Genomic DNA, 55930 nt, shown 5'->3' with positions numbered 1-55930 from the left:
GGCCTCATTGCCTGCGCCCTGCTGATGGCCAACAACGTCCGCGATATCCCCACCGACCGGGTGGCCGGGAAGAAGACGCTGGCGGTGCGGCTCGGGGACAAGCATGCGCGGGAAAGCTACGTGCTGATGCTCGCCGTCGCGATCCTGCTGGTGATTGTGCTCGCACCCGGCCGGCCCTGGATACTCCTTGTCCTGCTGCTGATTCCTGCGAGCCTGATGCCGTCCTGGCTGATGATTGCCGGCCGGCGGCGCAAGAGCCTGATCCCGGTGCTGAAGCAGACCGGGCTGATCAACCTGGGCTACGCCGTGCTGTTCTCCCTGGGCCTGGTGCTGAGCCACGGGTTCTGAGGGGGCTGGGCGGGCTCGAGCGGGCGGACCGGCCCCCGGGCTCGGCGGGGGGCTGAGCCGGCAGATGTGAGGCGGGCTGCTAGGAGTCCTTGGGCCGGCTGTCCTTGCGGACCACGACGTCCGGGTGCTCATCCACCAGGCGGTCCTCGGCGTCGGCGTCGTCCTTCTCACCCGCGCTGCGCAGCGGCTTGGCGTTGCCCGAGAAGCGCTGGTGGAGGTTCGCTGTAGCCGCGTCACGCTGCTTCTGGAAGAAGAGGAAGCTGATGGCGAAGGCCATCATGCCGGCGCAGAGGACGGCCAGCAGCCAGCCCAGTTGCAGGTAGACGAACAGCGCGAACAATGGCACAAAGAGGGCCAGACGGATCAGGGTGTATTTCAGGAATGCCACGCTTCAAGTTTAGCCGTCCGGCGTCGGCCTGGGCTCTGCCGTGGTTTCCGGGGGATTTCGGGGGTTCCGGATTCCGGCTTCGGTTGCCCGCCGGCACCGGGCGGGAGCCCGGGCCCGCGCCGGGGACGCCCCCGGAGGCTAGACTGAAGGTATGCTTCGTGTCGTGGTCCCAATCGTCGTTCTCGTCGTGTTTGTCTACGGACTGGTCGATGTGATCCGCACGGACGCGCGTCTCACCAGGGGCATTTCAAAGCCGGCATGGATCGTGGTCCAGATCGTGCTTCCGGTGGTCGGCGCCGTCCTCTGGTTCATCATCGGCCGCCCCCGTGCCACCGCTGCCGCCCCGGCAAGCTACGGCCACCCCATCGCACCGGACGATGATCCGGAATTCCTACGCAACCTGGAAGTACGCCGCCGCCAGCAGGCAGAAGCCGAGCGGCTCAAGAAGCTGAAGGACGAACTGGAGGCCAGGGAGCGCAAGCTCGGCGGCGCCCCCGGTGACATCGGCGGCACCGGTTCCGGCAATGCCCACGGCTCCGACGAGGCCGGGGCGCAGGGCACCGACGAAGTCAAATAGGCCAAGCCCGGGCCTCGGCTGACGACCCTGCGGGGCGGGGTGCGGCACGGCTCTAGGGCCCAGCGAAGACCCCTTTGCCACATCCGGCCGGAATCCCACGCTCATACCGGCCATCTTCGGCAAATCGGCACCCGCGAACGTCCATATCCGGGACCAGGACCGCCGCCCACTACTCCCCCACATCCCGTTCGTCCTGTGGATAACGATCCCGCCCCCTCCCAGTGGCCGCACAATGCTTTTATGCGCCGACCCAGCGAGCTACCCCGGCATCTCCGGAACCAACCCTTTACCGTGGCCGAAGCCCGGGCTGCAGGGCTGAGCCGACGTCGAACCCGGGCCGTGGATCTGGTCAGTCCATGTCACGGCGTCCGGGCCGCAGCCTCGTCCGAGGACAGCCTGCTCGAACGGCTGCGCGCCCTGACGGCGGTCACCGGCACCATCGTGAGCCACACTTCGGCTGCAGTGCTGTGGGGATTCCCGCTGCCCGCTGCCCTTGAACGCCTGGTCATCATCCACCTGACGAGTCTGCCGGGCAGGCGTTCCGTGCGTCGCAAAGGGGTCGTCGGCCACCAGCACGCCCTCGAACCCGAGGAGATCACCGCCGGGCGTCGGCTGGTCTGCACCTCGCCGCTGCGGACCTGGTTCGACCTTGCCCGGATTCTTGGCCTGGACGACCTTGTGATTGCGGGGGATTTCCTGCTCCGGCGGAGGAATCCGCTGGCCAGCCTGCCCCTGCTGGATGCCTACCTTGCTGGCAAGAAGGGCCACCCCGGCTACCGCCGCGCGCTGCAGGCCCGGTCTTTGATGCGGGCGGGCACCGACTCCCCCAAGGAGACCGAACTCCGGCTGCTCCTGCTCCGCCACGGCCTTCCCGAACCCGGAATCAACATCCCCATGTTTGACGAGACCGGCCGCTGGATCCAGGACCCCGACCTGTCCTATGAGGAGCAGAAGATTGCGATCCAGTACGACGGCGGCCACCACGCCACCCCAGCCCAGCCCAGCGGCGCAGCGACATCTTCCGGGACGAGGACGCCAGGGACGCCGGCTGGCGGGTCGTGGTCCTGACCCAACGGGACCTCACCCCGTTTGCACCGGGGATGGAACCCAGGGCCGTCACCCGGGTCCGGGCGGCGTTGACGGAGCGCGGATGGAATCCTGCCCCGGCCACGGTCCCTAAAGGGGCGCAGGGTCCGTAGTGCGGACACGGTTTCATGAGGCGGTCCCGCTTCCTAAGGCAGCGCCCCGCTCTCCCGCCCGCCCGCCCATATGACGCAAATGGCCGCCAAGCGGGTGGCTTAGCGGCCATCTCCGGCAAATCGCGGAGGGAACGGGAGCGCCGCCACCAGGGTCCGGGCGGAAATGACGGAACGCGGCTGGAATCCTGCCAGGGTCCCTGGTTCCTGAAGCCGACCGGTTCATAAGGCCCACGATGCCGGGCGCGGCCGGACCTCCCCGCCCGCCCGCCCATATGACGCAGATGGCCGCTAAGCGGGTGGCTTAGCGGCCATCTTCGGCAAATGGCCCCCAAGCGGGGTCGCTTAGCGGCCATCTCCGGCAAATCGCGGAGGGGCACCCCCGCGAGGGCTACATCCCCGCGGAGGAGCCCCCGCGAGGACTACAGCCCCGAGTAGGAGTGCAGGCCGTTGAAGAACTGGTTCACGATCGTGAAGTTGAAGACCACGCACAGGTAGCCGACAATGGACAGCCATGCCGCCCGGGTTCCGGTCCAGCCGCGGGTGGCGCGGGCGTGCAGGTAGCCTGCATAGACCACCCAGATCACGAAGGTCCACACTTCCTTCGTGTCCCAGCCCCAGAACCGGCCCCACGCCTTCTCGGCCCAGATGGCACCGAACATGAGCGTGAACGTCCAGCCGATGAAGGCGATCGCGTTGATCCGGTAGGACAGGTTCTCCAGGCTCAGGGCGGACGGCACGAGGCGCAGGAATCCCAGCTTGTCGCCGCCGCCCGCAGCCACTACCTTCTGCCGGTGCGACTGCAGCAGTTGCAGCGCGGACATGGCGAAGGTCAGGGTGAACAGCGCGGAGGACATCACGGCGATGGACACGTGGATGATCAGCCAATAGCTCTGCAAGGCGGGCACCAGGTGCCCGACGGGCGTCCAGAACGCCACGGAAGCGGCGACCAGCATGATGACGGCCAGGCCGATCACGAACGTGCCCAGGAAGCGCAGGTCGCGGCGGATCAGCACCACGAGGAACACCGCCACGGCCACGAACGCGCCCGTGCTGAGGAACTCGTACATGTTGCCCCACGGCACCCGGCCTGCGCCGATGGCCCGCGTGATGACGCCTGCCGCATGGATCGCGGCGCCCAGCACGGTCACGGCGACGGCGACCCGGGCCGGAGCGCGCCGCTCGGCACCGTAGCGCATGCCGCCGTCGGCGGTCTGGCCGACGCCGGTGGTGCTGCCCTGCGCGGCGCGCGAGACGGACGACGTCGGACGCTCGGCGCGGCCGACGGGCCCGCTGACGTCCGAGTCGGCACGGTCGGCGGGACCCGCTCCGACACGCACTCCGGCCCCCACACCCGCCCCGACGGGAACCTTCACACTCGCGGCACCGGCGCTTGTCCCGGAGGCGGCGGCCGCCTTGAGGTCCACGGCGCGCAGCATCTTGCTGCTCTTGGCCAGGTCCCAGGCGAAGGCGACGAAAGCGACCGTGTAGGTACCGGCGGCGAGCAGCATGAACAGCTCGCTGTACTGCCCCATGGTTTCGTTGATGGAGAACGGCATTACTGATCCTTCTTTGACTCAGAGGAGCCGGCTGTTGACTGGATGAAGCCTGCTGCAGGTTGTTCCGGGGACGACGTCGTGCCGCCGGCACCGGCCGCGCCGGTATCCGCCCGGCCATTGTCCGCTCCCCTGCTGGGAGCGGGCTGGGAGGCGGCGGAGGCCGGCGCCGCGGGGGCGGGGGCGGGCGGGGCATCGTCGGGGGAGACGGTATCCTCGTCCAGCTCCCAGGCGCCGGCCAGCAGGGACCGGATCGCCTTGGCCTCGCCGGCCAGCCGGTGGTCTTCACCGCGGGCCAGGAGCCCGTATTCGACCATGGTGCGGCCGTCCGCGTGGGTTCCGGTCCGGACCCAGACGCGGCGCCGGTTCACGTACAGCGAGGTGACCAGCCCGGCGACCGCCAGGAGCGCGAAGATGAGCGCGTAGAGCTGCCCGGGGTTGTGGTGGATGTCCACGCCCACGTAGCGCTTCACGCCGTCGAAGCTGATGGAGCCCTTGCCGTCCGGGAGCGTGTAGCTGGCACCCGGCGCGAGGGTGATGCCCTTGGTGTCCAGGTTCCGGGCATTGAGCGGGGTCAGCTTCTTCACGCCGAGCTCGAAGACGTTCTGCGGGGCGCCGTCGTTCAGGCCGAGGTCGCCGTAGTAGGAGTTCAGGCTCAGCTGCGGGTTGATCAGCTCGGGATCGCCGCTGAAGGAGACGCCTTGCTCGGTGACGAAGGCCGTGGGCAGGAAGAACCCGGCAAAGGCGAGCTGCTCGGGCTTGGCATCCGGGACCTTGATGACGATGGAGGAGTAGTAGTTGTCGCCCTGCAGCTTGGCCACCACGGGGCCCTGCATGGCGACGTTGCCGGCGCCGTCGCGGACGGTGACCACGGGGGCGTAGCCGTTGCCGGTGAGGTACATGCTGGTGCCGCCGAGGCTCAGCGGATCATTGACCTTCAGCACTTCCCTCTTCGCGGGTGCGTCCGGGGTCTCCTTGGTGGTCACGTCGGCCGTGAAGTCGATGGGCTGGCCGAACTTGCCCTTGGATTCGCGGTCGAAGGTGATCCGGAACTTGTCCAGCTGCACGGAGTAGGGCTGGAGCTGGCTGCTCTGGAAGTTGGTGCCCGGCGTGAACTGGTCGTAGCCGACCAGGGTGTTCACGAACGTGTCCCCCTCCACCAGGATCCGCTGCCCGCTGTAACCGAACAGGCCGCCGGCGGCGACGGAGATCAGGACGCCGATCAGGGCGCTGTGGAAGACGAGGTTTCCGACTTCGCGCAGGAAGCCGCGCTCCGCCCCCAGGGACGGCCGCGCGCCGTCGTGGTTCCGGATGTCCACGCGGTACCCGCGCTTCTTCAGCAGCCCGGCGGCGTCGGTGATGGCGGCCGACGCCGGGATCCCGGCGTCGGCGGGGATCACGAGCGTGCCGTACTCGGGGAGCCGGGAGAGCCGTGCGGGAGTGCGGGGAGGCTGCGAGCGCATCGCCTTGTAGTGCGCGATGGCGCGGGGCACCACGCAGCCGATCAGCGAGATGAACAAAAGGATATAGATGGCCGAGAACCACGCGGAGGAATAGACGTCGTAGAGCTGCAGCGAGTCCAGGAGCTTGCCGTAGTCCGGGTGGTCCTTGATGTATTGCGTGACGATCGAGGGATTGGCCGGGCGCTGCGGGAACAACGAGCCCGGCACCGCAGCGACCGCGAGCATGAGCAGGAGGAACAGCGCCGTGCGCATGCTGGTCAGCTGGGTCCACGCCCAGCGGAGCATGCCCAACGGGCCAAGCGTCGGAAGGACAGCCTCCGCCTTGGCAGCGGCCACCGGATTGGTGGTGCCGGGCGTGCCGCCGGGCGCGGTACCGGGCGTGGCGTCGGGCGCGGTGCCGGGGGCCGGGGACTTCTTGGGTACGTTCACTCGCTCGCTCATCAGATCGGCAATTTCACATCGGTTTGGAACCAGTACTGCAATTCGGAGACCCAGGTCCCCCACACGCCGCTGGCCATCAGCAGGCCCAGAACAACCAGGATGCCGCCGCCGGTGCGCTGGATGGCGAGCCGGTGCTTGCGGAAGAAGGACATCACGCCGATGCCGCGGCGCACGGCCAGGGCGATCAGCAGGAACGGCAGGCCCAGGCCAAGGCTATACACGAAGGCCAGAAAAGCCCCCTTGGCCGCCGACGATCCGCCGGAGAGGCTCAGGAGCTGGACGGCGGAATAGGTGGGCCCGATGCACGGCGCCCAGCCCAGGCCGAAGGTGATGCCCAGCAGCGGCGCGCCCCACAGCCCGGCCGGCGGCCTGGCATGGATCTTGGCGTCGCGCTGGAGCCAGCCGAAGCCGCCCATGAAGACGACGCCCATGATGATCACCAGGATGCCCAGCAGCTGCGTGATCCACTTGTTCTGCGAGCCGGTGATCAGCGTCCCCAGCTGGCCGAACGCCCCGCCGAGCAGCACGAAGACCACCGAGAAGCCCAGCACGAAGAGCCCGATGCCGGCCAGCATGCGGCCGCGCTTCTGCTTCTGGAGGTCGACGCCGGTCAGTCCCGTCACGTAGCCCAGGTACCCGGGCACGAGCGGCAGCACGCAGGGCGAGAGGAAGGAGACGACGCCGGCCAGCAGCGCCACGGGCACGGCCAGCAGGAGCGATCCGTTCAGGATGGCTTCGGCGAAGGGGCTGTTCACGGCCGCGCCGCCGCTACTCGGCCACGGCGGCGGCGATGAGGGACTTGAGGGTGCCCTTCTGGATTTCACCGAGGACGCGGGAAGCCACGCGGCCCTGCTTGTCCAGCACCAGCGTGGTGGGAACGGCTCCCGGCGGCACCAGGCCGGAGACGGCCAGCAGCACGGCCCCGTCCTTGTCATTGAAGCTCGGATACGTGAGGTTGAAAGTCTTGTCGAACGCGTCGGCGGTGGCCTTCTCGTCACGGAGGTTCACGCCGAAGAACTGCACGCCCTGGCTCTTGAACTCCTGGTTCAGGGCCTCCAGGGAGGGTGCTTCAACCCGGCACGGGGCGCAGGCGGCGAACCAGAAGTTGAGCACGGTGACCTTCCCGAGGAAGTCCGCGGGCGCCACGGCGGTGCCGTCGAACAGCGTCCCCCTGACATCCACGGGCGCCTTGCGGTCCGCGACGGCGAACTCGGTCACCGAGCCGTCGCCGGCCACGTAGTTCTTGTTGTCCCCGGCCTTGGCCTGCTTGGCCAGTGCATCCTCCTGCGCGCAGCCGGAGAGCCCCAGTACGACGGCGAGGGCGGCGCCGCCCGCCGTCAGGACGGTGCGGCGGGACAGCGCCGCCGGCATTCCCTTGTTGTTTCCCTTGTGGCCGGCCATGCGTCAGGCCCCCGGGGTGCTGGACGCACCGGCAAGCAGGGCGGCAGCAGGCTCGCTGTAGTCCACGCGCACGAGGGTGCCGGCGTCGTCGAACACCAGGGACGTCAGCGACGTCAGCGTGCACTCGCGCTTCCGCGGATCATGCCACAACGGCTTGCCCTCGGCGCTGAGCCGGGTGGCCCAGATGGGAAGCTGATGGCTGACCAGGATGGCCTCCGCGCCGTCGCCGCCGAGCTCGACGGCGCGCACGCGTGCGTCCTGGACGGCGGCCATGACGCGGGCCGCCTGCTGCTTATACGGCTCGCCCCAGGAGGGCCGGAACGGGTTGCACAGCTTGGGCCAGTGCTTCGGCTTGAGGAGTTCGGCCTTGGAGACGTGGAGCCCCTCGAAGTAGTTTTCGGCCTCGATGATCCGGGCCTCGGTGGCAATCTCCAGGTTGAGCGCCCCGGCGATCGGGCGCGCGGTCTCCTGCGCGCGTGCCAGCGGGGAGGCGGCCAGGTGGACGATCTTCGCCCCCTGTGCGGCGCGTTCGGCGAAGTGGTCCGCCAGCACCCCGGCCATCTGCTGGCCGAGCCCGGAGAGGTGGAATTCCGGCAGCCTGCCGTACAGGACACGATCGGGATTGTGGACCTCGCCGTGGCGGAGCAAATGAACAGTGGCTTGGGGCATGTGTACCAGTTTCGCAAAGGGCAGGGGTAATGACGAAATCTTCTACAGGGAGTAGAACTGAAAAGTTTGGAGAAATGTTCCCCGGAGTTGGGACAAAAGATGCAAATGCATGTAATACTTGATTCAGCGGTTAGTTGAGACTTCAACCAACGAAGCCTCGGCTGACGATCAGACGAACTGAAGCAAGACCCACCCGACTCAAGGAGAACCCCCATGGCACTTCCCGCCAACGTCACCACCGGCACCTGGACCCTCGACAACTCGCACAGCGAGATCGCGTTCACCGTCCGCCACGCCGGCATCAGCAAGGTCCGCGGCCAGTTCAAGGATGCCGAGGCCACCCTGGACCTCGCCGAGAACGTCGCCGACTCCAAGGTCAGCGCCACCATCAAGACCGCCAGCTTCGACTCCGGCGATGCCAACCGCGACGGCCACGTCCGCGGCGAGGACTTCTTCGACGTCGAGAATTTCCCGGAAATCTCCTTCGTCTCCAACGCCATCGTCCCCAAGGGCGACAGCTACGAGCTCGTGGGCGATCTGACCATCAAGGGTGTTACCCGCCCGGTGGCCCTGGACACCGAGTTCAACGGCGTTGCCGTTGACCCGTTCGGCATGACCCGCGCCGGCCTGTCCGCCGAGACGACCATCAGCCGCAAGGACTTCGGCCTGACCTGGAACGCAATCCTGGACGCCGGCGGAGTGCTCGTCAGCGACAAGGTTGCCGTCAACCTCGAACTGGCTTTCATCGCTCCCGCAGCCTAGTCAGTACCCTTGGGCAGACCTGGCCCGTTGCCGGCGCCTGTCCGGAGCCCCCCGCTTCATCCCTGTGATGGAGCGGGGTGCTGTGTTTAAGCCCACTCCGGGGTTTAAGCCCGCTCCGGGTTTTAGGCCGGCTCCGGGTTTCCGCCGCACGGTCTGGGCGGCCGCCGGCAGCCCGTGGCAGGCCCGCGGCAGGCCCGCGGCAGGCCGCAAATTCCCTAGATAACAGCAGAAGCGCCGTCTACAGTGGGAGCCATGAGCAACCCTAGTGATGTACCGCCGCAGCAGCAGCCGGGTGCCCTCCCCCCGCAGTCCAACAATGTCCCGCCCGCCGGCTCCGCCCCGTCACAGCCGGGCCAGCAGATTCCCGAGGGGTACGAGGCGCCTCCCCAGGGGTACCAAGCTCCGCCGCAGGCGTACGGGGCTTCCCCGCAGGCGTACGGGGCTTCCCCGCAGGGCTACGGGACTCCCCCGCAGGGATACGACGCGCCGGGCCAGCCGGGCTACGGGACTCCCCCGCAGGGCTACGGGGCGCCGGGCCAGCCGGGCTACGGCCAGGCGCCGCAGCAGGGGTATCCGGCTCCCGGCCAGCCCGGCCGGCCGGCTCCGGCGGGCGGGATGCGCTTCGAGATGCCGAGCGACCGCCCCAGGAACTTCAACGATGTGCTCCCCCAGGGCGGCTTCTCCGGCATGTTCACCGTCACCCAGATGCCGACCGAGCTGAAGGTTTCCTACTGGATCTGGCTCATCGGCGGCCTGCTGGGCCTGCTGGGCGGAGTAATCGGCCTCTTCGGGTCCTTTGTCCTCATTGCGATCGTCCCGCCGTTGGGCCTTCTGGTATTGCTGCTGGTGCTGGTGGCGCTCGTCCTGGCCGCGGCCCAGGTCATCCTGGCCATGAAGATGAAGGAGGGCCGGGAGTGGGCACGCTTTGCCCTGACGGTTGTTGCCGGCATTTCCCTGGTTCTGGCGATCATCAATGCCAGCGTCGCGGACGGCCGGGGCGGCGGGAGCTGGCCTGGCTTCATCGTCAGTCTCGCGGCCGTGGTGCTCATGTGGCTGCCCAACTCGCAGGCCTGGTTTGCGGGGCTCCGGGGCCGCGCCCAGTAGCCGCCAGCGGCAACATTTTGCCGAAAGTCCGCGTCGGGGCCATCTGCCCGCCGCGGCATGTCCGCGTTCGGAGATAAGGGCCGGGAATACCTCTCCGGAATGATCCTCGCGACTGCCGGCCCGCGGTACGGTGGAACTGACCATGCTGGGGGCAGGGCAGGATCACTGGTCCCGGAATGCAGAGCCGAAATCGACATGCAAAGGACCGCCCATGAGCAACCCGCCAGTCCCCCCTTCGAATCCGGACGGCCCCGAACCGGGCCAGCCGCCGGCACCAGGCTACGGCCAGGGCGGCCCCCAATACGGCCAGCAGGCACCCCAGCCTCCCGCGTACGGCCAGCAGCCCCCGTCAGCGCCGCAGTACGGCCAGCAGGCACCCCAGCCTCCCGCGTACGGCCAGCAGCCCCCGTCTGCGCCGCAGTACGGCCAGGTCGCTCCGCAGGTGCCCCAGTACGGCCAGCAGCCCCCGCAGTTCGGGAACTCCGGCTACGGACAGTCCCCTTATGCCCAGTTCCCTCCCGGACAGCCGGCAGCTCCGGGAGAGGCGCCCAAGCTGGTCAACATTGCCTTCTGGCTGCTCATTGCATCCGGAGCGGTGTGGCTGCTCTCCGTCCTGCTCTCGATCGTGCTCATCGACACCCCCGCCCTCCGGCAGCAGTTCGAGGAGCAGATGCGTGCAAGCGGCACCCAGATAGATTTCAACTCCATCAAGGGCATCATCATCGGGACCATTGTGGCGGTCGCCGTGATCGGCGCCGGCCTCTACGCCCTTGTCGCCATTAACGTCCGTAAGGGCAAGAACTGGGCGCGCATCCTGGGTACCGTCTTCGCCGCGCTTTCCGTCCTCAGCGTTTTCCCGCTGGGCCCCGGAACCCTCTCGGCCCTGCTCGGCATCGCCGCGATCGTGCTGCTCTACCTGCCGGACGCGTCGCCGTACTTCCAGAAGCGGCAGCCGTTCGCCAACCCGTACGGGCAGCCGGGCGCTCCGTTCGGGAAGTAGCCCCCAAGGAAGTAGCTCCGGGGAAGTAGTCCCAGGCACGCTTACAGGGCGCGGGAGCCGGACGGGCTGGCTGAAACTAGCCGGCGTCCTCCGGGTCCTGCGCCCGTTGCGCGTGGTATGCCAAGATCTGCAGCTCGGTCGCCATGTCCACCTTGCGGAGGTTGACCCCCGGCGGCACCTGCAGCATGACCGGTGCGAAGCTGAGGATGCTCCGCACGCCGGCAGCGATAACCCGGTCGCACACGCTTTGGGCCACCGCGGCAGGCAGCGCCAGGACCACCATGTTCGCACCCGTCCGTTGCAGCACGGGCTCAAGGTCTGCTGCGTCGCTGACCCGCAGCCACCCCACTTCGCTGCCCACCACCATCTGGTCCGCGTCGAAGATGGCGACGATGTCGAAGCCCCGGGATTCGAACCCGCCATACCTGGCCAGGGCCTTGCCCAGGTTGCCGGCACCGACAATCGCGACCTTCCAGTCGTGGGTCAGGCCCAGGGCGGCGGCAATGTTCCGGGTGAGGTACTGCACCTCGTAGCCCACGCCGCGGGTTCCATAGGAACCGACATAGGAGAGGTCCTTGCGGAGCGTGGACGAGCTGACGCCCGAGGCCTCGGCCAGGGATTCGGAGGAAACCCTGTCGACGCCTTCAGCGCGCAGCGTCGTCAGGGCGCGCAGGTAGAGGGTCAGCCGGGCCACGGCCGCGGGTGGTATCAGCTTGGCGGCGGTCCCGGATCCCGCCGGCACAGCCTCGGGAGTTGAATCCAGCGAAGTCACTATCTGCTCCATTGCGTCGCGTTGTGCCTTCCACTCTAGATCCCCGGCAGTTCACGCATCAAAGCAGGCCGCGTCAGGGCTCCTGGCCGAGGGCCCGCCGCAGGGTCCGCGCCAGCCGTGTTTCGTCGATTTTCCAGAAATCCCGCTGGACTCCGTCCACCAGCAACACCGGGATCTCCTCGGCGAAGCGCTCGCGCAACTCGGCGTCGTCGTCGACGGATTGCTCCGTCCAGTCAATCCCCAGAGCCGCCGTGACTCGGCCGACGGCGGCGCGCGCCTCGGCGCAGAGGTGGCAGTCGGTTTTGGTGATCAGGACGACGTCGGGGCGGGGCGCGGGCGTGGGCATGGTTCCACGGTAGCCCGGCGGCGCGCCCGGCGTCGACGCAGGGCAGCCGGAGGGGCAAAACGGGCCGGTCCGGGGTGTTTCGCGGGCCGTCATGACGCGTGCGACACGGGAGGAACGCCCGCAATGACTAGACTCGAGGCATGCCCGAGGAGAAGTACGCCGCTGTGGCCACGGCGCCGCATGCAGCCTGGCAGCATGGCGAGGCCGCGTTCTTCGACGTCGACAACACCCTCATGAAGGGCGCCAGCCTGTTCCACGTGGCGCGCAAGATGTACCAGCGCGGGGCCTTCACCATTCCCCAGGCCGCCGGTTTCGCCTGGAAGCAGTTCATGTTCGTGCTGCGCGGGGAAAACATCGATGATGTCCACGCCGTCCGCGATTCCGCCCTCACCCTTGCCGCCGGCATCACCGTGGAGGACATCGAGGCGCTCGGCGAGGAAGTCTACGACGAAATGATTGAATCCCGGATCTGGCCTGGCGCCAAGGCGCTGGCCGAGCAGCATCTGCGGGTGGGCCGCAGGGTGTGGCTCGTGACCGCGACGCCGATCGAGGTGGCCACCGTGATTTCGACCCGACTGGGCCTGACCGGCGCCCTCGGGACGGTGGGCGAGATCGTGGACGGTTCCTACACCGGCAGGCTCGTGGGCGACATCCTGCACGGGCCGGCCAAGGCCGTTGCCGTCCGTGACATTGCCGAAGCCGAGGGCCTGGACCTTAACCGGTGCTGGGCCTACAGCGATTCCCACAATGACATCCCGCTGCTGGGCATGGTGGGGCATCCGGTGGCCATCAACCCGGATTCCAGGCTGCGCCGCCACGCCCGGGACAACAACTGGCCGGTCTACGATTTCCGCTCCGGACGGCGCGCGGCCACCCTGGGCCTGAAGGCGGCCACCGTCGGAGGGGTCGTCTACGGCCTCTGGCGGGGCTTCTCCCGCTTCCGCGGCCCCACCCGCTGAGGCCAGGCCGCCGCTCTGCGGTCAGGCCGCCTGGACCACCCCGCCAAAGAAAATGCCCGCCGCCGGGAAGGCAACGGGCATTTCACGCAGTGCGAACTATTGCTACTTCTTATTGCGGCGCTGGTGGCGCGTCTTACGAAGCAACTTGCGGTGCTTCTTCTTGGCCATACGCTTGCGACGCTTCTTAATAACTGAACCCACGAAAGTCCCTCACAAACTAGATGCAGGACCTGTCTGCTGGGAGTCGTCCGCGGATTGAGCTTGAGACTGAACAACTGACAGGTTCTTACGATGACGTAAAACGTTCCTTAACAGGGTACCGCCTATCCGGGGCGGCCTACGACCGCAGGCCCTGTCCGCGGACAGTTCAGCCTGTTTCCGTACGTCCGTCGGCGTGCCTGTCGACCACCGCGCCTTTGAGATACTGTTCGACAGCGTTTTCCGGTACCCGGTAGGAGCGTCCGAAGCGCACGGCCGGCATCTCTCCCGAATGCACCAGGCGGTAGACGGTCATCTTTGACACCCGCATGACCTCCGCGACTTCAGCCACGGTCAAAAAGCGTGCGTTGGAGAAATTGGCCTCCGGAGACATTTCCTTTATTCCTTTGCTCATGCGAACGGCAGCCCCACCTGGATGACATGGCGGTGTGCAGATGCTGAGCCATCAAACAACCACTGTTAGTAACTCTAGGTGCTTGTGGTGCCAATGTGAAAGGTTTGCCCAGGAATCCCGCAGCTGCGGTGCTGTCGACTCAGCCGCGGGTCCGGCGCGTGCGGGCCGAGGCTGCCAGCTGACCCAGCACAGCCGCGGTCACGTCCCAGTCCATGCACGCATCCGTGACGCTCTGGCCGTAGAGCAGATCGTCCGTGCCCGCGGCATGGCTGGCGACGTCCAGGTCCTGGGCCCCGCCCACCAGGAAGCTCTCCAGCATGACGCCGGCGATGGCACCCGCGGAGGGCCCCGCGCTTTCCAGCTGCGAGCCGATTTCGAGGGCCACCTCGGCCTGGCGGTGGTGGTTCTTGCCGCTGTTGGCATGGCTGGCGTCCACGATCAGCCGCGGGTTCAGCTGCTTGCCGGCCAGCGTGGCGGAGGCGGCCCCGACGTCGGCAGCCGAGTAGTTGGGACCCTGGCGGCCGCCGCGGAGGATGATGTGGGTGTCCGGGTTGCCGGCGGTGGCCACCAGCGCCGCCCGGCCCCCGCCGTCGATCCCGAGGAACGCCTGGGCCGCCGCCGCCGCGCTGCAGGCGTCGAGCGCGACCTGGAGACCGCCGTCGGTCCCGTTCTTGAAGCCGACCGGCATGGACAGCCCGGACGCCAGCTGGCGGTGGATCTGGCTTTCGGTGGTGCGGGCCCCGATGGCACCCCAGGAGACGAGATCGGCCATGTACTGGGGGCTGATCGGTTCGAGGAATTCGGTGGCCGCGGGCAGGCCGAGCGCGGTGACCTGGCGCAGGAACCCGCGGGCGGCGCGCAGGCCGGCGGCGATGTCGTGGCTGCCGTCGAGCCTGGGGTCGTTGATCAGGCCCTTCCAGCCCACCGTGGTGCGCGGCTTCTCGAAGTACGCGCGCATGACGATCAGCAGGTCTTCGCGGTGCTTTTCAGCCTGACTGACCAGCCGGCGGGCGTATTCCAGTCCGGCCTTGGGATCGTGGATGGAGCAGGGGCCCACGATCACCAGCAGGCGGTCGTCGACGCCGTCCATGATGGCGCGCACCTCATCCCGGCCGCGTCCGACGACGTCGGCCATGCGGGGGTCAAGCGGCAGTTCCGCGATCATCTCCTGCGGGGTGGGCAACGCGGTGAACTCGCTGACGCGGAGGTTGGAGGTGCGCTGCTGGGATTCGGGGGCTGCTTCGATGCTCATGTTGGGGTCCTGTTCCGGTGCGGAGCGGGCCCTGGTCAGAACCCGCCGGGAAATGGCGAAGGGCAGAGAATGATCTCTGCCCTGTTGGCTCTGAAGGAAAGTTGGATGCGTGTCAGTTCGACGCGGGCCCCTCCAGAGCCAACGAAAAATACGCATACCAACGGTTAGTCATGTGAGCACCATAACCCCGGCATCGGCCCCCGGGCAAAACCGGGCGCATCCGGGACCGTAACATTTCCACCCAAGTAACTCGCAATTGTTGTCGTTTTGGGCGCCCAAAACGACAACAACTGCGAGCCAGTTGGGTTATTTTTTGCGGCCGAACTTCGGCAGGCTGGCCAGCAGGTCGGCGGCCTTGGTGGCGGCCCGGCCAACCGTGCGCCCGAGCTGCTGCGGCATCTTGTCCTCGACCGGGGGGCCCACCGGAATGACGACGGCGGCGCTGAGCGGGCTGCCCGCCGGCCGGTTCGCCAGCGCCGCGGCCGGAAGCTGCGAAGCAGCTGTGCCGGCAGCAGTGGCAGCAGTGGCAGCAGCAGACGGTGCGGCGGCTGCTGCCAGGCTGTCGGGGGCGGCCTGGAGCCGGGCGTCCGGCACCCGGGCCGGTGACGCCCCCGCGGCACCCGCCGGGCCGGCCGGGCCGACGTCGAACGTCTCCAGCCAGCTGGCGATCCCGGCCAGGGGCTTGGGATTCAGTGCGTAGTAGCGCTTCTGGCCCTGGGCGCGCATGCTCACCAGGTCCGCTTCGCGGAGTACCTTGAGATGTTTGGAAATGGTGGGCTGGCTCGCCGCAAGCTCCTGGACCAGTTCCCCCACCGCCTTGTCCCCCTTGCGGAGGGATACCAGAATGTCACGCCGGGTTGCCTCAGCAATGACGGCAAATACGTCGTCTGTCACCATGCCCTCCACACTAGCGACATATACCCGGGATGGCATCCACTATTTCCGCGCCTCCGCTGGCCCCGTTCCGCCGGGTCAGCGCAGCCGGGTCAGTCGAACCAGGGGTCCAGCCCGTAGAGGGGGAACACTTCCTTGCGGGTGGCCATCACGGTGCGGTCCACCTCGTCGTTGGGGTCGAAGCCCACTTCCCAGGAACGCCACCACAGGTCGACGTCGTCACCCATGAAGCGCGGGGCCTCGACCCCGTACTTGGGCCCGTAGTGCTCCTTAACGTACGTCCGCCAGTCTTCGGGGACCGGGGTGCGGAGCGGGACGGGCCGTCCGGCCGCGATCCCGATCAGGTGGGTCCACGAGCGCGGGACCACGGTGATGACGTTGTACCCGCCGCCGCCTGTGGCGATCCAGCGGTTGTCGCAGTACCGCGCGGCCAGGTTGCCGATCGCGGTGGCGGCCTCGCGCTGGCCGTCCACGCTGATGTTCAGGTGCGAGAGCGGATCCAGGGTGTGGGAATCGCAGCCGTGCTGGCTGACGATGACCTCCGCCTCGAAAGCGCCGACGAGCTGCGGCACCACGGCGTGGAAGGCCCGGAGCCAGCCGGCATCCCCGGTCCGGGCCGGAAGGGCCACGTTCACCGCGGTGCCCCGCGCGTTCGGGCCGCCGATCTCATTGGCGAACCCGGTGCCGGGGAAAAGGGTCAGGCCCGTCTCGTGCAGCGAAATCGTCAGGACCCGCGGATCGTCCCAGAAAATGTTCTGCGTGCCGTCCCCGTGGTGGGCGTCGACGTCGACATACACCACCCGCTGCACGCCGCCGTCGAGCAGTTTCTGGATCGCCAGGGCAACGTCGTTGTAGATGCAGAAACCGCTGGCCCGGTCGCGGTCCGCATGGTGCAGGCCCCCGCCGAAGTTGACCGCGCGGACCGCGCTGCCCTCCAGGATCGCGGCAGCAGCGAGCAGGGAACCGCCGGCCAGCCGCGCGCTGGCCTCGTGCATGCCGGCAAAGGCCGGGTCGTCCTCCGTACCCAGGCCCCGTGCCGGATCCGTGCTGCCGGGGTCCAGGCTGACGCGCCGCACGGCGGCCACGAACTCGGGGCTGTGGACCGTGCACAGCTCGGCGTCGCTGGCCACCCCGGGGGCCGCCACCGTGACGTGGTCCAGGTCCAGCAGGCCCAGGCTCCGGGCCAGCCGCGCCGTGAGTTCCATGCGCTCCGGTGCCATCGGGTGCGAGTGGCCGAAGTCGTAGGCGGTCATGGCCGGATCCCACACCACCATCGTTGGCAATGCGGTCGCAGCGGGTCCGGGCAGGAATGTCATCAGTCACAGGCTACCCGAGCGTGGCGGACGCTCCCCGTCACCGGGCGGTGATTAGTGGTTTACTACTGAAGGAAGCAGTTTCAACCGAGGAAAAGCCACACATGACGCAAAGCCAGTTGAGGTCCACGAGCCCGGCCAGCTGGCAGCCCGGCAGGCCGGAGCGCGAGGGCCTGTGGATCTTCACACGCCTGCGCGACTTCATCGACAACATCGCCAATACGACGCCGGCCCGCCTTGCGCTGACGACGTTCGCCGTGGTGATCCTGATCTTCACCGCCCTCCTCTCGCTGCCGGTGTCCTCCGCCACGGGTGAGGCGACGCCGCTGCACCAGGCGCTCTTCACCGCGGTGTCGGCCGTCTGCGTCACGGGCCTCACGGTGGTCTCCACCGCCGTGCACTGGTCCTCCTTCGGCCAGCTCGTCATCCTGATCGGCATCTTCGTGGGCGGCCTGGGCACCCTGACCCTGGCATCGCTGCTGGCCCTGATGGTCAGCAAGAAACTCGGAGTCCGCGGCAAGCTGATCGCGCAGGAGGCCATGAACAGCTCCGGGCGGCTGGGCGAGGTGGGTACCCTGCTGCGGATCGTGATCGTCACCTCCGTTGTCATCGAGGCCGCCCTGGCCGCGGCCCTGGTCCCCCGGTTCCTGTCACTGGGGGAAAGCTTCGGCCAGTCCGTGTGGCACGGCATCTTCTACGCGATTTCGGCGTTCAACAACGCCGGTTTCACACCCCATTCGGACGGCATCGTCCCGTACGAGACGGACCTGTGGATCCTGATCCCGCTGATGCTCGGTGTTTTCCTCGGCAGCCTGGGCTTCCCCGTGGTCATGGTGCTGCAGCAAAACGGGCTGAACTGGAAGAAATGGAACCTCCACACCAAGCTGACCATCCAGGTCTCCCTCATCCTCCTCGCCGCCGGAACCGTGCTCTGGGGGCTGATGGAGTGGGAGAACACCCGGACCATCGGCACCATGAGCGTCGGCGACAAGATCATCCACTCGCTCTTCGCCTCCGTGATGACCCGCTCCGGCGGCTTCAATCTCGTGGACCAGAACCAGATGGATTCCACCACCATGTTGCTCTCCGACGCGCTCATGTTTGCCGGCGGCGGCTCGGCGTCCACGGCCGGCGGCATCAAGGTGACCACGATCGCCGTGATGTTCCTCGCGATCGCGGCCGAGGCCCGCGGCGACTCCGATGTGAAGATCTACGGGCGCACCATCCCCGAGGGGACTATGCGGGTGGCCATCTCGGTGATCGTCGCCGGCGCCACGCTCGTCTCCGTCTCGGCCTTCCTGCTCCTGCAGATCAGCGGGGCGTCGCTGGACCGGGTCCTCTTTGAAACCATTTCCGCCTTCGCCACGGTGGGCCTCAGCACCAACCTCAGCGCCGAACTGCCGCCGTCGGGGGTCTATGTCCTCGCCGTCCTGATGTTCGCCGGGCGCGTCGGGACCGTCACCCTTGCCGCCGCCCTGGCCCTGCGCCAGCGCAGCCAGCTGTACCACTACCCGGAAGAGAGACCCATCATTGGCTAGTTCCTCAGGCGCCGTCAACCGGCCCGCCCACAATGCCCCCGTGCTGGTGATCGGGCTGGGCCGCTTTGGCGCGTCCACCGCCGAACAACTGGTCAAGCAGGGCCGCGAAGTGCTCGCCATCGAACGGGACCGGAGCCTGGTGCAGAAGTGGGCGTCCGTCCTGACCCATGTCGTGGAGGCGGACGCCACCAACATCGATGCCCTCCGCCAGCTCGGCGCGCAGGAGTTCAGCTCCGCCGTCTGCGGCGTAGGCACCTCGATCGAATCCTCGGTGCTGATCACGGTGAACCTCGTGGACCTCGGGATCGAGCACCTCTGGGTCAAGGCCATCACACCCTCGCACGGCAAGATCCTGACCCGGATCGGCGCCAACCATGTGATCTATCCGGAGGCCGACGCCGGGGTCCGCGCCGCGCACCTCGTGTCCGGGCGGATGCTGGACTTCATCGAGTTCGACGACGACTTCGCGATCGTGAAAATGTACCCGCCGCGGGAGACCGTGGGCTTCACCCTGGAGGAATCCAAGGTCCGCTCCAAGTACGGCGTCACGATTGTGGGCGTGAAGTCCCCCGGCGAGGACTTCACCTATGCCCGGCCCGAGACCAAGGTCTCCGCACGGGACATGCTCATCGTGTCCGGCCACGTGGACCTGCTGGAGCGGTTCGCCGCACGGCCCTAGCCAGCGCGAACGTACACTTCAGGCCCTGAATCCGCGGGATTCGGGGCCTGAAGTGTACGTTCGCGCTTCTGAGGGGTGGGCTGCTGCCGGGAGTGCTGCTGCTAGGCCAGCTGCTGCGTGATCTCCGCCGCCCGGGCCGCCGCGGCGCGGGCGCCGTCGGCGATGATCGCCGGGAGGCCGCGCTCGTCAAAGGTGGCGATGGCCCGTTCGGTGGTTCCGTTCGGGCTGGTGACCGCCTTGCGCAGCGCGGCGGGATCGGCGCCGGGTTCCGTCAGCATCATCCCGGCCCCCGCGACGGTTTCGCGGGCCAGCAGCATCGCCAGGTCCGGATCCAGCCCCAGTTCGACGCCGGCTGCCGCCATCGCCTCGGCCAGGTAGAAGGCGTACGCGGGGCCCGAGCCGCTGATCGCGGAGAGCGCGTCAACCTGGACTTCGGGGACCTCGACGACGGTGCCCACGGCGGAGAGGATGTCCTTGGCCGACTGCAGCTGCGCCGCGGAGCAGTGGGTGCCGGGTGAGACGGAGACGACGCCGCGGCCGAGGCGCGCCGGGGTGTTGGGCATCGTGCGGATCACCGGCTGGCCGGCCGGAAGCGCTCCTTCAAGCTGCGCGAGGGACACGGCCGCGGCGACGCTGATGACGATCGTGCCCGGGGAGAGCGAACCGCTGATCTCGCGCGCCAGGTCCGCGATGCCCACCGGCTTGACGCCGAGGATCACGACGCCGGAGCCGGTGGCGGCGTCCTTGTTGTTGTCGGGCTCTTCGTCGCCGGCGATTGCCGTGATGCCGTGGTGCCGCTCGGCAAGCTCGGCGGCCCGTTCGGCGCGGCGGACGGTGGCCACGATGTCCGCCGGATCGGTGCCGCCTTCGATCAGCCCGGCAAGGATTGCCTCGTTCATTGACCCACAGCCCAGGAATGCGATTCGGTTACTCATTGCTCCATCATGGCAGTTCCGTGCAGGTTGTTGCAGTCCGGGCCACGCTGCGTCGGCACCCGCCCGCGGCAGGCCGTGGTTTCAGGCGTGTGCGAGGTGCCCGGGCACGTATGCCGGCAGGTGTGCCCGGAGTTCCTCCAAGTTCGGGGGATTCGCTCCGGGCCGGCGGACCGTGATCGCTGCGGCCAAAGAGGCTGTCCGGCCCAGCCGATCCAAAACCTCGGGGCCGAGTCCCTCGCCGGTCCGTGTAAGCAGCCCGAGAATCAGCGCCGCCATGTAGGAGTCGCCCGCTCCGATGGTGTCCGCGACCTCGGATTTCACCGCCGGGACGCTCAGCTGTGCTGCGGCGGTGGCCAGGAGGGACCCTTCCGGGCCCTGGGTGATGACGGCCAGACCGGCGCCCAGGCCAAGGATGTGCGCGGCGGTGTCTTCGAGGGTCTTCCCGGGGTACAGCCACAGGGCGTCCTCGTCGCTGAGTTTGACGACGTCGGTGAGTGGAACGAGGTCCTCGAAGATGCCTTGGGCCTGCGCATGACTGCCAAGCAGGGCGGGCCTGATGTTGGGGTCGTAGGTGACGAGGCAGGAGCGGTGGGATTGTTCCAGGAGTGATTTGACGGCGCCGGCCCCCGGCGCGAGGAAGGTGGCGATTGACCCGGTGTGGAGCACCCTGGGTATATGGGCGGGGGTGACAGGAGGAAGTTTCCAGTCAATGTCGAATTCGTAGCTGGCGGAGCCGTCTGCGGCCAGGCACGCGGTGGCTGACGCCGTGCGGGCCAGGGAACGGGAACCCGGCAGGAGCACCACTCCCCCGGCACGCAGGTGAGCCTCGATCTCGGCGCCGCGCTCGTCGTCGCCGATGGCTGTCAGCAGTCCGGTGCTGACGCCGAGCCGCCCGAGGCCGTAGGCGACGTTGGCCGGTGATCCTCCGGGGTGTTCGCTGGTGCCGTCGGGCGAGGTGACGATGTCGATGAGCGCTTCGCCGACGACGATGGCGTCGAAGATATCCGGTGCGGAACTCGCGGGTTCGGTGTTGTTCATTTCCTGTCTTTCCTGGGGTTGTGCCGGTCCCGGCCGCAGACGGGTCCGTCCGCGGACCGGTTGTCAGGTCCGCGGACGGAGTAAGGGATGCAATCCAACGGGTGCAGCGGGACTCTAGGCCGTGGCGGCGCCTGTCATGATGGCGACGGCGTCGGTCATGCTGTGCGACTGCGGCGTGATGGTGGCCGCGCATTTGCCCAGCCGCTGGATGTGGATGCGGTCGGCGACGTCGAAGACGTGCGGCATGTTGTGGCTGATCAGGATCACCGGGAGCCCCCGGTCACGCAGGTCGCGGACGAGTTGCAGGACCTGGTTGGATTCGCGCACACCCAGTGCCGCCGTCGGCTCATCCAAAACCACCACTTTGGAGCCGAACGCGGCCGCCCGGGCCACCGCCACTGCCTGGCGCTGGCCGCCGGAGAGGTTTTCCACCGGTACGGTGACGTCCTGCAGCGTGGAAATGCCCAGGCGTGCCAGTTCGTCCTTGGCCTTCTTCCGCATGCCCTTGGTGTCGAGGACGCGGAAGATCTTGCCAAGCGGGCCCGGCAGCCGTTCTTCCCGGCCCAGGAACAAATTGGATGCGACATCGAGGGCCGGCGAGACGGCCAGGTTCTGGTAGACAGTTTCGATGCCGTGAATGCGGGCATCCTGGGGACGCTTGAAGTGGACCGGCTGGCCGGAGACGGTCAGTTCTCCGGAGTCCGGGATTTCCGCTCCGGTGAGGCATTTGATCAGCGTGGACTTTCCTGCCCCGTTGTCACCGATGATGGCAAGCACCTCGCCCGGGTAGAGGTCCAGGCTGACGCCGTCCAGACCGACGACGCGCCCGAACGTTTTGACGAGGTTCCGTGCCCGGAGAATCGGCTGCCGTGTTTCGGGGGTGGCGGAGGAAGTGTCTGTGGCGGTCATGACTTGACCTTTCGGATCCACTGGTCGATGGACACAGCGAGAATGATGAGAACGCCCACTGCGAGGGTCTGGTACAGGATGTCCAGGCCGGCCAGGGAGAGACCGTTTCGGAAAACGCCGACGATCAGCGCGCCGAGCAGGGTGCCCCAGACGGAGCCGCGGCCGCCGAAGAGGCTGGTGCCGCCGATCACGACGGCGGTGATGGAGTCAAGGTTCAGGTCAACGCCGGCGTTGGGGCTGGCGGCGTTGGTGCGTCCGATCTGGATCCAGGCGCCGATGGCCAGGACGGCTCCGGCGGCCAGATACACGCTCATCAGGACCTTGTTGACGGCGATTCCGGCGAGGCGGGCTGCTTCCTTGTCGTCGCCGACGGCGTAGACGTGGCGTCCCCAGGCCGTCTTGCCCAGGATGAACGCGACGGCGATGTAGACCAGCAGCATCAGTACGACGCCGATGGAGATCCGGACCGGACCGACGGGGAACGTGCTTCCGGTCCAGGTGAGCAGCCCTGGCATGCTCGAGCCGCGGACAGTGGCGCCGTTGGAGTACAGGAGCGTCAGTGCGATGAAGATGTTCAGGGTGCCGAGGGTGACGATGAACGGGGGAAGCTTGAGCCGGGTGACGAGGAATCCGTTCAGTGCCCCTGCGGCGAGGCCGACAACGAGCCCTGCCAGCAGTGCGAGCGGGGCGGGGACGCCGTTGCTCACGGCCAGCTGTGCGACCACCATGGAGGACAGAATCATCACGGCGCCGACCGAAAGGTCGATCCCTGCGGTGAGGATGATGAGGGTCTGGGCGATGGCCAGGGTTCCGACGACGGCGACCTGCTGGGTGATCAGTGAGAGGTTTTCGACGCGCAGGAATCTGTCGTTGAGAAGCCCGAACACGATCACGGCGACCAGCAGGACGATGGCCGGGCTGACCGCCGGGTAGCGGTGGAGGACGTTGCGGATGCGGCTGAGGGGCGTCTGGCGGTCGAGGAATTCCTCGGCCAGATCCGGATGCCGGGTACCGGGCGGACCGGCCGTTTGTTGCTGGGTCACGATTGCTCCTGAACTTCCATGTTCGGTTGCTTTTTGCGTTTGCTAAGGGGATGGTGCCGGGGCGGGCGTGCCTGACGCCACGCACCGCCCCGGACCAGAAGGCGGGTGCGGGCTACTTGCCCCAGCAGATCTTGGCTGCATCCGCGGTGCCGATGCTCTTCACACCGGTGGCAGCCTTGTCCGTCACGAGCTCGACGCCGGTGTTGTAGAAGTCCAGTCCTTCGGAGTTGGCCGGCTTCTTGCCGGTCTTCGCGAGTTCAACGATGGCCTTCACTCCCAGCTCTGCCATCTTGACCGGGTACTGCTGGGCGGTTGCGCCGATGATGCCTGACTTGACGCTGTTGACGCCGGAGCAGCCGCCGTCAACAGACACGACCAGGACGTCTTTCTCCTTGCCGGCGGATTTCAGGGCCTCGAAGGCTCCTGCCGCTGCGGGCTCGTTGATCGTGTAAACGACATTCACGGCCGGGTTTTTAGACAGCAGCGTCTCCATGGCCGTGCGGCCTCCGTCTTCGGCGCCCTGCGTAGCCTGGCTGCCGACGATTTCGTAGTCGCCGCCCTTACCGCCGGTGTACTTGCCGGTCTTGGCTTCGTCGCCGTTCTTCTTCTTGTCTGCCGTGTCGATGCCCAGGCCGGTCAGAAAGCCCTGGTCGCGGTTGTAGTCGACGGAAACGACCTTGTCATCGAAGAGGTCCAGCAGGGCGATAGTGGCTTTCTTCCCGTCCAGCTGTGCGGCGGTCCACTTGCCGATCAGTTCGCCGGCGGCGAAGTTATCCGTCGCGAACGTGATGTCCGCGGCGTCGGCCGGATCCGGCGGGGTGTCCAGCGCGATGACGAACAGACCGGCGTCCTTGGCCTTCTTCAGTGCGTCGACAACCGAGGGGCCGTTGGGGGTGATGAGAATCCCCTTGTCCCCCTTTGAGATGGCGTTCTCGATCGCCTGGATCTGGGTGTCCTCGTCGCCGTCGGCCTTGCCGGCGGCCAGCTTCAGATCCACTCCGTCCGCTTCCGCGGCCTTCTTGGCACCGTCCTGCATCGACACGAAGAACGGGTTCGTGGTGGTCTTGACGATGAGCGAAACACCGACCTTCTCCGCGGCGGAAGGGGTTCCTGTCGCTGCCGGGGCGGAAGTTCCGCCGCAGGCAGTCAGGCCCAGCCCGGCAAGTGTCAGGACCGCACCGGCGGCGAGGAGGCGAGTGGCCTTGGACCGCGGGGTTTTGGAACTCAACATTGAATCTCCTGTTTTCGTGTGGCACACCCTGTGCCTGACAACGATGTCATGTAGCATGTAAGCAGGATCACACAGCCGAGTCAAGCGGTGATCAGACTTAAGGAGAAGTTCTTTGACAACGATGTCGAATCGTTACCGGGCCGAACCCGGTAACAACCGCCCCACCATGCGCGACGTGGCCGCCCTGGCCGGCGTGGGGACCAAGACCGTTTCCCGGGTAATGAACGATGAGGCGGGCGTCACAGAGGCCACCCGGCTCCGCGTCCTGAAGGCCACGGAGCAGTTGAACTATCAACTGGACATAGCGGCTGGCAGCCTGAGGCGCACCGGACGCAGGACGCTGTCCATCGGCCTGCTGCTGCCCAGTGTGGCCAACCCGTTCAGCGGCGAGGTACACCGGGCCATCGAAGACGCGCTGGCCGCCCGCGGAATAGCCGTGTTCGCGGCCAGCCTCGATGACGATCCGGAGCGGGAGAAGACCCTGGTCGCCGCGTTTCTTCGACGCCGCGTCGACGGCCTGGTCCTGACTCCCATCGCCAAGAGCCAGGCCTACGTCATTCCGGAGCATTCGAGGGATCTGCCCATGGTCTTTATCGACCGCGAACCGGTGGGCATCGAAGCGGACGCCGTCGTGACGGACAACGCCGCCGGTGCAGCCCGGGCGGCGGCGCATCTGATCAGCCATGGCCACCGGAAACTCGCCTACCTGGGGGACCGAACCGATATCCAGACCGCCAGGGAACGCCGCAGGGGATTCACGGAAGAACTCGGCCGGGCCGGCATCGCCACCTCCACCATTCCCATCCTCGAAGGCCTGCACGACGAGGAATCGGCCTGCCGCGCGGCACACGCGCTGCTCGGCTCCGATGATCCCCCCACTGCGGTCTTTTCCAGCCAGAACCTCGTCACCTTCGGCGCCATGCGCGCACTGAAGGATCGAGGGCTGAACAGGACCACTGCGCTGGTCGGATTTGACGACTTCTCCCTGTCCGACATGATGGACCCAGGCATCACCGTGATCGCCCAGCACCCGGAACGCATCGGCAAACTTGCCGCCGAGCGGCTTCTGGCCAGGATCGACGGCGACAGGACGGCTCCGCAGACCTACGTTGTCCCCTCGGAACTGATCCCGAGGGGCTCCGGCGAGCTCCCGCCGTCGGACCAGCCGCCGCGCGGCGCTTTCTCCTGACCGTCCGATTCACGAAGCCCGCACCCAACACCAAGGAGGCATCAGCCATGACCAAAACGCTTTACGCGGAATTCACCGTCAAACCCGGCAGCGAAACCAGGGTCGCCGAGATGATGCGCGAACTCACGCGCCTCGTGCGCAGCGAACCGGGCAACGAACTGTTCCTGCCCTACACACGCGACACCAATCCGCGTGAGTACTTCGTGTTCGAGGTCTACCGTGACGAGGACGCGTTCCAGGAACACATCACCGCGGACTACGGCCGGACCTTCAACGCCGAACTTGCCGGCCACATCGAAGGGGACGGCTCGGCCCTGACCTGGCTCCGGCCGGTTGGCTGAGCCCGGCACGGAGAACCTCGGGGGCCGGATGTCGGGCGGTCCTCCGGCCGCCGGCCCAACTACTGGAAAGCGTCGATTCCCAGCTAACGTCCACGCGGCCGTTCACAGCCAGTTCCCATGGTCCCTGCAGCTTGATCACAAACTCCGGGACTAATTTTAGAAGTACCTCATTGAGGGTGCGAGTGATACGGCAGACATGCGGATGTCTGCCCGGCACCGGTGGTCCGCGGCGGGTTTCCCCCATTTTCCCGCAGCGGCCGCCGGTGCCTTCCCCGTTTAAAGTGCCGGCGCGGGCACTTCCGCGGGCGCCGGCGCGGGCACTTCCGCGGGCGCGGGGCGCACCGAAAGCCCCGACGCACCCTGCGGCCCGGAACGCCGGCCGTTGCCAGCCCATACACAGGAAAAACTCCCCGTATGCCCAAGTTCGGGGTCTAGCTTGGGAAGTGCCTCAACAGGGTGCGAGTGATGATAGCCGGTCCTCCCGGACCGGCGCGGCGCCGGGTGGTTGCAGCAGGAGTTCCCCCAATTCCTGCTGCGGAGCCGCCCGGCGCTGACTCATTTAAATCCCGGACGCTCAAAGCAAATCCTCCGCGCTCAGACCTCCTGATCCCATGCCTTCAGCCCCCGCAGCCTGCTTTCCAGGAACGCCCGCTCAGCGGCATTTCCGGCAAGATCCAGGGCTGTCCGGTAGGCGGCGGCCGCTTCCTCCGGCCAGCCCAGCCGTACCAGGAAGTCGGCCCGGACGGCATGAAGGAGGTAGTAGCGTTCCAGCCCCAGCCCCTCGATGAGATGGAGGCCGCGTTCCGGCCCGTCGATCTCGGCCACGGCCACCGCCCGGTTCAGGGCCACCACGGGGCCCGGGGCGGCATCCAGGAGCTGATCGTACAGCCGCAGGATCTGCCGCCAGTCCGTCGCGGCGGCGGCAGGGGCATCGCTGTGGACCGCGTTGATCGCAGCCTGCAGCTGGTACGGTCCTGGCCGGTTCCGCCGGAGGCACCGGCGCACCAGCTCCTGCCCTTCGGCGATGAGGCCGCGGTCCCACAGCCGCCGGTCCTGGTCCGCCAACAGCACCACGCCGCCGTCGCCGTCCCGGCGTGCCGGGTCCAGCCGTGCGGCGCGCCGGGACTCGACCAGCAGCATCAGCGCCAGCAGGCCCTGCACCTCGGGTTCGTCCGGCATCAGGGCGGCCAGCAGCCGCCCCAGCCGGATCGCCTCCCGGCAAAGATCCCCGCGCACCGGGCCGGCGCCGGAGCCGGGGCTGTAGCCCTCGTTGAAGATGAGATACACGACGGCGAGCACCGGCTGCAGCCGTGCCGGGAGCTCCGCTCCGTGCGGCACGCGGTAAGGGATCCTCGCGTCGCGGATTTTCGCCTTGGCCCGGACCAGCCGCTGGGCCATGGTCGCTTCCGGCACCAGGAAGGCGCGGGCAATCTCCGCCGTCGTGAGTCCGCCGAGGAGCCGGAGCGTGAGTGCGACCTGGGCGTTGGGGGCCAGGGCGGGGTGGCAGCAGGTGAACATCAGCCGCAGCCTGTCGTCGTCCACGGTGCCCTCCCCGGAAAGTTCGTCAAGGAGCAGTTCCTCCGGCGTGGCCGCCGCGGCCCCGGCACCGGCCGCCTGCAGCATCGCCGCCTGGGCGTGCCTGTCCTCCCTGCCGGCCTCGCGGCGCAGCCGGTCGATGGCCCGGTTCCTGGCCGTGGTGATGATCCATCCGGCCGGGCTGGGCGGCGTGCCCGCGGCAGGCCAGCGCTGGACCGCGGCGGTAAAGGCGTCCTGGACGGCGTCCTCGGCGAGGCCGATGTCGCCGAGGATACGGGTCAGGACGGCCACGGCGCGGCCGTACTCCTGCCGGAAGATGCGGGCGATCCCGGCGTCCTCCGGTAGCGGCGGCGGAGCCGGCGGCTCCCGCTCCGGCGGGTGTTCCGGAGGCGGGGCCGGCGGGTGTTCCGGCTCCTGCTCCGGCTCCGGCGGGTGTTCCGGAGCCGGCTCCGGCTCCGCGGGCGCGGTGGCCCCGACCATTCTTCCCGGCCCCTAATGCTGGACGGGGCGCACTTCGACGGGGAGCGTGGTGGCGCGCGCGAGCTTGCCGGCCCAGCCGAGCGCGGCGTCGAGGTCCGCCGCCTCGATGACGGTGAACCCGCCGAGGTGCTCTTTCGCCTCCGCGAAGGGGCCGTCAGTGATCAGGACCTCGCTGCCCTGCTGCCGCACCACGGTGGCGGAGTCCGTGGGATGCAGCCCGGCCGCGAACACCCAAGCCCCGGCGGCCTTCATTTCGCGGTTGAGGGCCTCGAGGTCACGCATGATCGGTTCCAGGACTTCCGGCGCGGGGGCGGGGCCGACCGGCTGGTAGATGCTGAGCAGGTACTGCGCCATTCTGGGTTCCTCCTCGGGATGCGGCCGGCCCGGTGCCGGCCTCTCACCTTCTACACGAATGGAACGCCTCCGGATCGACACCGCTGGGCAGATGCGTCGTGCTCCCCTGCCAGGCGGAGGCGCCGGTCATCGCTGCGGGGCTGACTGGGGCTCCGGGGACGGGAGTTCCGGGGATGTTGTCCCCGGCGGGGTTATCTGCGGCGGGCCGCCGCCCGGCGGGAGGCTCGCGGGTGACTGCAGTTCCGGCGGCGGAGCCTGGCCGATGTGGGTCGCCCGTTCCAGGGACCCGTCGAAGACCAGGTGATCCAGCCGGCGGAGGATCAGGCCCTCGCGCAGCGCCCAGGGGCAGATCTCCAGGCTGGGGAACTCGAACATTTCCAGCGCGGCCTCCGCCACCAGGGCTCCCGCCAGCAGCTGGGGGGCACGGGCCTCGGAGACACCGGGAAGGTGCAGCCGGTCCTCGATCTCCATGGCCGAAATGCGTTGCGTCCACAGCCCCAGGTCGGTGGCGAACAGTTCCCGCTTGACGTACGGGCCGGCGGCGCTGGGTGCTGCCCCGGCAATCCGGGCGAGCGAGCGGAAGGTCTTGGACGTACCTGCGACGCGGTTGGCCCGGCCCAGCTTCTCGAAACTGCGCACGGCGGGCTTGAGCGTGGCGCGGATGTACCGGCGCAGTTCCTTCACGCTCCTGGCCGAGGGCGGATCCTCCGGCAGCCAGTCGCGGGTGAGCCGGCTGGCGCCGAGCGGGACGGACAGGGCGAGCTCGGGGAGTTCGTCCTGTCCGAAGGCCATCTCGAAGGAGCCGCCGCCGATGTCGAGGGCCAGGACGGGCCCTGCGCCCCAGCCGTACCAGCGCCGGACGGCGAAGAACGTCATCGCCGCCTCTTCGCTGCCGGCGAGCTCCCGGAGCGTGACCGTGGTTTCATGCAACACCCGGGCCAGCACTGCCGGACCGTTGGTGGCCTCACGGATGGCCGAGGTACAGAAGGCAAGGAGGTCGTCGGCCTTGTGCCTGGCCGCGAATTCCCAGGCCTCGAGGACGAATTCGGTCAGCTCATGCTGGCCGGCCTCATTGATGTTGCCGTCCCCGTCGAGGAACTGCACCAGGGACAGCGGGCGTTTGTGCGAGGCGAACGGCACCGGGCGCGCACCCGGATGGGCGTCGACCAGCAGGAGGTGGACGGTATTGGAACCGATGTCGAGGACGCCAAGACGCATCCTGCCATTATTCCCCTCGGGGCAGCGGCTGGCCTAACTGCGACCGCGGGCCGGCCCAGCTGGGGGCGGCCCAGCTCCGCTGGCGGCCGCGGCGGCCCAGTTCGGCTGGCGGCCGCGACGGCCCAGTTCCGCTGGCGGCCGGGCCGGCGCGCCTCAGGGGCGGTCGCCGTCGTCCCCGGACGCCCGGCCCGGCTCCAGGCCCGGCTCTCCGGCGGGATCTTCGGCGGGCTCTTCGGCGGGCTCTTCGGCGGCGTCTTCGCCCGGCTCTTTGGCGGGATGGAAGTCGCGGCGGATATTGGCCACGCCCTCCGGATCGATTTCGAATCCGAAGGCGGCACCGGGGTTGATGACCATGCCGAGCTCGTCCCCGAGATTGCCGATGATCGCGGATCCCTGGGTGCCCAGCACGTTGGGGGCGGCCGCCAGATACTGCTCGGCGACGCGGCTCGGGTGCGAGAACACGGCCAGGACCGGCTGGCCCGAGGAGTTGGCGAGCACGAGCGGCTCAACCTGGGAGTCGGGACCTTCGAGAACATCCGGGGTCGCTAAGTAGACCTCGTTGTTGAGGAACGCGAGGATGACGTCCACCGGGTTCGCATCCGGCTGCTCGCCCCGGGCAAGCTTCTCTTCGAGTTCGTTCAGCGGCTGGAGGTCCTTGGGCGCGGGCTTTTCAGTCATGTTCCTACTCGATCATGTCCGGCCCGGGTCCGCAAACGCGAAATCGCCGGACCGCTGGCGACGTCGCCGGAAAGTTCCGGCGACGTCGGCACGTTTCCGGCGACTTCGGTGAGCGGCGACTTGGGCCCACCCCTACTTCTTGGCGGCAGCCTTGCGGGCGGGAGCCTTGCGGGCCGTCGTCGTCCGCTTGACCGGGCCCCTGGCGCGTTTCTCGGCGAGCAGTTCGACGGCCTGTTCGCGGGTCAGCTCCTCCAGGGCAGTGGTGCGCGGCACGGTGATGTTGGTGACGCCGTCGGTGATGTACGGGCCGAAGCGGCCTTCCTTCACCACGATGTTCTTCTCCGAGACCGGGTCCGGACCGAATTCGGCCAGCGGCGGCACCGCGGCACGGGCCCCGCGCTGCTTGGGCTGGGAGTAGATCTCCAGCGCCTGTTCCAGCGTGATGGTGAAGATTTCCTCTTCCGAGCCGATGGACCGGGAATCCGTACCCTTCTTCAGGTACGGGCCGAACCGGCCGTTCTGCACGGTGATGGGGTTGCCGTCGCCGTCCTGGCCGAGGACCCGGGGCAGGCTCATCAGCTGCAGGGCCTCGTCCAGGGTGATCGTTTCCACGCTCATCGAGGCGAACAGGGACCCGGTGCGCGGCTTGGCCTTGACGGGCTTCTTCGGCGGCTTGGGCTTGCCGTTCTTGTAGTACTCCACCGGGGCGTTGGCCAGCTGCTCGGCCGTGGGCTCCGGGATGATCTCCGTGACGTAGGCGCCGTAGCGGCCGTTCTTGGCCACCACCGTATGCCCGGTGTGCGGGTCCGCGCCCAGCAGACGCTCTTCCGGCGCCGCGGTCTCCATCAGCTCGATCGCCTTGGCGGGCGTCAGTTCATCCGGCGCCAGGTCCTCGGGGACGTTCGCCCGGGCGGATTCGATTACCTCGCCGGTCTCCGGATCCACTACGGCGACGGAGCTCTCCAGGTACGGGCCGAACTTCCCGACACGCAGCGTGATGCCGTCCGTGATCGGAATGGAGTTGATCTCGCGGGCGTCGATCTCGCCCAGGTTGTTCACGATGCTCAGCAGGCCGGACGAGGCATCCTCGCCGAAATAGAAGTGCTTCAGCCAGGTGGGCCCTGCCGCCTGGCCGTTGGCGATCTTGTCCAGGTCCGCTTCCATGTCCGCCGTGAACTCGTAGTCCACATAGTCCTTGAAATGCTGCTCCAGCAGCCGGACCACGGAGAACGCGATCCAGCTGGGGACCAGCGCGGAGCCCTGCTTGCGGACGTAGCCGCGGTCCTGGATCGTGGAAATGGTGGAGGCATAGGTCGACGGGCGGCCGATGCCCTTCTTTTCGAGTTCCGCTGTCAGCGAGGCTTCGGTGAAGCGCGGCGGCGGGGACGTCTCATGCCCGACGGCGATGATTTCCGAGGCGGTCAGCGCGTCGTCCTTGGCGACGTTCGGGAGGCGGCGTGCTTCCTCGGACTCGTCGTCGCCGCGGCTTTCGTCCTTGCCCTCTTCGTAGGCGGCCAGGAAGCCGGGGAAGGTGATGACGGTGCCGGAGGCCGAGAATTCGGCGTCGCGGCCGGCCGCCGCGCCGCCCACAGCGACCGCGCCGAGGCGGATCGTCGCGGTGGAGCCCTTGGCGTCGGCCATCTGCGAGGCGACGGTGCGCTTCCAGATCAGCTCGTAGAGCCGGAATTCGTCGCCGGAGAGCTGCTTGGCCACCTGGGCCGGGGTGCGGAAGGAGTCACCGGCAGGGCGGATGGCCTCGTGGGCTTCCTGCGCGTTGGCGGCCTTGCCGCTGTAGACCCGCGGCGACGCCGGAATGTACTCGGGACCATACAGCTCGGAGGCCTGCCGGCGTGCGGCGGTGATGGCTTCGTTGCTCAGCGCGGAGGAGTCCGTACGCATGTACGTGATGTAGCCGTTTTCGTAGAGGCGCTGGGCCACCTGCATGGTGCTCTTGGAGCTGAACCGCAGCTTGCGGCCTGCCTCCTGCTGCAGCGTGGAGGTGGTGAACGGCGCTGTCGGGCGGCGGGTGTACGGCTTCGTCTCAACCGAGCGGACCCGGAAATCAGCGTCCTGCAGCCCTGCCGCGAGCGTCGTGGCGAGCTCCTCGTGCAGGTGCACGACGTTGCGGGAGGTGAGCTCGCCGTTGTCGTTGAAGTCGCGGCCGCTGGCCACCTTGGTGCCGTCCACCGCGGCCAGTTTCGCCTTGAACGACGCCGAACCGGCGCCGAACTGGCCGGTCAGGTCCCAGTAGGAGGCGGCCTTGAACGCCATGCGCTCACGCTCGCGGTCCACCACCATGCGGGTCACGACGGACTGCACGCGGCCGGCGGACAGACCGCGGGCCACCTTGCGCCACAGCACCGGGGAGATCTCGTAGCCGTAGAGGCGGTCCAGCACGCGGCGGGTTTCCTGCGCGTCGACCAGGTCCTGGTCCACGTCGCGCAGGTTGTCCATGGCGCGGTGGATGGCTTCCTTGGTGATTTCGCCGAAGGTCATCCGGTAGACCGGGACCTTGGGCTTGAGGACCTCCAGCAGGTGCCACGCGATGGCCTCGCCCTCACGGTCCCCATCGGTTGCGAGATAGAGGGCGTCGGCATCCTTGAGCTGGGCCTTGAGCTCGGCGACCTTCTTCTTCTTGTCCGAGGACACCACGTAATAGGGCTTGAAGTCGTTTTCAATGTCGACGGCGAACTTGCCGACCGAGGTCTTCTTCAGTTCCGCGGGGAGCTCCGAGGGCTGCGGGAGGTCCCGGATGTGACCGATGGAGGCCTCGACGATGAAGCCCTCGCCGAGGTACTTGGCGATGGTCTTGCTCTTGGCGGGAGACTCTACGATCACGAGTTTCTTGCCGGTTTTGGCCTTGCTTGGCACGGTGCTCCTACAGAAAAAGGTTGCTCGGGCAGATGCGCCCATACCCGCCTAGTTCACCATATTTTGCGGGATCCCGCGCATTCGGGTGAAAAAACCGCCGTTCCGGCCGTGCCGCCCGGACGTCCCGAAGCAGGCCATTTCCGGGTCCCGAGGGGTCGCTTCAGGCGGTGCCGCGGTCATCCGGAATCATCGACCACATCGTCGCCATGCGTTGGGCGCCCCCGGGCACGTGGCCGGGGTCTTCCAGCTCGTAGTCCCGCAGCAGCGCGAAAAGTTTCTCCGTCAGCTCGGCCCGCTGGGCCGGCGTGAGGTACAGCAGATTGCTGGCCAGCACGACGGAGGAGGAGTCGGCCGGCTCACCGCGCCGGCGCCGCTCATCGCGGGTCCTGGCGTAGGCGTCCACGCGGCGGCGGAAGGCATGGAGTTCCAGATCGAGGACCGCGAATTCCGGGCTTGCCACTCCCCCGCCCGAGTTGATGCTGAAGTCGGTGCCCGCGGCTTTCCAGCGCCGTTCGCGGGCGTCCCCGGCGGTGGCGGCCGGCACCACGATGCCCCATTTCTGCAGCACCCTCAGGTGGTAGCTCATGGCGCTGGGGGTGAGCCCGGTCTGCGCTGCGAGTTCGGTGGCGGTCCGGCTCACCTGGGTGGAAAACAGCTCGGAAATGACCTCAAGCCGGGCGGCGTGGGCCAGCGCCCGGATCGCCTTCGGGTCCGTGATTTCCACTTTCTTCTCCGGGCGCGGCCCTCCTTTGGCGGCCGCTGGAACCCGGGGCTCCGCCGTCGGGGTTTCTGCATCCACCCCATCATTCTACCGAGCCACGCCAGGCTCTGAAAGGAATGTTTGACACCTTGACCCGCCCCCGCGGGCCGGCAGCAGGCCCGCGGCCTGCCACGGGCAGCGGGGCCGAGGGCCGTCAGGCGGGCAGCAGGAAGCCGTCGCGGACCAGGTTCCCCACGTCGCCCAGGAGCCCGGCGCGGAAGGCCCCGGCGTCGAAGTCTTCGCCGCCGCCGAGCAGCGCCTCCAGGGCGCCGATGATCTGCCCGACGGACAGCTCGCCGTCGCACGCCGACACGAAGCCGGCCAGTTCGGTGCTGAGCAGGTTGGTGCGGCGCAGCCCGGCGCCCTGGCGCAGCAGGATGACGCCGGGGTGCTCGGCCCCGGGGCGCTGGTGCCGCTCCTCGGTGACGTCCTCGGCGACCAGCAGATGCGCGGCCGCTAGATCGTGGGCGGCCAGCCAGTCGGCGCGTTCGACGGCGGCGCCCAGGTGCGGGCCGGCGGGCTGCTCGATCGGGTAGGTGATCTCCTCGAAGCGGGTGATCACCACGCCGGAGCCTTCCGCCGGGCGCCGCAGCCAGATCATCCCGAAGCCGATGCCCTCGACCCTGCGGGAGGCGAAGTCGTCCAGGTACGCGGCGTAGGAGTCCTGGTAGAGCCGGCGGTCACGGGATTCCGAGGCGTCCTGCAGCCAGGTCTCGGCGTACTGCTCCGGTCCCACCTGCTCGCGCTGGATGAACCACACGTCCACGTCCGGACCGGCCCAGCTTCGCGGCCGTTCAGCCCAGGGCGTCCCCGCCGGGATTTCCCAGTTGCCCAGGAGCTGGGCCGTGCCGCCCGGCGCGAGGACGGAGGGCAGGGCCCCCACCAGGGAGGCGACGATCTCGTCCCCGGGGAGCCCGCCGTCGCGGTAGGTGAACTGGTCCGCGGCCGCCTCGCCGGCGCTGCGCGGCGTGATGACGAACGGCGGGTTGGAGACGACGAGCTCGAACTCCTCCCCCGCCACCGGCTCAAGCATCGAGCCCAGCCGCAGGCTCACCCTGGCCCCGAGGTCGGCCGGGTCCAGCCCCAGCGCGGCGGCGTTGAGCAGGAGGTTGAAGCGGGTGAAGGCCAGCGCGCGCTCCGAGATGTCCGTGGCCGTCACGTGTTCGGCGTGGTGCAGCAGGTGGAAGGACTGGATGCCGCACCCGGTGCCGAGGTCCAGGGCCCGGGCCACATGCCGGCGGGCGGTGACCTGCACGAGGGTGGCGGACGCCTGCCCGATCCCGAGCACGTGGTCGTGGCGCAGGACGCCGGGGCGCTGGTGGGCGGCGAGATCGCTGGCCACCCACAGGTCCGCCCCGCCGGTATCCGCTGCGGCGGTATCCGTTGCGGCTGTATCTGCTGCGGTTTCGCCGTCCCACCCGTACGGCCGCAGGTCCACCTTCGCCTGGACCAGGCCGTCCGCCGACCGCTCCACGAGGCCCAGTTCCAGCAGGCCGTCCGTGCGGATGCCGGGCAGGGCGGCGTCGAGCGTCACCGCCTGCTGCGGCTCGGCGAGCAGCCAAAGGCGGACGACGGCGGCGAGCGCCGCCGTCGTCCGCTCACCACTGGCGGCGGCCTCCGTGACGGCCAGCGCGGGGATGAGCTGGTCCCGGCCCAGGGCGGAGTGCGCGGCCGCACCGAGCAGGCCCGCGACGCCCTCGACGGTGTAGCCGATGGCGTTCAGGTCCGTGGCCAGCGTGCCGAGCAGCCCGGGAAGGTCGCTGCGCGGAGCGTCAGGGGTGTTGCCGGCCGTGAAATGCGTTGAGGGAGTCACCGGACAAGTTTAGTCGCCGCCGGGTTGTACCAGCCGCCGGGTCACGGTCAGGCTAGAGGTGCCGCTCCGCGTAGATCCGGAGGGCGTCACGGACGAGGGCCGCCCCGGACTCGCCGCCGTAGTTCGCGGCGAAGCGGGGATCGGCCACGTACATCTCGCCGAGGCCGGTCACGTACGCCCTGATATCGCTGTTGCTGCCTCCGGCGTGGGCCGCCGCGGGAGTCCCCGGAATCCCGGTGAGCCATTCGACCTGCCGCCGGGCCAGTTGCTGCGCCTCGTCGCTGTCCGCCGCGGCACCGGACTGCGCCGCCGCGATCCAGTCGCGGCCCAGTTGCCGGGAGCGCTGCTTCCAGGCGTCCTTCTCTTCGGCCCCCATGCCGCGCCACCAGGCGTCACCCTTCGCGTACGCCTCCTTGCCCCAGCGGTCCTCCACCTCCTCCCGGTAGCGGGTGTGGTCAAAGCCGTCGAACATTTTCTCCGCCATGATCTCTCCTCCTGCTTTCACTGCCTCAAGGGTCCGCCGGACCGAATCAATCTGCCGGGCAAGCCGGTCCTGTTCCTGCCGCAGCCACTCGAGGTGGCGGCCCAGCGCCTTTTCCGCATCCGATTCGTGGTCCAGGACCTCCGCTATGGCCGGCAGTCCGAGTCCGAGTTCGCGAAGGAGCAGGATCCGCTGCAGCCGGACCAGCGCGGCGTGGCCGTAGTAGCGGTAGCCGTTGTCGCCGGTGCGGCTTGGTTTGAGCAGCCCGATCTCGTCATAGTGGCGCAGGGTGCGCCTCGTGGTGCCGGCGAGCTTCGCGATCTGCTGCACGGACCAGTCCACGGCCCCTCCGTCCTCGTTGCGGGTGCGGCGCCCGCCGTTGCGGGCCCGATACCCTGACTCTAAAGGTTGACGTTGCGTCAAGGTCAAGACGACGCCGGAGCCTCCGTCCGGCCGGACGCCCGGCGCCCCGGTAAGGCAGGAGCCTCCCCCGGGTCGGGCAGGAGCCTCCGTCCCCGCGCGGTAAGTTGGAGGAATGCTTTTCCCTCCCCCTGGCCCTTTGGGCTGGCGCGCGCCGCGGCGGTTGCTCGCTGGCGCTGCTGCTGCTGCCGCCGTCGTCCTGGCCGCGACCGCATGTTCCCCTGCCGGATCCATCGAATCTGCCGATGTTCCGGCCTGGCAGGCCACGGCACTGCCCGCGGCCACCGGAACTGTGCTGGCGGATGCGGGCAAGATCCTCAACCGGGATCCGATCGTCAGGGCCGCGTCCGGTGTTCCGGCCGGCAGCTACACCCTGACGGTCAGCTGCGACGGCGGCGGCAAGGCGTTCTTCGCAGTCTCCCTCGATGGCAAGCAGCTGGCCGAGGCGGGGGCGGCGTGCAATGGCAGCCGCGAAACGGCAAAGATCACGGTGCCGGCGACCGGCGCTGTCCAGATCAGCACCCAGAGCGTGGATCCGCCGCTGATCTACGCCTACCACCTGGCGGCGGAGTAGCAGCTTCCTGGGACGCCGGCCGGGACGCGGGCCAGGATGCCGGCCCCCAGGGCGGGCGCGGTCCGGGTCTATGGTTTTTCGTGCCGGGCTGGCTTAAAGTCAGGGTATGCCCCCTGTCCTGGCAAAGTGGGTGCCGCGACAGCGCACCGCGGCCGCCGCCGTCGTGCTTCTGGTTGCCCTGCTTCTTGGCTCGTTGCTGACCGGATGCGAGTACGTGGACGAAGACAATGACCGGGACGAAGGGACCGCCGCCGCGTCGGCCCCTCCCTCCACGAGCGCGGCCCTGCCGCAGGACCCGGCGCTGAGCCAGCCCGTTGCCGGAGCGGAGCTGGACATGTGGGTCAAACAGGTCCTGCCCAACGCCGAAGGCCAGGTGTTCCACACCGGCTCCGGATCGTTGGTTGCGGACGCCGAACGGAGCGAGACCACCGGGCAGCTTCCCAGCGGCACCTACACAGTCACCCTGGCTTGCCGGAGCACGTCCCGGGTCTCCTTTTCCGTCCGCAACGGGGAAGAGGAACTGATCGATCTGAACCTGCGCTGCGGGACGTCAAGGGTCAATGTGGTGACCTTGGCCGCAGATACGGTCCTCACCGTCACAATGGAAGCAATCAATCCGGCAAACTTTGCCTACCGGGTAAACCGGATCTGAGAACGCAGCGGCACAGCTTGGGGCTGGAGCACGGCGCAGGCGGCACGGCTCAGCCGGTGCAGCCCTCGGGGCAGCGCAGCGTCTCCGGGCTGGCAGCGCACTGCGCGCAATAGAGCGTGAGGGTCCGGCAGCTCGGGTTGGAACAGTTCTCAAACTTGCTCGTGGCCGCCGCGCAGCGGACACACTCGCCGATGGTCTTGGCCTCCTCGCTGAATTCGAGATGCATCCGCTTGTCGAAGACGTACAGCGAGCCTTCCCACAGGCCCCGGTCCTTGAAGGCCTCGCCGTAGCGGACGATGCCGCCGTCGAGCTGGTAGACCTCCTTGAAACCGCGGTTCACCATGAGGCTGGAAAGCACTTCGCAGCGGATTCCGCCGGTGCAGTAAGTGACGACCGGCTTGTCCTTGAGTGAGTCGTACTTGCCGGAGTCGAGCTCCTTGATGAAGTCGTGGGTGGTGGCAACGTCGGGGACGATGGCGTCCTTGAACTTTCCGATCCGGGCCTCGAAGCCGTTGCGGCCGTCGAAGAACACCACCTCGTCGCCGGCTTCCTTCTTGGACTCCACGAGCCGGTGAAGTTCCTCGGGCTGCAGATGCGTCCCGCCGCCCACGACGCCGTTGCCGTCCACGATGAGCTCGCCCGGGGCGCCGAAGGACACGATCTCGTCGCGGACCTTGACGCTCAGACGCGGGAAGTCCGCGGCGCCGCCGTCGGACCATTTCACGTCGATGCCGTGGAAGCCCTTGTACTCACGGGTGGTCTTGACGTACTGCTTGACGGCGCTGATCTCTCCGCCGACAGTCGCATTGATGCCGTCCCTGGAGATGAGGATGCGGCCGGTCAGCCCGAGTTTCTCGCACAGGGCGCGCTGCCAGAGCCGGATAGCGTCCGGGTCGGCGAGAGGGGTAAAGCCGTAAAAGAGCACAATTCGGTTCAAAGCCACGTATTTAAGGGTACTGGCCTCAGCCGGCCGCGCGGGACCTCGGCGGCGGGCCGGGTGGGGTGACCCGGTCCGGTCCGGTCCGGGGGGACTTTGGAGCCGATCCCGGCACCGCGGCGGCTAAATCACGGCGTGTCCGTGCCAAAGTACCCCCCGATGGCGCTCCGGGTTGTTCAAAGTTGTCCGTGCGGCTTGGGGGAGTCCGCGGGCAGCGCTGTGGAAAGGCACTTTGCCGCAGGCCCTCCGCGGCGGGTGCCGGAGCCCGGGCGTTACCGTCACAATTGCCTAAGCAAGCAAAGGATCACGGACCCGGCCCCTGTTGCTTGTGGCGGGGCTGGAATACGCTCATCACATGAGTCTTGAGGCGATGGTTGAAGATACCGCCCACCTGCTTGACGTCTGGGTTACCGGCTGGGCCGGCTGCCGGGGCTATGAGACGGGCAAGGAGGGCCGCTTCCCTGCGGCGCTGCGTGCGGACACGACCCACGAATGGGTGTATTTCGCCCATGACCCCTCCGAATCCGAGTTCGCGGACCTGGCGGCGAAGACAGCCGAGGTTCCGGCCAGGGTCCTCACCATCCTCACCAACGACGTGGCGCGGTATGTGTCCCTCGCGCAGAAACACCGGCTGAATGTCACGTCGGCATCCCAGACCATGATGATCCTGGACATGGAGACACAGGACTCCGAAGACCCCTGGCTCTCCGATGAAAGCCTCAACCTGGTGACCTCCAAAGCCAACGGCGTCCACCACGCCATCGTCCAGGCGGGCGACGAGTTGGCCGCGAGCGGACAGCTTTTCGTCGCCGACCACACGGCCGTCTTCGACAAGATCGTGACGGAGCCGAAGTATCAGCGCCGCGGGCTGGGCAGCTTCATCATGAAGGCACTCGCCGCACAGGCTTTCGAGCACGACGTCGAAGCCGGGCTGCTGCTGGCCTCGCTGGACGGACAGCAGCTGTACTCACACCTGGGATGGAGCACGGTGTGCCACGTGCTGATGCTGTCCGCCTCCGACGAAGGCTCGGATCTGTCGGTGGGTTGAAGGCTTTTGCACCGGACGGCTGTTTGGCCGGGCCTGCGTGACGGGGTTTGGGGCCGGTCGGTTTGGGGCCGGATGAAACAATGTAGAAGTGAACCCGCATGAATCCCTGATTCCGTTGCTGGGCCGCGGCCCGGACCCGGAACAGCTGCGTCATGTGCGCACGATCCCCGCCCGCGAGGCCCTTCACATGCCGTGGCCGGAATGGGCCCATCCCGATCTGGTGGACGCCTACGGCTCGCTGGGCATCCACGAGCCGTACCGCCACCAGATCCAGGCCGCCGAGCTGGCCCACGCCGGAGAAAACGTGGTGATCGCCACCGGAACCGCCTCCGGCAAGTCACTGGCCTACCAGCTGCCTGCACTGGATGCGATCCACCGTTCCGAGCTGCGGGTCCTTGCCGATCCGGGCAAGATCCACGACGACGGCGCCGTGACCCTGTACCTGTCCCCCACCAAGGCCCTGGCGGCAGACCAGCTGGCCGCCATCCGTGCCCTCAAACTGCCCACCGTCCGGGCCGAGACGTACGACGGCGACACCGACCCGGCGTCCCGGCGGTGGATCCGGGACCACGCAAACTTCATCCTGGCCAACCCTGACATGCTGCACTTCGGGATCCTCCCCAACCATGCCTGGTGGGCCAGGTTCTTCCGGCGGCTGCGCTACGTGATCGTGGACGAGGCCCACAGCTACCGCGGCGTTTTCGGATCCCATGTGGCCAACCTGATGCGCCGTCTTCGCCGGATCTGCGCCTACTACAGCCCGGGCGCCTCCCATCCCGGGCCCGTGTTCATCGCCGCGTCTGCCACCGCGTCCGAGCCGGAGACCTCCTTCGGCCGGCTCATCGGGGCGCCGGTCCGTTCCGTGTCCGAGGACGCCTCGCCGCACGGCTCCACCACGGTCGCGTTCTGGGAGCCCGCGCTGACCGAGGTCCGGGGCGAGAACGGCGCCAGGGAGCGCCGGACTGCCGTGGCCGAAACCGCGGAGCTGCTGGCCAATCTCGTATCCGCCCGGGTCCGGACCATTGCCTTCATCAAGTCCCGCCGCGGGGCCGAGACGATTTCGTCCATCACCAAGCGGCTCCTGGACGAAGTGGACCCCAGCCTGCCCCAACGCGTTGCCGCCTACCGCTCCGGCTACCTGCCGGAGGAGCGGCGGGCCCTGGAAAAGTCGCTGCGCTCCGGCGAACTGCTCGGCGTGTCCAGCACCTCCGCGCTGGAGCTCGGCATCGACATCTCCGGGCTCGACGCGGTGCTGGTGGCCGGCTGGCCCGGCACCCGTGCGTCCTTGTTCCAGCAGATCGGCCGGGCGGGGCGGGCCGGCCAGGACGCCATCGCCGCCTTCGTGGCGAGCGATGACCCGCTGGACACGTACCTGGTGAACCACCCCGAGGCGGTCTTCGATGTCTCGGTGGAGGCCACCGTCTTCGACCCCTCCAATCCTTATGTGCTGGGCCCGCACCTGTGCGCCGCCGCCGCTGAACTTCCGCTGGGGCAAGCGGAACTTGGGCTGTTCGGCGGCACGGCCGAGAGGCTGCTGGGCCAGCTGGTGGCTCAGGGATATCTGCGCAAACGTCCCGCAGGGTGGTTCTGGACGCACCCGCAAAGCGCCGCCGCCATGGTGAATCTGAGGGCCGACGGCGGCGGCCCGGTGAGCATCGTGGACGCGGACACCGGTTCCCTGCTGGGCACCATGGATTCGCCCCAGACGCACTATCAGGCCCACACCGGCGCCATCTATGTCCACCAAGGCGATAGCTACGTCGTGGAAGACCTGAACGAGGACGACCACTGCGTGGTGGTACGCCGGGCCAACCCTGATTACTACACCACGGCCCGGGACGTGACCCAGATCGAAGTGCTGGAAACACACCGCACGACCCGGTGGGGCGACGTCGCCGTGCATTTCGGGGATGTGAAAGTGACAACACAGGTGGTCTCCTTCCAACGCAAGGCCTTGATCTCGAACGAGATTCTTGGTGAAGAACCGCTGCAGTTGGGAGCCAGGGACCTGTTCACCAAGGCCGTCTGGTTCGTGATGGACAACCGGTCACTGACGGGCGCCGGCCTGATTGAGGCGCAGTTCCCCGGTGCCCTGCACGCGGCCGAACACGCTGCCATCGGCCTGCTGCCCCTGGTGGCCTCCAGTGACCGCTGGGACATCGGCGGGGTATCCACGGCCATCCACGCCGACACCGGCGTGCCGACCATCTTCGTGTACGACGGTCATCCCGGCGGTGCCGGGTTCGCCGAACGCGGCTACGACAAGGCCCGGGTCTGGCTGTCCGCCACGCGCGACGCGATCAAGGCCTGCGAATGCGAATCCGGCTGCCCGTCCTGCGTGCAGTCGCCCAAGTGCGGCAACAAAAACAACCCCCTGGACAAGGACGCCGCTGTCACCCTCATCGAGGTGCTGCTCAAGGACGCCACCGAAAGGATGGGCGCCGGCCAGCATGAGGCCGGGCTGCCGGAGCCGGACGGGTCGACGGCCGGCCGAGCGGATCGCCCGGCCACCGCAATCCAGTACTGATCCGCCTGCCAAGCAGCCAATGCCAGCGGTGGAGCCGGCCGGTCCGGCCCCTACGGGTAGGGGCCGGACCGGCCGGGTCCCGGGGAGGGCCGGCCCGGGCCTGTCCGGTCGCCGCCCCGAGCCAGCTCCCCGCGCTGAGCTCGGTACGGACGAGTACCGTGCTGCCCGCGCCTTCCGAACAGCTCAGCATCCGTGCGCCGTTCCGGCGTGCGACCGCTTCGGCGACGGAGCACGGCTCGCCGGCTGTGATTCCCCGGGCGGCATCCGCAGCCGCCAGCGCGGCAAGGTCAGCGGCGGCCGCGGCCCGGTACGCGGTCACGGCGGATTGCGACAGCAGTACGATCACGGCAGTCGCCATGATGACTACCAGTCCAAGCGCCATGGCCAGGACAGTACCCGAACCGAGTTCTGAGCCGCGCTCCGGGAAGGGGCTCATGCCGCGCGGCCTGAAGTCCGTACGTCGGGCAGTCCGCGCAGCAGCGCCACGGCCGGCGAATCGGACGACTCTCCGCGCGCCCAGGCACGGGCGGTGAGGGTCCACGGAACCAGCGAACCGACAGCTCCGGCGACCCTGCCGGAGACCGTGACGGCGAGCCATTCGCCGTCGGAGTCCACGGCCGACGTTGCCGACTCGCCAGCGAGCCGGCGGACAATCCCGTTAACAGCGGCGGCGTCTTCGCCCCGGGCCAGGGCCCTCGCACCTGCGCTGGCGGCCTCCTCCAGCCGGAATTGCGTCAAGCCTGCGGCGGACCCGGCCAGCAACAGCCCGAACAGCAGCAGGACAGCGGGCAACGCCACAGCGAACTCGGCCGTTACCGCGCCCTGGCAGGAGTGGAGTCGCCGGCACATCCGGCCCACGCCGTGGTCGGGCACGGGCCGGGACGCAGATCCCCGGAAGCCCGGGTGCCAGGAACCCCGGTCCGGGGCGCCAACGACCGCAGCCGCGGCGCATCCGCGGACGCGACCACCCTGCGCACCGTGTTCGCCGTCCTCTCCCGGTCGCCGGCCGGACCTCATGGCAGAGCCAGCGCGGTGCGGATGAGGTTCAGCAGGACACCCCGGACCTCGTCGCTGCGCATGATGAACACGAGGATCCCGGCAAACCCCACGGCGGCCAGGGTGGCGATGGCGTACTCTGCTGTGGCCATTCCCGCTTCGGAGCGGCGGCCCTTCGTGTGCTCGCGGGCCTGGACCGGGGTGGCTCTGCGGGCGCCCGGGTAGATTTCGCGGACTTCAGCGGTTACAGGCGCGGCCGGCTCGGCGCAGGTCTCTGCGGGGGCATCTTGACGGGGAGTCATGTGCTTTCCTTTCACGGGAATCCGGCGGAGCTGCCGGCTGCTTCGACTCTCGCGTCTCCGGCGGGAGGAGGTAAGCCCTGTTGCCGGCCAAGTGGATAACGCCAGGTCCCGCGGGGCCTGTGGAGGAGCACTGCAGGATCATTCGCCGCAGGGCCGCTGCCGATTTTCAGGCATGCCGGCGAACCTGCTGTTACGGGCGGTCCCTCAAGCGACTTCCAGTGGGAAGCTGAAGGCGCCGTGGTCCACCCGGGCACGGACCGGACAGTGTTGCTCAAGTCGTGGCCGCTCGAGCTAACGGCTCATGACCCGGGCGGGCTGACGGCGCCTGGCACCTTCGAGGAATCCGGCGCTGGCGCAGGAAAGGTTCCGGGAATCGGGCCGGGGGCCGCGGAGCCGCTGATGGTGACGTCGTCGACGTAGATATCGCCGGTTTGCTGATCGTGTTCGGATCCCAGCTGGACCATGTCGACGGTGCTCGCGTTGATGCTCACTTTGTTGCTCGTGTAAATGGACCGCCCGTCCCACCAAATCTGCACCCCGGTTTTTGAACCGTCGGGAAGGACGCGCATCACCAGATGGTGCCAGGTGCCCTGGGTAACCTCTGGCAGCAGTGTGGTGTAGAGGAAACCCTTCGGCGAAGCCACCCGGAGCACCAGCTCATGCGAGACGTTTTGCCTGAAGACATCCAGGATACGGGCACCGCCTGCAAAGAATCGGAAATACGGGACGTTGCTGCCTGCCGTGCCCTCAGCAGTTATGTTGAACCACCCGGCTGCAGAGACTTCGGCCGTCGGTCCGGCCAGTGCGAAGGTCATCTTGGCGACGGATCCGCTGTCGGTGGTCGTGTGCAGGAAAGCCGCGCAGGTCGTTGCCGGTGAAGACGCCGAGGAGACGAGGGCGGTTCCCGTTCCCGAGGTGAACACTTTGAACCCTGCCATCGCCCCCGACTCGATGGTGGCCGCCTCTGTCGCCTTCCCGGTATTGGAAGCCGCCGGCGCGGCTATTCCGGTGTGGCAAGCCGGCGCTCCAGCGGTTGCCGGACCGGAAATGAGCGCCGCGGCGTCCAGAAACGCCAGTGCCAGCATGGCAGCGAGGCAAAGTCCTAGAAATCGCTTCATCCATCGGCCCTCCGACATCGGCCTTGAATCAATACCCAACGCCTGCCGTTAGTTCTCTGCCCAGCCCTCCACGTCAAGAACAGTGCTCCAACTGCAATGGTTCCTCCCCGCACAATAGCCCTGGGGGACTTGAGTAAACCTTGGAAATACCCAAGATGACGATCCACCCGCCTGACTCCGGCCTCCGACCCGGAGGTCCGGAGGTTCGGGAGGTCCGGAGGTTCGGAGGCACCCGCTGCCGGAGGAACGGCTGAACCGGGTGACTTTGCCGTCGGCCGCCACCGGGATTGTGACCGGACATGGCGGGCGGTCAGGCCGGGAGCATGGCCAGCAGTACGGGGACAACGCCGAGGCACACGAAGGCGGGCAGGGAACACAGACCCAGGGGCAGCACCAGCTTCACGCCCAGTGCTGCCGCCCGTTTTTCTGCGGTCCTGAACCGTGCGCGCCGCATCCGGGCCGCCTGGGCATACAGGATGGCCGAGGACGGAGCTCCGGTGAGCGCGGCGAAACCGAGGGCATCCCGCAAGGCAAGGAGTTCCGGCGACCGGACTTCGGAACTGCGCCAGGCAGTGTCCCAGTCGGCACCGATGGCAAGCGCCGACACGACGGGCCCCAGCGGGCGGCTGAGCTCGGCCGAGGCGAGGGCCGCCACCAGCTCCAGCGAGCGGCCGAGCCCGGCTCCGGCGTCCAGCATGGCTCCGATCAGTTCAAGCATCATGGCGGTGTCCCGAAGGCCTGGATTGCTCGCCCGCCGTCGCCCCTCCGCGCCCCTCCCCGAGTCCTGCCGGCCTGAGTCCTGCCGGCCCGGGTCCCGGAGCCGGAGCCGGAGCCGCCGGCTCACCCGGCCACGATCGGCGAGCGCCAGAACGGCTGCCCCGGCCAGGCAGGCCGCCACCGCCGCGCCGGCCAGCGCCGCGCTCACTGAAGCCCGCTCACTGAAGCCCGCTCACTGCGGCCCTGCTGCCGCCCGGACGAGCCTGGCTGACCAGATCCGCCCGGCCGCGGTCAGCGCCACACCCGTGGCGAGCGCGGCAATCCCGTACGGTGTCCCCAGCAGGATCCTGACGGGATCCACGCCCAGCAGCATGCCCAGTCCCAGTCCCAGCAGCGGCAGCCAGCCCAGCAGCCGCACGGTTGCCCGGGGCCCGGCGAGGGCCGTCTGGCGGGCGGCTTCGGCGTCGTCTTCCGCCTCCAACTGCGCGGCGAACCGCGTCAGCACGTCTGCCAGCGGGCAGCCGCTGGCCTCGGCGATGTCGAAGCACGCCGCCAGTTCACCCCATACCCTCCGTTCGAGGCTCGTTGTGCCGGTGACACTGCCGCCGGATGGCGTGCCCGCCCCCGTACTGCGGATGGCTTCGGCCACGGGCGACCCGCGCAGGGCTGCCGCGCGGGTCGCCGCCAGCATCGCCACGGAGGCTGGGGCAAGCGCGGGCCCCGGGAGGTGGTCCGGCCGTCCGCCCGGCGCGGGGTCCCCGGCGTACAGCAGCCACAGTTCATCCCACAGCCGGGCCGGGGCGCGCCCTCCCGTTAACAGGGCGGCCAATTGCTGGACCACCACCGTCATCGGGACGTAGGCCAAGTCTCCGGACGCCCGTACGGGCAGGACCCTGCCGAGCAGCCGCCGGAGGCTAGGGAACCGGTCCGCCGGCACCGGCGCGCGCAGCTCCCGGTCCGGGGGAAGCGCAGTGCGGGCGCGGCGCGCCGGGGATCCGGGGGGTGAGAGTGCCAGCCAGGCACCGAGCACCAGCACACCGAGCAGGACGGCGGTCATCGCGGGATCCGGCCCGGCGCGGGGCTGCCCGTTCCTCGCGGAATCGAAGTCCCGGGCGGCACCGATGCGTCGGCAGGCAAGGAAGGATCCAGGCCGAGGCGGGCCGCCAGTTGGGGCCAGGCCGGTCCGGGGCGGATGAAGCCGTCAAGGACCTCCAGCGCAGCGGAGACGCTCAAGCCGGTCCCGTCGTCGGCCATCACGCCGATGCAGGCCACCTGCCGCCCGTGCCGGGACCGTGCGACATGGACGACGGCGTCGATGGCACTGGCCACCTGGAGGCGCACGGCATCCTGGCCCATCCCCGCGAGCGAGCCCAGGGCCGTGAGCCGTGCCGGCACTGCGGCCGCCGTGTTGGCGTGGATGGTTCCTCCGCCCCCGGTGTGGCCCGTGTTCATGGCTGTCAGCAGTTCGCGGACTTCCCCTCCCCGGCATTCGCCCACGATGAGACGGTCCGGGCGCATCCTCAGGGACTGCCGGACGAGTTCCCCGAGGTCGATGGCACCGCCTCCCTCGAGGTTGCCGTGCCGGGATTCCAGCGAGACGACGTGCGGATGGACGGGGTTCAGCTCCGAGGCGTCCTCAATCAGGACGAGCCGTTCGCCCGGACGGCACAGGCCCAGGAGTGTGGCGAGCAGGGTGGTTTTCCCCGAGCCCGTCGCGCCGCTTATCAGGAAGCTCAGCCGGCGCTCCACCAGCCGTTCCAGCACATCCTGGACAAACGTGCCGAACATGCCGTTGTCCCGCAGTTCCGCCATGGTGAAGACGGATTGGCGGCGGATCCTCACGCTCAGGAGAGTCCCTGCCGTGGAAATCGGGGGCAGCACAGCGTGGACCCGGTAGCCGCCCTCGAGCCGGACATCCACGCACGGGGAACTGTCATCGAGCCGGCGGCCGCCCGCTGCCACGAGCCGCGCTGCGAGGGCACGGATCTGCGCTTCGCCGGAGAAGGCGACAGGAGCCTTTTCCAGTCCGCTGCCGCGGTCCAGCCAGACCGAATCCGGACCGTTGACGAAGATGTCCGTCACGGCCGGATCCCGGGTGAGCGTCTGGAGCGGGCCCAGGCCGTTCAGTTCAGCGCTGATGCTGTCGACGGCGGCCAGTGCACCCCCGGTGCCGAGCAGTTTGCCGGTGGCCTGGACCGCGGCGGCAACCCGGGAAGGGGTCACCGGCCCGGCGTCGGCCATGATGGCCTCCCGTACCGATTCCAGCAGGCGCGGGTCCACGACGCCGCGGGGCCGGGGCCGGCTTCCCTGGGCGCGCAGGCTGCTTCCGGAAGGCTCCGGCGGCCCCAGCGCGGAATGGGCGCTCATCAGCGGTCTCCCCCGCTCAGGTCAAGGACTTCGGCGGTGAACCGCCGGACGTTGCGCTGCTGGCCTGTTTCCAGGAGGCGTCCGAGCTCCGTCGCGAGGGTGGCGCCCCTGATTTCCGGCATGATCCCGTGCAAGGGAAGCCCTACCGATGCCGCGATGAGCGGCCCGTCCAACCCGGCTCCGGGCTTCCCGCGGATCACCAGGGCTGTTTCCACCGGGGGCAACTCCTGCAGCAGCCGGGCCGATGCCACGGCCGCGCGCAGCCGGGCGGGTGCGACGACGACGATCCTGTCGCAGTCCCAGGCGAAGGTACGCAGGGCCTCACGTCCCCGGCCGATGTCCAGCACCACCAGCTCGTAGCCCCGCCGTGCAGCGTCAAGGACCCCGGCCACGGCGGTCGAATCCACGCCCGCCGGCCGGTCCCGGCTGCCGGGCCAGGACAGGAAGGAGAATCCGCCGGCCTCCGGCAGCGCCTCGGAGAGCTGGCCAGGATCGATGCTGCCGCTCGCTTCGGCAAAGTCCGGCCAGCGGAGGCCGGGCGAATCCTCCGCGGCAAGGGCCAGTTCAAGGCCGCCGCCCCAGGGATCGCCGTCGATCAGGAGGACCCGCGCACCGGGCCGCGCCGCGGCCTGGGCAATCCACACGGCGGCCGTGGTGGCTCCTGCACCGCCGCAGCCGCCGGTGATGCCGAGCACGAGCCCGCCTGCCTCGGGCGCGCGGGATCGGCTCAGGTAGTCCGCAAGCCAGGAGGAGGCGTCGGGCAGCACGGCAACCCGCTCGGCCCCGATGGCCGCGGCGAGGTGCCAGAGGCTGTCCCCGTCACCGTTCAGGCCGACAAGTACCGCCGGGGCCCGTCGCCGGGGTGGCAGCTCGCGGATGTCGCTGCCGACCAGGACCGCGGCAGCCGTGTCCCAGAACGGTGCGGCCTCGATGATGTCCGGCACCGTCCGCAGCGCTCCCCCGGCCGCGGCGACGACGCGTTCCACTTCGCTGCGGACCACCTCGAACCCGGTGACCAGCAGCGTCTCGGGCGACTCATCGGGTACCCACGGCCCCGGTGCCAGCGGAGGATCCGATAAGGGGCTATCCCACAATGAAATTTCCCGCAAGGGACTGGACCGCTGGCGCCTGTTCATGGTGCCACTGTGCCCCTCACCGGAGCGCGCTGTAACGGCCGGCACGCGCTATGTGGACAAGCCGCCCCGCCAGGCAGGGCAGAATTGAGCTATGTACCTGCTGCTTGCCGCCCATGCCGACGGCGCAGTCATCCAGGAACTCACCGCGGCCGGCACCCCGGGCCCTGCCGGCGCGGAACCGCAGCCGGTCAGCGCCGCCGAGCTGCCCGGCGTCGTACGCGAACTGGAGAAGCGCCGGCCGCGCTGGATCTGGCACCGCACCCAGGACTGGTATCCGGCCTTGCTGGCTGCCGGGGTGGAGCTGGAACGCTGTTACGACCTCACCCTGTGCGGCGCCATCCTGGCCCATTCGGAGTTCACCGCCCACACCGCATATGCCCTGGCCGCGGAAAAGGTCACGCAGGACGATGAGCTCCAGCAGCCGCCGCGCGCCCTCCAGCCGCCTCCCCCGCCGGCCGACCAGGGCTCGCTGTTCGACGATCCGGGCCTCCGCACGGCGCCCCGGCATTCGGCCGAGGAGCTCCGCGCCGAATACGCCGCCCAGCAGGCAGCGCTCGGTCACGCCGGCACAACCGCCAACACCGGCGCCGATGTCACGCGGAGGCAACGGCTCCGGCTGCTGCTGGCCGCCGAATCCGCCGGCGCCATGATCGCGGCCGAAATGCAGCACACGGGTGTCCCCTGGCGGGAGGAACTGCACGAGCGGATCCTGTCCGGCTACCTCGGCCCCCGCCCGCCGCAGGGCCACCGTCCGGCCAGACTCGAGGCGCTCACCGCCGAGCTCCGGCAGCTGCTGCAGACGCCGGCGCTGAACCCGGATTCGCCGCAGGAGCTCATGCGTGCACTGCACCGGAACGGCATCGAGGTGAAGACCACCCGGCAGTGGGAGCTGAAGGAGTCCGCCCACCCGGCGATCGAGCCGCTGCTGGCCTTCAAGAAGCTCTCCCGGCTGCACGCCGCCAACGGCTGGGCGTGGCTGGATGCCTGGGTGCAGGACGGCCGCTTCCGGCCCGAGTATGTGGTGGGCGGGGTGGTCTCCGGCCGCTGGGCGTCGCGGGGCGGCGGGGCGCTGCAGATCCCGCGCCAGATCCGAGGCGCGGTGCATGCCGATCCGGGTTACAAGCTGATCGTCGCCGATGCCTCGCAGCTGGAGCCCCGGGTCCTGGTGGCGCTGGCCCAGGATTCCAGGATGGCCGAGGCCGCACGGGACAAGGACCTGTACGCCGGCATCGCGGCGCAGGGTTTCGGCGGTGACCGGGCCCAGGCGAAGGTGGCGCTGCTCGGCGCCATCTACGGTGCCACCACGGGAGAGTCCGGGCGCCTGATGCCCCAGCTGGCCCGCACGTATCCACGCGCCGTCGGATTCGTGGAACAGGCCGCCCGCGAGGGCGAGGCCGGCAGGACCGTCACCTCGCGCCTGGGCCGGAGCAGCCCGCCGCCGTCGGACCGCTGGCTGAAGAGCCAGCAATCCACGACAGCCGAGGAACAGCGCCGGGCGGAATCCCTTGCCCGCTCGCGCGGCAGGTTCACCCGCAACTTCGTCGTGCAGGGCTCCGCGGCTGACTGGGCGGCCTGCTGGCTGGCGGAACTGCGACGCCGGCTCCGTGCCATGCGCGCCGACGGCGCCCCTGCGGGGGAACTGGTGTTCTTCCTGCACGACGAGGTGATGGTCCACTGCCCCGCTGCGGCCGTCCAGGACTGCATCCGGGCCATCGAGGAGGCCGCGGCGGCCGCCAAGGAGCTGCTGTTCGGCAGGATTCCAGTGGACTTCCCGGTCAGCGTGGCCGTGGTGGACTCCTACGACGAGGCTAAGTAGCGGGCGCCGGACTCTCCGGGTAACGTACCGGCCGGTAGTGTTGTGCCCTGCCGCATCCCCGGATACCCTCGAAGGGCCGGTGGTCAAGATCACTTCGCCGGACGATGCAACGAAGCATAACTTTTGGGGAGGACCGGTTTGGCTGGCATTTTTGAGATCACCGAGGCTGGAGAAGAGTCCTACTTCTTCAAGCTGACGGCAGCGGACGGAACGGTCGTGGCCGTTTCGCCATTGTTCAACACCATCAAGGGCGCGGCCGCGGGCATTAATGCCGTCCGCGAGAACGCCGCGACCGGCCTGGTCGTGGACCGCTCCCGCAGCGGGAGCCGGCCCCCGACCAGCACGCCGACGACGCGTCCGCGCGGTTTCCGGGGCACCTCACGGCTGGCAGCCGGCTAGCAACCCGGCACAAGCACCGGGCTTCACGCCGGTGCGCCGGCCCTACACGCCGGCCGTCCCCGGACGTCCGGGTTTTTCAGACGTCGATCACGTGCCGGCGTGTACGGTCCCAGGGAACGGCCCAGCCCAGCTGCTCAAAGAGCTGGCTGAGGATCATCGCGGTGAAGCCCCACACCACGAGGCCGTTAACAGTGAACGCGGGGCTTTCGAACGTCTGCCCGGCGCGGCTCACGGTGGCCGTGACCCGGTTGTCCGGGTCCAGCAAATCCCGGACCGGCACCCGGAAGACCTGGGCGGACTCGCCGTAGTCCACCACCCGGACGGGCGACTGGGAGGCCCACCAGGCCAGGACGGGCGTCACCAGGAAGTTGCCCCGGGGAAGCGCCAGTTCCGGCATGATGCCGAGCACCTCGACGCCGGCAGGGTCCAGCCCGGTCTCCTCTTCCCCCTCGCGCAACGCCGCCTCGATGACGGATTCCCCGGGGTCGATCCCGCCGCCGGGGAAGGCGACCAGCCCGGGGTGGTCCTCCAGGGTCTGGGCACGCTGCAGCAGGAGAACATCCAGATCGGCTGGCGCAAGCAGCTTGACGGAGGCGGCCGGAACGCTGTCGAGCGGCCCGAAGAGCATCAGAATGGCCGCCCTGCGGATGCGTTCGCCGGGTGCGACGCTGAGTTTGCGCCAGCGCGGATCCGGCGCGGGCGCTGTTCCCGCTTCCACCGCAGCAACAAGGTCAATCAGGTCCTGGCGTGCGGTCATCGTGGCTTCCTCTGCGATTCCATCCGGATCTCGGCGGCGCGGTGCGTCTCGGCCAGCAGTTGAGCCAGCAGTGCCTCCTGCCCGGGGGCCAGCTCATACTTCAGCAGGTTCTTCGCCTTTTCCGGATCCGTCTCGCCGGCACCAAAACTGGGGCACCAATTGGCGACCGCACAGGCCCCGCACGCCGGCTTGCGCGAATGGCAGACCCGGCGTCCGTGGAACACCACGCGGTGCGAGAGCATGGTCCAGTCTGTCGGCTCGAACAATTCGGCGACGTCGGACTCGACGCGCACCGGGTCATCCGAATCCGTCCAGCCGAAGCGCCTGGCCAGCCTGCCGAAATGGGTGTCCACGGTGATGCCCGGGATGCCGAAGGCATTTCCCAACACGACATTGGCGGTCTTCCGTCCGACGCCGGGCAGCGTCACGAGGTCCGCCAACCGTCCCGGCACCTCGCCGTCGTACTCGTCCACGAGCCGGTTGCACAGCGCCATCAGGTTCCGGGTCTTGGCCCGGAAGAACCCCGTGGGTTTGACGATGGCTTCGATCTCGGCGGGATCCGCCTCGGCCATGCTCCGCGCGTCCGGGTAGCGGGCGAACAGCAGGGGTGTGATCTGGTTGACCAGCACGTCCGTCGTCTGGGCCGAGAGCACCGTGGCCACCACCAGTTCGAACGGGCTGCGGAAATCCAACTCCGCGTGCGCGTACGGATACTGTTCGGCGAGCGCCTTGTTGATCCTGCGGGCACGGCGTTTGAGCGCGAGCAGGGTCTCCCCGGATGCCCTCAAGACGGCGGGCTTCGTGCCTGCGGCGGCGCTGCCGGTTTTCGCGGTGCCGGGCTGGGCGGCCATGGGTCAGGCTAACCGCGTTCGATGTTGCTGAGGTCGCGCAGCACGCCCACGCGGCCGTCGGTGTGCTGGACCAGGAATTCGTGGCCACGGTCCTCGAGGGCCAGCACCCAGCCGCCGGGCTCAATGACGAACGCCGGTGCACCGGTGTGCTCGTCGACGGCGGTCCGGGGCTGGGCCACGGCGAACCAGAACGCCTCGTGGACCGGCTGGACCTCCTCCGCCGCGGACCGGCTCGCGGGGTCGACGGTGGCGCCGATCGGTTCCTGCGAGCGCACCTGCGGATTGATGGTGGTAGGGGCGTAATGGCCGGAACCGGCCGGAACGTCCGCGGCGCGGGTCTCTTCAACAGCGGACGGCACCGCTGACGCCACCGGTGCTGAGGCCGCCCCGGCCGCTGCGGCCGGCACGACGCCGGAAGCCTGGGTTTCCGGCGCGCTGGAGGCGGAGGCGGGAGCGTGGCCGGCGCCCGCGGCACCCGCGGCGGGCGATGCCGGCGCTGCCTGGGCTGCCTGGGCTGCCGCGGCGCCCGGAACGGCCATCGGCACCGCTCCATGCACCGCCCCATTCGAAGAAGCATCGTTCGAAGAAGAGCCGTGGAACTCGTGCCCGCTCTGGGTGTCCCCGCGGGCGTGCGCCTGGCCGCCGGGCTTCAGCCGCTTGGCCCAGCCCGCTATCGGGTTGGAGCCGGCGTCCTTGCCTGGTTCCTTGCCTGCGGCCGGTGCCTTCGGAGCCTTGGGCGCCTGCGGTTTGCGGACCGGCACGGCAGCCTCGCGGGCCACGATGTGCGCGGGGGTTTCCCCGCGGTCCAGGAAGTCACCGGCGAAGTACGGAATCAGCCGCCCCAGCACGGTGGCGGCGAAGAGTCCCAGAGCACCAACGAGCGCCACCAGCATGCTCGGCACAAACGCACCGGCCACGGCAAGGAAGAAGAAGGCGACCGCGAAGGAGGCCACCACCGAGGCGAACTGGTCAACGGAGAGCGAACCGATCCGGATCTTCGTTCCAGGGCTGACTCTGCGTGCCACAAACATGGCGGAAACGATCAGCGGCAGCACGATTCCCAGGCCCAGGAAGAAGAGGCTGCCCAGGTTCCACAGGTTGTACAGCACGGCAAACATCGGAATCAGCGAGGCAACAAAGAGAATCAGCGTGGAGCCGAACACGGTGAGGTCACGGACCGTGAAAGGCCCCAGAACGGCCTCGTTCTTCTTCCCCGGCTTGCGGTCCACCGTGAAACGTGGCGCGTCCCCGAAGCCTGCCGCCCCGGCCGGTCCGGCCTGCCCGTGGTTCTGGACGGGCGGGTGCAACTGCCCGTTTACTTGCTCGTTCATTCTGGTTCTCCTTAGCGTGGCGGCACGCTGGACAGCACCGCCGAACGGCAGGCAGGATCAGGACCGCGAGTGGTCCCGTCGCCTCCATCGGATGTCACAACTTCACCTCAGCCTAGCCAAGTGCATGGCCGATCACTAGCGGACAAGCCGTGGGCAGGCCCGCAAAATCCTTGGCGGGGAGGGGTGCCTGCCAGGCTGCTTGACGGGGTGGCGGCGGGACGGATCCAGCCCCCGGGCACCACTCGCCGCTTAACAAACACCGTTCACGGCGCCCTTTGTGACGGGGCACACGTCCGGCCCGGCGGAGGCATTAGTGTTGGGTGCGGAACAGCTCTTGGCGGTGCCGCCGCGATCAGCCGTTGCCCGGTGCCGCGCCCGCGGCCCGGCGTGGCGGAGGTCCGGCGGCCCGCGCAGCACGGATCGATGAATGATGAGGTTCACCATGTCCCAGCAGACACCCGGCTCCACCACCACCCAGCCCACCGGGCCGCAGTCCCCGGACGCGCCGCATCAGGGCGACGCCTTCGAAAACCTCTCCCACGAGGACCGCAAGTTCGCGCCGTCGGCCGGGTTCGCGGCGGATGCGGTGGTCACCGCCGCCGACTACGCCGAGGCCGACGCCGACCGCCCCGCTTTCTGGGCGAAGCAGGCCCGCGGGCTGCTGAGCTGGAGCAAGGACTTCACGCAGGCGCTGGACTGGACCCGGCCGCCCGTCGCCAAGTGGTTCGTCGGAGGCGAGGTCAACGCCGCGTACAACGCACTGGACCGGCACGTGGAAAACGGGCTCGGGGACCGCGTCGCCATCTACTTCGAGGGCGAACCGGGCGACACCCGCACCTACACCTACGCGCAGCTGACCGAGGAGGTCAAGAAGGCCGCCAACGCCTTCGAGTCCCTGGGCGTGGCCAAGGGCGACCGGGTGGCCGTCTACCTGCCCATGATTCCCGAGGCCGTCATCACCCTGCTGGCCTGCGCCCGGATCGGCGCCATCCACTCGGTGGTCTTCGGCGGCTTCTCCGCCGACGCATTGCGGTCCCGGATCGACGACGCCGAAGCCAGGCTCGTCGTCACCGCCGACGGCACCTACCGCCGCGGCAAGCCCAGCCCGCTCAAGAACGCCGTGGACGAGGCCCTGTCCCATGAAGGGGACGGCGGCGGCCACTCCGTCCGGAACGTCGTGGTGGTCAAGCGCAACGGCGCGGACGTGGACTGGCACGAGGGCCGGGACCACTGGTGGGCGGACACCGTGGGGGCCGCCTCGAACGAGCACACCGCCGTCGGGCATGACTCGGAGCACCCGCTGTTCATCCTCTACACCTCCGGCACCACGGGCAAGCCCAAGGGCATCCTGCACACCACCGGCGGCTACCTGGCCCAGACCGCCTACACCCACAAGGCCGTCTTCGACCTGCACCCCGAGACGGACGTGTACTGGTGCACCGCCGACGTCGGCTGGATCACCGGGCACTCCTACGTCGCCTACGCCCCGCTCATCAACGGCGCCACGCAGGTCATGTACGAGGGCACCCCGGACTCCCCGCACCAGGGCCGCTGGTGGGAGATCATCGAAAAGTACAAGGTCTCCATCCTCTACACCGCGCCGACCGCCATCCGGACGTTCATGAAGTGGGGCCAGGACATCCCCGCCAAATACGACCTCTCCTCGATCCGGGTCCTGGGCTCGGTGGGCGAACCCATCAACCCCGAAGCCTGGATGTGGTACCGGGACGTCATCGGAGCCAACGCCGGCAAGAACGGCGAAAAGAAAGAGCACCCCGCACCGATCGTGGACACCTGGTGGCAGACCGAAACCGGCGCGCAGATGATCGCACCC

Annotated in this window: 56 protein-coding genes (2 of these 56 cut by a window edge); 18 read left to right on the top strand and 38 right to left on the bottom strand. The window is 68.6% G+C overall.

From position 1 onward, the window contains the following. A protein-coding gene (locus ACQCSZ_RS01095) for a 1,4-dihydroxy-2-naphthoate polyprenyltransferase (RefSeq protein ID WP_427006313.1) crosses the window boundary here: on the top strand, positions 1-348 show its final stretch. 534 nt of this gene lie to the left of the window's left edge; 348 of the gene's 882 nt are visible here — the last part of the coding sequence; the start codon falls outside the window, past its left edge; its stop codon occupies positions 346-348. A 79-nt stretch (positions 349-427) separates the two neighbouring features. On the opposite strand, the gene ACQCSZ_RS01090 is transcribed toward ACQCSZ_RS01095, so the two are convergent. Then, positions 428-736, bottom strand: coding sequence for a DUF4229 domain-containing protein (locus tag ACQCSZ_RS01090; protein ID WP_427006312.1), 309 nt, complete (start codon positions 734-736; stop codon positions 428-430). Between the two features lie 151 nt (positions 737-887). Between ACQCSZ_RS01090 and ACQCSZ_RS01085 the strand changes: the two genes are divergently transcribed. Both ACQCSZ_RS01085 and ACQCSZ_RS01080 read left to right on the top strand, forming a co-directional pair. Further along, positions 888-1313, top strand: coding sequence for a PLD nuclease N-terminal domain-containing protein (locus ACQCSZ_RS01085; RefSeq protein ID WP_427006311.1), 426 nt, complete (start codon positions 888-890; stop codon positions 1311-1313). A 339-nt stretch (positions 1314-1652) separates the two neighbouring features. After that, positions 1653-2381: a hypothetical protein gene (locus tag ACQCSZ_RS01080; protein WP_427006310.1), complete on the top strand. Its 729-nt coding sequence runs from the start codon at positions 1653-1655 to the stop codon at positions 2379-2381. Between the two features lie 550 nt (positions 2382-2931). On the opposite strand, the gene ccsB is transcribed toward ACQCSZ_RS01080, so the two are convergent. Genes ccsB through ACQCSZ_RS01055 form a run of 5 tightly spaced genes read right to left on the bottom strand, consistent with a single transcriptional unit; the run spans position 2932 to position 8039 of the window. Beyond that, complete coding sequence (ccsB, locus tag ACQCSZ_RS01075) at positions 2932-4068, bottom strand: c-type cytochrome biogenesis protein CcsB (RefSeq protein WP_427006309.1); 1137 nt, start codon at positions 4066-4068, stop codon at positions 2932-2934. Next, positions 4068-5969, bottom strand: coding sequence for a cytochrome c biogenesis protein ResB (gene resB / locus ACQCSZ_RS01070; RefSeq protein WP_427006308.1), 1902 nt, complete (start codon positions 5967-5969; stop codon positions 4068-4070). Before resB ends, ccsB begins: the two co-directional genes overlap by 1 nt. Continuing rightward, positions 5969-6724, bottom strand: coding sequence for a cytochrome c biogenesis CcdA family protein (locus ACQCSZ_RS01065; protein ID WP_427006307.1), 756 nt, complete (start codon positions 6722-6724; stop codon positions 5969-5971). Before ACQCSZ_RS01065 ends, resB begins: the two co-directional genes overlap by 1 nt. Positions 6725-6737: 13 nt before the next feature. Further along, positions 6738-7340, bottom strand: a complete 603-nt coding sequence (locus ACQCSZ_RS01060; RefSeq protein ID WP_427008459.1) for a TlpA family protein disulfide reductase — start codon at positions 7338-7340, stop codon at positions 6738-6740. Positions 7341-7373: 33 nt separating this feature from the next. Then, positions 7374-8039: a histidine phosphatase family protein gene (locus ACQCSZ_RS01055; protein ID WP_427006306.1), complete on the bottom strand. Its 666-nt coding sequence runs from the start codon at positions 8037-8039 to the stop codon at positions 7374-7376. Positions 8040-8252: 213 nt separating this feature from the next. On the opposite strand from ACQCSZ_RS01055, the gene ACQCSZ_RS01050 reads away from it, so the two are divergent. From ACQCSZ_RS01050 to ACQCSZ_RS01040, 3 genes are all read left to right on the top strand, one after another. After that, the gene (locus ACQCSZ_RS01050) at positions 8253-8801 is read left to right on the top strand and encodes a YceI family protein (RefSeq protein WP_427006305.1); all 549 of its coding nucleotides are present in this window, start codon (positions 8253-8255) and stop codon (positions 8799-8801) included. Positions 8802-9053: 252 nt separating this feature from the next. Then, positions 9054-9905 (top strand): hypothetical protein, encoded by an 852-nt coding sequence (locus ACQCSZ_RS01045; protein WP_427006304.1) that lies wholly within the window; start codon positions 9054-9056, stop codon positions 9903-9905. A gap of 211 nt (positions 9906-10116) precedes the next feature. Continuing rightward, positions 10117-10905, top strand: a complete 789-nt coding sequence (locus ACQCSZ_RS01040; RefSeq protein ID WP_427006303.1) for a hypothetical protein — start codon at positions 10117-10119, stop codon at positions 10903-10905. 76 nt (positions 10906-10981) lie between these two features. Here the strand turns inward: ACQCSZ_RS01040 and ACQCSZ_RS01035 are convergent, their stop codons facing one another. Next, complete coding sequence (locus ACQCSZ_RS01035) at positions 10982-11677, bottom strand: redox-sensing transcriptional repressor Rex (protein WP_427006302.1); 696 nt, start codon at positions 11675-11677, stop codon at positions 10982-10984. A 73-nt stretch (positions 11678-11750) separates the two neighbouring features. Next, positions 11751-12023, bottom strand: coding sequence for a glutaredoxin family protein (locus tag ACQCSZ_RS01030; protein WP_427006301.1), 273 nt, complete (start codon positions 12021-12023; stop codon positions 11751-11753). A 140-nt stretch (positions 12024-12163) separates the two neighbouring features. Between ACQCSZ_RS01030 and ACQCSZ_RS01025 the strand changes: the two genes are divergently transcribed. Further along, positions 12164-12982 (top strand): HAD family hydrolase, encoded by an 819-nt coding sequence (locus tag ACQCSZ_RS01025; protein WP_427006300.1) that lies wholly within the window; start codon positions 12164-12166, stop codon positions 12980-12982. 102 nt (positions 12983-13084) lie between these two features. Here ACQCSZ_RS01025 and ACQCSZ_RS01020 read toward each other — a convergent pair whose 3' ends face one another. The 5 genes from ACQCSZ_RS01020 to ACQCSZ_RS01000 form a co-directional block, all read right to left on the bottom strand. Continuing rightward, complete coding sequence (locus tag ACQCSZ_RS01020) at positions 13085-13183, bottom strand: 30S ribosomal protein bS22 (RefSeq protein WP_003792170.1); 99 nt, start codon at positions 13181-13183, stop codon at positions 13085-13087. 166 nt (positions 13184-13349) lie between these two features. Beyond that, positions 13350-13574, bottom strand: a complete 225-nt coding sequence (locus ACQCSZ_RS01015; RefSeq protein WP_427006299.1) for a helix-turn-helix domain-containing protein — start codon at positions 13572-13574, stop codon at positions 13350-13352. A gap of 160 nt (positions 13575-13734) precedes the next feature. Beyond that, positions 13735-14847, bottom strand: a complete 1113-nt coding sequence (locus ACQCSZ_RS01010; protein ID WP_427006298.1) for a 3-deoxy-7-phosphoheptulonate synthase — start codon at positions 14845-14847, stop codon at positions 13735-13737. A gap of 306 nt (positions 14848-15153) precedes the next feature. Then, complete coding sequence (locus ACQCSZ_RS01005; protein ID WP_427006297.1) at positions 15154-15744, bottom strand: ArsR/SmtB family transcription factor; 591 nt, start codon at positions 15742-15744, stop codon at positions 15154-15156. Between the two features lie 89 nt (positions 15745-15833). After that, positions 15834-17057, bottom strand: coding sequence for an acetoin utilization protein AcuC (locus tag ACQCSZ_RS01000; protein WP_427006296.1), 1224 nt, complete (start codon positions 17055-17057; stop codon positions 15834-15836). Between the two features lie 101 nt (positions 17058-17158). On the opposite strand from ACQCSZ_RS01000, the gene ACQCSZ_RS00995 reads away from it, so the two are divergent. Continuing rightward, positions 17159-18592 carry a TrkH family potassium uptake protein gene (locus tag ACQCSZ_RS00995; RefSeq protein ID WP_427006295.1) on the top strand — a complete coding sequence of 478 codons (1434 nt, stop codon included), beginning with the start codon at positions 17159-17161 and terminating at the stop codon, positions 18590-18592. 40 nt (positions 18593-18632) lie between these two features. Next, a complete protein-coding gene (locus ACQCSZ_RS00990) occupies positions 18633-19271 on the top strand; it encodes a potassium channel family protein (RefSeq protein WP_205760051.1) in 639 nt (212 codons plus the stop codon). 101 nt (positions 19272-19372) lie between these two features. Here the strand turns inward: ACQCSZ_RS00990 and proC are convergent, their stop codons facing one another. The 5 genes from proC to ACQCSZ_RS00965 all read right to left on the bottom strand — a co-directional run bounded on the left by proC (position 19373) and on the right by ACQCSZ_RS00965 (position 24427). Continuing rightward, positions 19373-20206 carry a pyrroline-5-carboxylate reductase gene (gene proC / locus ACQCSZ_RS00985; protein WP_427006294.1) on the bottom strand — a complete coding sequence of 278 codons (834 nt, stop codon included), beginning with the start codon at positions 20204-20206 and terminating at the stop codon, positions 19373-19375. An 81-nt stretch (positions 20207-20287) separates the two neighbouring features. Continuing rightward, the gene (locus ACQCSZ_RS00980; RefSeq protein WP_427006293.1) at positions 20288-21244 is read right to left on the bottom strand and encodes a carbohydrate kinase family protein; all 957 of its coding nucleotides are present in this window, start codon (positions 21242-21244) and stop codon (positions 20288-20290) included. Positions 21245-21358: 114 nt separating this feature from the next. Beyond that, positions 21359-22153, bottom strand: a complete 795-nt coding sequence (locus ACQCSZ_RS00975; protein ID WP_427006292.1) for an ATP-binding cassette domain-containing protein — start codon at positions 22151-22153, stop codon at positions 21359-21361. After that, a complete protein-coding gene (locus tag ACQCSZ_RS00970; RefSeq protein WP_427006291.1) occupies positions 22150-23196 on the bottom strand; it encodes an ABC transporter permease in 1047 nt (348 codons plus the stop codon). The genes ACQCSZ_RS00975 and ACQCSZ_RS00970 overlap by 4 nt, the downstream gene beginning before the upstream one ends. Positions 23197-23308: 112 nt before the next feature. Next, positions 23309-24427 (bottom strand): substrate-binding domain-containing protein, encoded by a 1119-nt coding sequence (locus ACQCSZ_RS00965; protein WP_427006290.1) that lies wholly within the window; start codon positions 24425-24427, stop codon positions 23309-23311. 166 nt (positions 24428-24593) lie between these two features. Between ACQCSZ_RS00965 and ACQCSZ_RS00960 the strand changes: the two genes are divergently transcribed. Together ACQCSZ_RS00960 and ACQCSZ_RS00955 are read left to right on the top strand one after the other, a co-directional pair. Beyond that, positions 24594-25616, top strand: coding sequence for a LacI family DNA-binding transcriptional regulator (locus ACQCSZ_RS00960; protein WP_427008458.1), 1023 nt, complete (start codon positions 24594-24596; stop codon positions 25614-25616). A 47-nt stretch (positions 25617-25663) separates the two neighbouring features. After that, the gene (locus tag ACQCSZ_RS00955; RefSeq protein ID WP_427006289.1) at positions 25664-25957 is read left to right on the top strand and encodes a putative quinol monooxygenase; all 294 of its coding nucleotides are present in this window, start codon (positions 25664-25666) and stop codon (positions 25955-25957) included. 594 nt (positions 25958-26551) lie between these two features. Here the strand turns inward: ACQCSZ_RS00955 and ACQCSZ_RS00950 are convergent. The 8 genes from ACQCSZ_RS00950 to ACQCSZ_RS00915 form a co-directional block, all read right to left on the bottom strand. Further along, positions 26552-27973: an RNA polymerase sigma factor gene (locus tag ACQCSZ_RS00950; protein ID WP_427006288.1), complete on the bottom strand. Its 1422-nt coding sequence runs from the start codon at positions 27971-27973 to the stop codon at positions 26552-26554. A gap of 12 nt (positions 27974-27985) precedes the next feature. Then, complete coding sequence (locus tag ACQCSZ_RS00945) at positions 27986-28327, bottom strand: YciI family protein (protein WP_427006287.1); 342 nt, start codon at positions 28325-28327, stop codon at positions 27986-27988. Positions 28328-28453: 126 nt separating this feature from the next. Then, positions 28454-29545 (bottom strand): Ppx/GppA phosphatase family protein, encoded by a 1092-nt coding sequence (locus tag ACQCSZ_RS00940; RefSeq protein ID WP_427006286.1) that lies wholly within the window; start codon positions 29543-29545, stop codon positions 28454-28456. A 153-nt stretch (positions 29546-29698) separates the two neighbouring features. Continuing rightward, a complete protein-coding gene (locus ACQCSZ_RS00935; RefSeq protein WP_427006285.1) occupies positions 29699-30223 on the bottom strand; it encodes an SseB family protein in 525 nt (174 codons plus the stop codon). A 132-nt stretch (positions 30224-30355) separates the two neighbouring features. Further along, on the bottom strand, positions 30356-33094 hold the full coding sequence (topA, locus tag ACQCSZ_RS00930; RefSeq protein WP_427006284.1) for a type I DNA topoisomerase: 2739 nt from the start codon (positions 33092-33094) through the stop codon (positions 30356-30358). 160 nt (positions 33095-33254) lie between these two features. Then, positions 33255-33893, bottom strand: a complete 639-nt coding sequence (locus ACQCSZ_RS00925) for an ArsR/SmtB family transcription factor (protein ID WP_427006283.1) — start codon at positions 33891-33893, stop codon at positions 33255-33257. A gap of 115 nt (positions 33894-34008) precedes the next feature. Further along, positions 34009-35667 carry a DUF7059 domain-containing protein gene (locus ACQCSZ_RS00920; protein ID WP_427006282.1) on the bottom strand — a complete coding sequence of 553 codons (1659 nt, stop codon included), beginning with the start codon at positions 35665-35667 and terminating at the stop codon, positions 34009-34011. A 52-nt stretch (positions 35668-35719) separates the two neighbouring features. Next, positions 35720-36490, bottom strand: coding sequence for a MerR family transcriptional regulator (locus tag ACQCSZ_RS00915; RefSeq protein ID WP_427006281.1), 771 nt, complete (start codon positions 36488-36490; stop codon positions 35720-35722). A gap of 193 nt (positions 36491-36683) precedes the next feature. Here ACQCSZ_RS00915 and ACQCSZ_RS00910 point away from each other — a divergent pair, with 193 nt between their 5' ends. Then, positions 36684-37142: a hypothetical protein gene (locus ACQCSZ_RS00910; protein WP_427006280.1), complete on the top strand. Its 459-nt coding sequence runs from the start codon at positions 36684-36686 to the stop codon at positions 37140-37142. Positions 37143-37248: 106 nt separating this feature from the next. Continuing rightward, the gene (locus tag ACQCSZ_RS00905) at positions 37249-37794 is read left to right on the top strand and encodes a DUF6023 family protein (protein WP_427006279.1); all 546 of its coding nucleotides are present in this window, start codon (positions 37249-37251) and stop codon (positions 37792-37794) included. Positions 37795-37843: 49 nt separating this feature from the next. On the opposite strand, the gene ACQCSZ_RS00900 is transcribed toward ACQCSZ_RS00905, so the two are convergent. Then, complete coding sequence (locus ACQCSZ_RS00900; RefSeq protein ID WP_427006278.1) at positions 37844-38737, bottom strand: rhodanese-related sulfurtransferase; 894 nt, start codon at positions 38735-38737, stop codon at positions 37844-37846. A 349-nt stretch (positions 38738-39086) separates the two neighbouring features. Here ACQCSZ_RS00900 and ACQCSZ_RS00895 point away from each other — a divergent pair, with 349 nt between their 5' ends. Together ACQCSZ_RS00895 and ACQCSZ_RS00890 are read left to right on the top strand one after the other, a co-directional pair. Beyond that, the gene (locus ACQCSZ_RS00895; RefSeq protein ID WP_427006277.1) at positions 39087-39779 is read left to right on the top strand and encodes a GNAT family N-acetyltransferase; all 693 of its coding nucleotides are present in this window, start codon (positions 39087-39089) and stop codon (positions 39777-39779) included. An 88-nt stretch (positions 39780-39867) separates the two neighbouring features. Further along, positions 39868-42306 carry a DEAD/DEAH box helicase gene (locus ACQCSZ_RS00890; RefSeq protein WP_427006276.1) on the top strand — a complete coding sequence of 813 codons (2439 nt, stop codon included), beginning with the start codon at positions 39868-39870 and terminating at the stop codon, positions 42304-42306. Here the strand turns inward: ACQCSZ_RS00890 and ACQCSZ_RS00885 are convergent. From ACQCSZ_RS00885 to ssd, 8 genes are all read right to left on the bottom strand, one after another. After that, entirely contained in the window at positions 42194-42664 is a 471-nt protein-coding gene (locus ACQCSZ_RS00885) for an Rv3654c family TadE-like protein (RefSeq protein WP_427008457.1), read from the bottom strand. The genes ACQCSZ_RS00890 and ACQCSZ_RS00885 overlap by 113 nt on opposite strands. 74 nt (positions 42665-42738) lie before the next feature. After that, positions 42739-43179 carry a TadE family type IV pilus minor pilin gene (locus ACQCSZ_RS00880; protein WP_427006275.1) on the bottom strand — a complete coding sequence of 147 codons (441 nt, stop codon included), beginning with the start codon at positions 43177-43179 and terminating at the stop codon, positions 42739-42741. A 140-nt stretch (positions 43180-43319) separates the two neighbouring features. Further along, positions 43320-43604, bottom strand: a complete 285-nt coding sequence (locus ACQCSZ_RS00875) for a DUF4244 domain-containing protein (RefSeq protein WP_427006274.1) — start codon at positions 43602-43604, stop codon at positions 43320-43322. 299 nt (positions 43605-43903) lie between these two features. Next, positions 43904-44722: a hypothetical protein gene (locus tag ACQCSZ_RS00870; RefSeq protein WP_427006273.1), complete on the bottom strand. Its 819-nt coding sequence runs from the start codon at positions 44720-44722 to the stop codon at positions 43904-43906. A 310-nt stretch (positions 44723-45032) separates the two neighbouring features. Beyond that, positions 45033-45647 (bottom strand): type II secretion system F family protein, encoded by a 615-nt coding sequence (locus ACQCSZ_RS00865; RefSeq protein WP_427006272.1) that lies wholly within the window; start codon positions 45645-45647, stop codon positions 45033-45035. Between the two features lie 24 nt (positions 45648-45671). Then, positions 45672-46496, bottom strand: coding sequence for a hypothetical protein (locus ACQCSZ_RS00860; protein WP_427006271.1), 825 nt, complete (start codon positions 46494-46496; stop codon positions 45672-45674). Next, on the bottom strand, positions 46493-47806 hold the full coding sequence (locus ACQCSZ_RS00855; protein ID WP_427006270.1) for a TadA family conjugal transfer-associated ATPase: 1314 nt from the start codon (positions 47804-47806) through the stop codon (positions 46493-46495). Before ACQCSZ_RS00855 ends, ACQCSZ_RS00860 begins: the two co-directional genes overlap by 4 nt. After that, positions 47806-48900: a septum site-determining protein Ssd gene (gene ssd / locus ACQCSZ_RS00850; RefSeq protein ID WP_427006269.1), complete on the bottom strand. Its 1095-nt coding sequence runs from the start codon at positions 48898-48900 to the stop codon at positions 47806-47808. The genes ACQCSZ_RS00855 and ssd overlap by 1 nt, the downstream gene beginning before the upstream one ends. Before the next feature lie 133 nt (positions 48901-49033). Here ssd and ACQCSZ_RS00845 point away from each other — a divergent pair, with 133 nt between their 5' ends. Next, the gene (locus ACQCSZ_RS00845; RefSeq protein ID WP_427006268.1) at positions 49034-50758 is read left to right on the top strand and encodes a bifunctional 3'-5' exonuclease/DNA polymerase; all 1725 of its coding nucleotides are present in this window, start codon (positions 49034-49036) and stop codon (positions 50756-50758) included. Between the two features lie 138 nt (positions 50759-50896). Further along, entirely contained in the window at positions 50897-51157 is a 261-nt protein-coding gene (locus ACQCSZ_RS00840) for a YegP family protein (protein WP_427006267.1), read from the top strand. 76 nt (positions 51158-51233) lie between these two features. On the opposite strand, the gene ACQCSZ_RS00835 is transcribed toward ACQCSZ_RS00840, so the two are convergent. Genes ACQCSZ_RS00835 through ACQCSZ_RS00825 form a run of 3 tightly spaced genes read right to left on the bottom strand, consistent with a single transcriptional unit; the run spans position 51234 to position 54096 of the window. After that, on the bottom strand, positions 51234-51914 hold the full coding sequence (locus ACQCSZ_RS00835) for an NUDIX hydrolase (RefSeq protein WP_427006266.1): 681 nt from the start codon (positions 51912-51914) through the stop codon (positions 51234-51236). Next, positions 51911-52765, bottom strand: coding sequence for an endonuclease III (nth, locus tag ACQCSZ_RS00830; RefSeq protein WP_427006265.1), 855 nt, complete (start codon positions 52763-52765; stop codon positions 51911-51913). Before nth ends, ACQCSZ_RS00835 begins: the two co-directional genes overlap by 4 nt. 8 nt (positions 52766-52773) lie before the next feature. Continuing rightward, positions 52774-54096 carry a hypothetical protein gene (locus ACQCSZ_RS00825; RefSeq protein ID WP_427006264.1) on the bottom strand — a complete coding sequence of 441 codons (1323 nt, stop codon included), beginning with the start codon at positions 54094-54096 and terminating at the stop codon, positions 52774-52776. A gap of 442 nt (positions 54097-54538) precedes the next feature. Here ACQCSZ_RS00825 and acs point away from each other — a divergent pair, with 442 nt between their 5' ends. After that, positions 54539-55930, top strand: partial view of an acetate--CoA ligase gene (gene acs, locus ACQCSZ_RS00820; RefSeq protein WP_427006263.1) — the 5' portion only. 666 nt of this gene lie beyond the right edge of the window; only the first 1392 of its 2058 coding nucleotides appear in the window; its start codon is at positions 54539-54541; its stop codon lies off the right edge, out of view.

Source organism: Pseudarthrobacter sp. H2 (assembly GCF_050157045.1).
Lineage (GTDB): Bacteria > Actinomycetota > Actinomycetes > Actinomycetales > Micrococcaceae > Arthrobacter.
Note: the sequence above shows the minus strand (reverse complement) of the source record. Positions and strands in the feature narration are given on the sequence as shown.

Bases quoted from the DNA above. Each gene is read 5' to 3' on its own strand.
- ACQCSZ_RS01045 (WP_427006304.1), top strand. From the start codon at position 9,054: ATGAGCAACCCTAGTGATGTACCGCCGCAGCAGCAGCCGGGTGCCCTC.
- ACQCSZ_RS00885 (WP_427008457.1), bottom strand. From the start codon at position 42,664: ATGGCGACTGCCGTGATCGTACTGCTGTCGCAATCCGCCGTGACCGCG.
- ACQCSZ_RS00995 (WP_427006295.1), top strand. From the start codon at position 17,159: ATGACGCAAAGCCAGTTGAGGTCCACGAGCCCGGCCAGCTGGCAGCCC.
- proC (WP_427006294.1), bottom strand. From the start codon at position 20,206: ATGAGTAACCGAATCGCATTCCTGGGCTGTGGGTCAATGAACGAGGCA.
- ACQCSZ_RS01015 (WP_427006299.1), bottom strand. From the start codon at position 13,574: ATGTCTCCGGAGGCCAATTTCTCCAACGCACGCTTTTTGACCGTGGCT.
- ACQCSZ_RS00845 (WP_427006268.1), top strand. From the start codon at position 49,034: ATGTACCTGCTGCTTGCCGCCCATGCCGACGGCGCAGTCATCCAGGAA.
- ACQCSZ_RS00935 (WP_427006285.1), bottom strand. From the start codon at position 30,223: ATGACTGAAAAGCCCGCGCCCAAGGACCTCCAGCCGCTGAACGAACTC.
- ACQCSZ_RS01055 (WP_427006306.1), bottom strand. From the start codon at position 8,039: ATGCCCCAAGCCACTGTTCATTTGCTCCGCCACGGCGAGGTCCACAAT.
- ACQCSZ_RS00905 (WP_427006279.1), top strand. From the start codon at position 37,249: ATGCCCCCTGTCCTGGCAAAGTGGGTGCCGCGACAGCGCACCGCGGCC.
- ACQCSZ_RS00975 (WP_427006292.1), bottom strand. From the start codon at position 22,153: ATGACCGCCACAGACACTTCCTCCGCCACCCCCGAAACACGGCAGCCG.
- nth (WP_427006265.1), bottom strand. From the start codon at position 52,765: ATGGCCGCCCAGCCCGGCACCGCGAAAACCGGCAGCGCCGCCGCAGGC.
- ACQCSZ_RS00960 (WP_427008458.1), top strand. From the start codon at position 24,594: ATGCGCGACGTGGCCGCCCTGGCCGGCGTGGGGACCAAGACCGTTTCC.
- ACQCSZ_RS01050 (WP_427006305.1), top strand. From the start codon at position 8,253: ATGGCACTTCCCGCCAACGTCACCACCGGCACCTGGACCCTCGACAAC.
- ACQCSZ_RS00910 (WP_427006280.1), top strand. From the start codon at position 36,684: ATGCTTTTCCCTCCCCCTGGCCCTTTGGGCTGGCGCGCGCCGCGGCGG.
- ACQCSZ_RS00875 (WP_427006274.1), bottom strand. From the start codon at position 43,604: ATGACTCCCCGTCAAGATGCCCCCGCAGAGACCTGCGCCGAGCCGGCC.
- ACQCSZ_RS00945 (WP_427006287.1), bottom strand. From the start codon at position 28,327: ATGGCGCAGTACCTGCTCAGCATCTACCAGCCGGTCGGCCCCGCCCCC.
- ACQCSZ_RS00895 (WP_427006277.1), top strand. From the start codon at position 39,087: ATGAGTCTTGAGGCGATGGTTGAAGATACCGCCCACCTGCTTGACGTC.
- ACQCSZ_RS00965 (WP_427006290.1), bottom strand. From the start codon at position 24,427: ATGTTGAGTTCCAAAACCCCGCGGTCCAAGGCCACTCGCCTCCTCGCC.
- ACQCSZ_RS01060 (WP_427008459.1), bottom strand. From the start codon at position 7,340: ATGCCGGCGGCGCTGTCCCGCCGCACCGTCCTGACGGCGGGCGGCGCC.
- ACQCSZ_RS00825 (WP_427006264.1), bottom strand. From the start codon at position 54,096: ATGAACGAGCAAGTAAACGGGCAGTTGCACCCGCCCGTCCAGAACCAC.
- ACQCSZ_RS01010 (WP_427006298.1), bottom strand. From the start codon at position 14,847: ATGAGCATCGAAGCAGCCCCCGAATCCCAGCAGCGCACCTCCAACCTC.
- ACQCSZ_RS01025 (WP_427006300.1), top strand. From the start codon at position 12,164: ATGCCCGAGGAGAAGTACGCCGCTGTGGCCACGGCGCCGCATGCAGCC.
- resB (WP_427006308.1), bottom strand. From the start codon at position 5,969: ATGAGCGAGCGAGTGAACGTACCCAAGAAGTCCCCGGCCCCCGGCACC.
- ACQCSZ_RS01085 (WP_427006311.1), top strand. From the start codon at position 888: ATGCTTCGTGTCGTGGTCCCAATCGTCGTTCTCGTCGTGTTTGTCTAC.
- ACQCSZ_RS00855 (WP_427006270.1), bottom strand. From the start codon at position 47,806: ATGAGCGCCCATTCCGCGCTGGGGCCGCCGGAGCCTTCCGGAAGCAGC.
- ACQCSZ_RS01040 (WP_427006303.1), top strand. From the start codon at position 10,117: ATGAGCAACCCGCCAGTCCCCCCTTCGAATCCGGACGGCCCCGAACCG.
- ACQCSZ_RS00950 (WP_427006288.1), bottom strand. From the start codon at position 27,973: ATGGTCGGGGCCACCGCGCCCGCGGAGCCGGAGCCGGCTCCGGAACAC.
- ACQCSZ_RS00980 (WP_427006293.1), bottom strand. From the start codon at position 21,244: ATGAACAACACCGAACCCGCGAGTTCCGCACCGGATATCTTCGACGCC.
- ACQCSZ_RS00835 (WP_427006266.1), bottom strand. From the start codon at position 51,914: ATGACCGCACGCCAGGACCTGATTGACCTTGTTGCTGCGGTGGAAGCG.
- ACQCSZ_RS00870 (WP_427006273.1), bottom strand. From the start codon at position 44,722: ATGAAGCGATTTCTAGGACTTTGCCTCGCTGCCATGCTGGCACTGGCG.
- ACQCSZ_RS01030 (WP_427006301.1), bottom strand. From the start codon at position 12,023: ATGCCCACGCCCGCGCCCCGCCCCGACGTCGTCCTGATCACCAAAACC.
- ACQCSZ_RS00860 (WP_427006271.1), bottom strand. From the start codon at position 46,496: ATGACCGCCGTCCTGCTCGGTGTGCTGGTGCTCGGTGCCTGGCTGGCA.
- ACQCSZ_RS01005 (WP_427006297.1), bottom strand. From the start codon at position 15,744: ATGGTGACAGACGACGTATTTGCCGTCATTGCTGAGGCAACCCGGCGT.
- ccsB (WP_427006309.1), bottom strand. From the start codon at position 4,068: ATGCCGTTCTCCATCAACGAAACCATGGGGCAGTACAGCGAGCTGTTC.
- ACQCSZ_RS01000 (WP_427006296.1), bottom strand. From the start codon at position 17,057: ATGACATTCCTGCCCGGACCCGCTGCGACCGCATTGCCAACGATGGTG.
- ACQCSZ_RS00955 (WP_427006289.1), top strand. From the start codon at position 25,664: ATGACCAAAACGCTTTACGCGGAATTCACCGTCAAACCCGGCAGCGAA.
- ACQCSZ_RS00940 (WP_427006286.1), bottom strand. From the start codon at position 29,545: ATGCGTCTTGGCGTCCTCGACATCGGTTCCAATACCGTCCACCTCCTG.